The 57,671-nt window shown below is 62.8% G+C and carries 46 protein-coding genes and 4 tRNA genes (1 of these 50 running past the window's edge); 22 read left to right on the top strand and 28 right to left on the bottom strand.

All coding sequences use genetic code 11. The annotated features are described in order from the left end of the window. The 3 genes from RBA40_RS13560 to RBA40_RS13550 form a co-directional block, all read right to left on the bottom strand. On the bottom strand, nt 1-248 hold the 5' end (the start) of the coding sequence (locus RBA40_RS13560) for a sensor histidine kinase (RefSeq protein ID WP_306625151.1). The gene continues 1,246 nt to the left of window position 1, outside the view; only the first 248 of its 1,494 coding nucleotides appear in the window; the start codon lies at nt 246-248; its stop codon lies beyond the left edge, outside the window. After that, a complete protein-coding gene (locus RBA40_RS13555; RefSeq protein ID WP_306648377.1) occupies nt 245-1,147 on the bottom strand; it encodes a hypothetical protein in 903 nt (300 codons plus the stop codon). Before RBA40_RS13555 ends, RBA40_RS13560 begins: the two co-directional genes overlap by 4 nt. A gap of 134 nt (nt 1,148-1,281) precedes the next feature. Next, complete coding sequence (locus RBA40_RS13550; RefSeq protein WP_099873777.1) at nt 1,282-1,938, bottom strand: response regulator; 657 nt, start codon at nt 1,936-1,938, stop codon at nt 1,282-1,284. A gap of 311 nt (nt 1,939-2,249) precedes the next feature. Between RBA40_RS13550 and RBA40_RS13545 the strand changes: the two genes are divergently transcribed. The 3 genes from RBA40_RS13545 (at nt 2,250) to RBA40_RS13535 (ending at nt 6,459) form a co-directional block, all read left to right on the top strand. Continuing rightward, entirely contained in the window at nt 2,250-2,918 is a 669-nt protein-coding gene (locus RBA40_RS13545; RefSeq protein WP_306648376.1) for an energy transducer TonB, read from the top strand. A 43-nt stretch (nt 2,919-2,961) separates the two neighbouring features. Next, complete coding sequence (locus RBA40_RS13540; RefSeq protein WP_306648375.1) at nt 2,962-4,722, top strand: M28 family peptidase; 1,761 nt, start codon at nt 2,962-2,964, stop codon at nt 4,720-4,722. A gap of 105 nt (nt 4,723-4,827) precedes the next feature. Next, nucleotides 4,828-6,459 (top strand): M28 family peptidase, encoded by a 1,632-nt coding sequence (locus RBA40_RS13535; protein WP_306648374.1) that lies wholly within the window; start codon nt 4,828-4,830, stop codon nt 6,457-6,459. A 37-nt stretch (nt 6,460-6,496) separates the two neighbouring features. On the opposite strand, the gene RBA40_RS13530 is transcribed toward RBA40_RS13535, so the two are convergent. Next, a complete protein-coding gene (locus RBA40_RS13530) occupies nt 6,497-6,952 on the bottom strand; it encodes a tellurite resistance TerB family protein (protein ID WP_099873773.1) in 456 nt (151 codons plus the stop codon). A 106-nt stretch (nt 6,953-7,058) separates the two neighbouring features. Next, nucleotides 7,059-9,251 carry a TonB-dependent receptor gene (locus RBA40_RS13525; protein ID WP_306648373.1) on the bottom strand — a complete coding sequence of 731 codons (2,193 nt, stop codon included), beginning with the start codon at nt 9,249-9,251 and terminating at the stop codon, nt 7,059-7,061. Between the two features lie 80 nt (nt 9,252-9,331). Between RBA40_RS13525 and RBA40_RS13520 the strand changes: the two genes are divergently transcribed. Genes RBA40_RS13520 through RBA40_RS13510 form a run of 3 tightly spaced genes read left to right on the top strand, consistent with a single transcriptional unit; the run spans nt 9,332 to nt 12,893 of the window. Then, complete coding sequence (locus RBA40_RS13520) at nt 9,332-10,051, top strand: ABC transporter ATP-binding protein (RefSeq protein WP_306648372.1); 720 nt, start codon at nt 9,332-9,334, stop codon at nt 10,049-10,051. Then, nucleotides 10,048-11,433, top strand: a complete 1,386-nt coding sequence (locus RBA40_RS13515) for an ABC transporter permease subunit (protein ID WP_306648371.1) — start codon at nt 10,048-10,050, stop codon at nt 11,431-11,433. Before RBA40_RS13520 ends, RBA40_RS13515 begins: the two co-directional genes overlap by 4 nt. Beyond that, nucleotides 11,430-12,893, top strand: coding sequence for a DUF3526 domain-containing protein (locus RBA40_RS13510; protein WP_306648370.1), 1,464 nt, complete (start codon nt 11,430-11,432; stop codon nt 12,891-12,893). Before RBA40_RS13515 ends, RBA40_RS13510 begins: the two co-directional genes overlap by 4 nt. Nucleotides 12,894-12,952: 59 nt before the next feature. Here the strand turns inward: RBA40_RS13510 and RBA40_RS13505 are convergent, their stop codons facing one another. Beyond that, nucleotides 12,953-13,387, bottom strand: a complete 435-nt coding sequence (locus RBA40_RS13505) for a Fur family transcriptional regulator (protein ID WP_306648369.1) — start codon at nt 13,385-13,387, stop codon at nt 12,953-12,955. A gap of 137 nt (nt 13,388-13,524) precedes the next feature. Here RBA40_RS13505 and RBA40_RS13500 point away from each other — a divergent pair, with 137 nt between their 5' ends. From RBA40_RS13500 to RBA40_RS13475, 6 genes are read left to right on the top strand one after another with little or no spacing between them, the layout of a single operon-like run. After that, nucleotides 13,525-14,472, top strand: a complete 948-nt coding sequence (locus tag RBA40_RS13500) for a GHMP family kinase ATP-binding protein (RefSeq protein ID WP_306648368.1) — start codon at nt 13,525-13,527, stop codon at nt 14,470-14,472. Nucleotides 14,473-14,474: 2 nt separating this feature from the next. Next, nucleotides 14,475-15,482, top strand: a complete 1,008-nt coding sequence (locus RBA40_RS13495; protein WP_306648367.1) for a pyridoxal-phosphate dependent enzyme — start codon at nt 14,475-14,477, stop codon at nt 15,480-15,482. Between the two features lie 18 nt (nt 15,483-15,500). Beyond that, nucleotides 15,501-17,576 carry an ATP-grasp domain-containing protein gene (locus tag RBA40_RS13490; protein ID WP_306648366.1) on the top strand — a complete coding sequence of 692 codons (2,076 nt, stop codon included), beginning with the start codon at nt 15,501-15,503 and terminating at the stop codon, nt 17,574-17,576. After that, the gene (locus RBA40_RS13485; protein ID WP_306648365.1) at nt 17,573-18,763 is read left to right on the top strand and encodes an MFS transporter; all 1,191 of its coding nucleotides are present in this window, start codon (nt 17,573-17,575) and stop codon (nt 18,761-18,763) included. The genes RBA40_RS13490 and RBA40_RS13485 overlap by 4 nt, the downstream gene beginning before the upstream one ends. Continuing rightward, entirely contained in the window at nt 18,760-19,845 is a 1,086-nt protein-coding gene (locus RBA40_RS13480) for an efflux RND transporter periplasmic adaptor subunit (RefSeq protein WP_306648364.1), read from the top strand. Before RBA40_RS13485 ends, RBA40_RS13480 begins: the two co-directional genes overlap by 4 nt. Then, the gene (locus tag RBA40_RS13475) at nt 19,842-22,934 is read left to right on the top strand and encodes an efflux RND transporter permease subunit (RefSeq protein ID WP_306648363.1); all 3,093 of its coding nucleotides are present in this window, start codon (nt 19,842-19,844) and stop codon (nt 22,932-22,934) included. The genes RBA40_RS13480 and RBA40_RS13475 overlap by 4 nt, the downstream gene beginning before the upstream one ends. On the opposite strand, the gene RBA40_RS13470 is transcribed toward RBA40_RS13475, so the two are convergent. From RBA40_RS13470 to RBA40_RS13460, 3 genes are all read right to left on the bottom strand, one after another. Further along, entirely contained in the window at nt 22,908-23,492 is a 585-nt protein-coding gene (locus tag RBA40_RS13470) for a hypothetical protein (protein WP_306648362.1), read from the bottom strand. The genes RBA40_RS13475 and RBA40_RS13470 overlap by 27 nt on opposite strands. A gap of 111 nt (nt 23,493-23,603) precedes the next feature. Beyond that, nucleotides 23,604-24,026 (bottom strand): DoxX family protein, encoded by a 423-nt coding sequence (locus RBA40_RS13465; protein ID WP_306648361.1) that lies wholly within the window; start codon nt 24,024-24,026, stop codon nt 23,604-23,606. Between the two features lie 49 nt (nt 24,027-24,075). Beyond that, nucleotides 24,076-24,924, bottom strand: coding sequence for a pirin family protein (locus RBA40_RS13460; protein ID WP_306648360.1), 849 nt, complete (start codon nt 24,922-24,924; stop codon nt 24,076-24,078). A gap of 108 nt (nt 24,925-25,032) precedes the next feature. Here RBA40_RS13460 and RBA40_RS13455 point away from each other — a divergent pair, with 108 nt between their 5' ends. Further along, the gene (locus RBA40_RS13455; RefSeq protein WP_306648359.1) at nt 25,033-25,923 is read left to right on the top strand and encodes a LysR family transcriptional regulator; all 891 of its coding nucleotides are present in this window, start codon (nt 25,033-25,035) and stop codon (nt 25,921-25,923) included. Here the strand turns inward: RBA40_RS13455 and RBA40_RS13450 are convergent. Further along, on the bottom strand, nt 25,920-26,513 hold the full coding sequence (locus tag RBA40_RS13450; RefSeq protein ID WP_306648358.1) for a L,D-transpeptidase family protein: 594 nt from the start codon (nt 26,511-26,513) through the stop codon (nt 25,920-25,922). The two genes, RBA40_RS13455 and RBA40_RS13450, sit on opposite strands and share 4 nt — an antisense overlap. Before the next feature lie 270 nt (nt 26,514-26,783). Here RBA40_RS13450 and RBA40_RS13445 point away from each other — a divergent pair, with 270 nt between their 5' ends. The 8 genes from RBA40_RS13445 (at nt 26,784) to RBA40_RS13410 (ending at nt 35,972) form a co-directional block, all read left to right on the top strand. Next, on the top strand, nt 26,784-27,746 hold the full coding sequence (locus tag RBA40_RS13445) for an HlyD family secretion protein (RefSeq protein WP_306648357.1): 963 nt from the start codon (nt 26,784-26,786) through the stop codon (nt 27,744-27,746). Beyond that, nucleotides 27,743-28,666 (top strand): ABC transporter ATP-binding protein, encoded by a 924-nt coding sequence (locus RBA40_RS13440; RefSeq protein ID WP_099873761.1) that lies wholly within the window; start codon nt 27,743-27,745, stop codon nt 28,664-28,666. The genes RBA40_RS13445 and RBA40_RS13440 overlap by 4 nt, the downstream gene beginning before the upstream one ends. Further along, nucleotides 28,666-29,829, top strand: a complete 1,164-nt coding sequence (locus RBA40_RS13435; protein WP_306648452.1) for an ABC transporter permease — start codon at nt 28,666-28,668, stop codon at nt 29,827-29,829. Before RBA40_RS13440 ends, RBA40_RS13435 begins: the two co-directional genes overlap by 1 nt. 143 nt (nt 29,830-29,972) lie before the next feature. After that, entirely contained in the window at nt 29,973-31,691 is a 1,719-nt protein-coding gene (locus RBA40_RS13430) for an alpha/beta fold hydrolase (RefSeq protein WP_306648356.1), read from the top strand. A gap of 61 nt (nt 31,692-31,752) precedes the next feature. Beyond that, nucleotides 31,753-32,967 (top strand): hypothetical protein, encoded by a 1,215-nt coding sequence (locus RBA40_RS13425; protein WP_306648355.1) that lies wholly within the window; start codon nt 31,753-31,755, stop codon nt 32,965-32,967. A gap of 41 nt (nt 32,968-33,008) precedes the next feature. Then, nucleotides 33,009-34,232, top strand: coding sequence for an adenine nucleotide alpha hydrolase family protein (locus tag RBA40_RS13420; RefSeq protein ID WP_306648353.1), 1,224 nt, complete (start codon nt 33,009-33,011; stop codon nt 34,230-34,232). After that, nucleotides 34,219-35,403 carry an alpha/beta hydrolase family protein gene (locus RBA40_RS13415; RefSeq protein ID WP_306648352.1) on the top strand — a complete coding sequence of 395 codons (1,185 nt, stop codon included), beginning with the start codon at nt 34,219-34,221 and terminating at the stop codon, nt 35,401-35,403. The genes RBA40_RS13420 and RBA40_RS13415 overlap by 14 nt, the downstream gene beginning before the upstream one ends. A 2-nt stretch (nt 35,404-35,405) precedes the next feature. Beyond that, nucleotides 35,406-35,972 carry a chalcone isomerase family protein gene (locus RBA40_RS13410; protein ID WP_306648351.1) on the top strand — a complete coding sequence of 189 codons (567 nt, stop codon included), beginning with the start codon at nt 35,406-35,408 and terminating at the stop codon, nt 35,970-35,972. On the opposite strand, the gene RBA40_RS13405 is transcribed toward RBA40_RS13410, so the two are convergent. The 4 genes from RBA40_RS13405 to RBA40_RS13390 all read right to left on the bottom strand — a co-directional run bounded on the left by RBA40_RS13405 (nt 35,929) and on the right by RBA40_RS13390 (nt 40,433). Then, nucleotides 35,929-36,603, bottom strand: a complete 675-nt coding sequence (locus RBA40_RS13405) for an alpha/beta fold hydrolase (protein ID WP_306648350.1) — start codon at nt 36,601-36,603, stop codon at nt 35,929-35,931. The genes RBA40_RS13410 and RBA40_RS13405 overlap by 44 nt on opposite strands. Nucleotides 36,604-36,640: 37 nt before the next feature. Then, nucleotides 36,641-37,063, bottom strand: coding sequence for a hypothetical protein (locus tag RBA40_RS13400; protein WP_306648349.1), 423 nt, complete (start codon nt 37,061-37,063; stop codon nt 36,641-36,643). Between the two features lie 97 nt (nt 37,064-37,160). Beyond that, entirely contained in the window at nt 37,161-37,547 is a 387-nt protein-coding gene (locus RBA40_RS13395) for a VOC family protein (protein WP_306648348.1), read from the bottom strand. 102 nt (nt 37,548-37,649) lie between these two features. Further along, nucleotides 37,650-40,433, bottom strand: coding sequence for an exo-rhamnogalacturonan lyase family protein (locus tag RBA40_RS13390; RefSeq protein ID WP_306648347.1), 2,784 nt, complete (start codon nt 40,431-40,433; stop codon nt 37,650-37,652). Nucleotides 40,434-40,852: 419 nt separating this feature from the next. Here RBA40_RS13390 and RBA40_RS13385 point away from each other — a divergent pair, with 419 nt between their 5' ends. Then, nucleotides 40,853-41,689: a hypothetical protein gene (locus tag RBA40_RS13385; protein ID WP_306648346.1), complete on the top strand. Its 837-nt coding sequence runs from the start codon at nt 40,853-40,855 to the stop codon at nt 41,687-41,689. A gap of 168 nt (nt 41,690-41,857) precedes the next feature. On the opposite strand, the gene RBA40_RS13380 is transcribed toward RBA40_RS13385, so the two are convergent. From RBA40_RS13380 to RBA40_RS13315, 14 genes are all read right to left on the bottom strand, one after another. Continuing rightward, a complete protein-coding gene (locus tag RBA40_RS13380) occupies nt 41,858-43,084 on the bottom strand; it encodes a hypothetical protein (protein ID WP_306648345.1) in 1,227 nt (408 codons plus the stop codon). 44 nt (nt 43,085-43,128) lie between these two features. Beyond that, nucleotides 43,129-47,364, bottom strand: a complete 4,236-nt coding sequence (rpoC, locus tag RBA40_RS13375; RefSeq protein WP_099873746.1) for a DNA-directed RNA polymerase subunit beta' — start codon at nt 47,362-47,364, stop codon at nt 43,129-43,131. Between the two features lie 141 nt (nt 47,365-47,505). Then, on the bottom strand, nt 47,506-51,612 hold the full coding sequence (gene rpoB, locus RBA40_RS13370; RefSeq protein WP_099873745.1) for a DNA-directed RNA polymerase subunit beta: 4,107 nt from the start codon (nt 51,610-51,612) through the stop codon (nt 47,506-47,508). A 254-nt stretch (nt 51,613-51,866) separates the two neighbouring features. Beyond that, nucleotides 51,867-52,241 carry a 50S ribosomal protein L7/L12 gene (gene rplL, locus RBA40_RS13365; protein WP_306648344.1) on the bottom strand — a complete coding sequence of 125 codons (375 nt, stop codon included), beginning with the start codon at nt 52,239-52,241 and terminating at the stop codon, nt 51,867-51,869. 109 nt (nt 52,242-52,350) lie between these two features. Then, a complete protein-coding gene (rplJ, locus tag RBA40_RS13360; protein WP_306648343.1) occupies nt 52,351-52,893 on the bottom strand; it encodes a 50S ribosomal protein L10 in 543 nt (180 codons plus the stop codon). A gap of 267 nt (nt 52,894-53,160) precedes the next feature. Further along, entirely contained in the window at nt 53,161-53,856 is a 696-nt protein-coding gene (gene rplA, locus RBA40_RS13355) for a 50S ribosomal protein L1 (RefSeq protein WP_054265746.1), read from the bottom strand. Continuing rightward, nucleotides 53,856-54,287, bottom strand: coding sequence for a 50S ribosomal protein L11 (gene rplK / locus RBA40_RS13350; RefSeq protein ID WP_054265745.1), 432 nt, complete (start codon nt 54,285-54,287; stop codon nt 53,856-53,858). The genes rplA and rplK overlap by 1 nt, the downstream gene beginning before the upstream one ends. 173 nt (nt 54,288-54,460) lie before the next feature. Further along, the gene (gene nusG, locus RBA40_RS13345; RefSeq protein ID WP_306648342.1) at nt 54,461-55,150 is read right to left on the bottom strand and encodes a transcription termination/antitermination protein NusG; all 690 of its coding nucleotides are present in this window, start codon (nt 55,148-55,150) and stop codon (nt 54,461-54,463) included. Nucleotide 55,151: 1 nt separating this feature from the next. Then, nucleotides 55,152-55,538, bottom strand: a complete 387-nt coding sequence (secE, locus tag RBA40_RS13340) for a preprotein translocase subunit SecE (RefSeq protein ID WP_099873742.1) — start codon at nt 55,536-55,538, stop codon at nt 55,152-55,154. A 34-nt stretch (nt 55,539-55,572) separates the two neighbouring features. Further along, nucleotides 55,573-55,648, bottom strand: a tRNA-Trp gene (locus RBA40_RS13335). A 108-nt stretch (nt 55,649-55,756) separates the two neighbouring features. Continuing rightward, nucleotides 55,757-56,962: an elongation factor Tu gene (tuf, locus tag RBA40_RS13330; protein ID WP_099873741.1), complete on the bottom strand. Its 1,206-nt coding sequence runs from the start codon at nt 56,960-56,962 to the stop codon at nt 55,757-55,759. Between the two features lie 93 nt (nt 56,963-57,055). After that, nucleotides 57,056-57,130, bottom strand: a tRNA-Thr gene (locus RBA40_RS13325). Between the two features lie 58 nt (nt 57,131-57,188). Further along, nucleotides 57,189-57,262: transfer RNA gene (locus tag RBA40_RS13320), tRNA-Gly, on the bottom strand. A 41-nt stretch (nt 57,263-57,303) separates the two neighbouring features. Then, nucleotides 57,304-57,388 (bottom strand) — tRNA-Tyr (locus RBA40_RS13315). Nucleotides 57,389-57,671 lie beyond the last annotated feature (283 nt).

The raw sequence follows: 57,671 nt of genomic DNA, 5'->3' as shown, positions 1-57,671 counted from the left end.
GACTGGACCAGGCCATTGATGGTCAGGCGCAGGTCGGACAGGTTGCCCGAGATGACGTTGTATTCGCTGGTTTCAGCCAGCGCCTTGGCCAGGATGCGGCCGCGCTCTTCGAGTTCGAGCGCCACCTGGGCGCGGTGCGAGTACCAGGAGTAGCCCACAAACGACGAGAACAGGAACACCACCGGCAGCATGGTGATGAAGGCCATGCGCGTGCCGATGCTCCAGCTTTGCCAGAATCGCAGATTCATTGGCGCCTCACCGGTGGACGGCGTGTGAAATTGCGGGCGGTGTCGTCGACCGCCACGTCGAGCGAGCGCGCCACGCCTTCGTTGATGACGGTGCTGAAGTAGCGCGGGAACTGGGGCGGCGCCAGTTCGCCCGTGACCACGAATTCGTTTGCCACGTCGGCCACCTGGGCGTTGATCTGCTCGATGGTGGAATAGGTGGTGGCCAGCGCGCCGGCCATCACCATGTCGGCCGAAAAGCCGATCACCGCCTGGTTGTGGCGGTAGGTCGAGAGCAGGATGTTGCGCACGTTCTCGGTGTTGTAGACGCTGCGGTCGGGCATGGCCAGCAGGACCTCGGTTTTGCCGATGCGGTTCAGGACCACGTTGATATCCTCACTGGGGTCGTAATGTTCGATTTCGGCGATGCCTTGCAGCGTCGGTTTGAGAAAGCCGGTGTTACTGCTGACGATGGCGGCCACGCGCACGGGGCGCTTGTAGAGCAGTTCGATCAGGCGCAGCTGGTCGACCGGCGCCGGCTCGGCGTAGATGGCCGTCATGGAGAGCGCGCGCGCGGGCTGCAGCTCTTCGGTGACGGAGCGCCAGACCTGGCTGGAGGTGAAGGCGGCGATGACGACGCAGTCGCACTTGCGCGCGGCCACGTTGCGCAGCGCGACCGGGCCGATGGCCACATACACCATGCGCCGATGCTGGGCCAGTTCGGTGCGAAAGCCGCCGAAGATGGGGACCAGCTGCTTGTACAAATCGTCGGCGATGCGGCGGGTGACGCCGGAATCGTCGGCGGTGACGATCTCGAAGCGAAAGCCGGTGGGGTTGCTGGAGCTGGTCGGGCTGACGACGCCGGCAGCGCCGGCGGTGCCGGACAGGGTGAAGCCGATGGCAAGGGCGATGGCCGAAAGCACACCCCTGCCACCATCATCCCCGCGACGGCGGCGACCCACGTCCGCTTCGGATGCTGCCGTCACACGGACGACGCTTGGGCAACACCGCGCATTCGCGACCCATCTCCTCAAGCCTGCGAACACGCGACCTCCCACTACGGCTCGATCAAGCCGTACTTGACGGCCAGCTTGGTGATATATGCCTGCCGGTGCACGCCCAGCTTTTCCTTGACCGACTGGCTGATATTGCTGATCGTCTTGGTCGACAGATTGAGCTTCTCGGCGATTTCGGCATTGGTCAGCCCTTCGGCCATCAGCTTGAAGATCTCCAGCCCGCGCTGGTCGAGCTGCGACTGCGGCGACGCATCGCCGCGCACCGACAGATTGGCCAGGCGCTCGGCGATCTGCGGCAGGAAATACAGCTTGCCCTCATGCGCATGGCGCACCGCGGTGGCCAGGTCGGCCGGGTCGCAATCCTTGGTGACGAAGGCGCGCGCCCCAAGGCGGTAGGTTTCCTTGATCAGGCTATCCTGGTCGAACTGGCTCAGAAACACGATGCGCGCAGCCGGAAACTTCTCCAGGATGCTCTTGGCCGCATCGAGCCCCGTCAGCTCGGTGCCGAAGCGGATATCGAGCACCAGCACGTCCGGATCGAGGGCAGCGTACATCTCTTCGGCTTCATCGGGCGTCTTGGCCTGTCCCACCACATCCATGCCGACACCGGCCAGCGACATGGCGAAACCGGTCATCACAATGGGATGGTCGTCCGCCAGCAAGACCCGAATCGATTTTTGCTCAGTCTGCACTTTCATTCTCCACGGGTAAAGGCTGCGTTGGCTTACCCCGCCTTGCCATTGAATCGCATCAATATGTGCGACCAGACGGCAGGAACGCCGCGCCTACCAGATTATTTCACACATCCGCGCCTGACGCGAGCCACGCCCCTCCGGGCAAGATTTGCCAGCCGGCTCACCCGGATGGAAGCAGCCACGGCAATAAAATTACTACGAAAACCCTTTTCAATTGCTATGACATAGCATATATTTGATCCATGGACTGGAAATAGCGGTGCGGACTTCCACCATGCGAGCCATTTCGTGAACACAACAATACGGAGCACACCATGCATTTCTCTCAAGAGCACATTGGCAGCGGCAACAAATTCACCAAAATGGCCATCGTCACCGCGCTGCACGTCCTCGTTGGCGTGGCGCTCATTCACAATATGAACCGGGTTCCGGCGCTCAGCGTCACCGAAGCGGGGCCGATCGAGGTAACGCCGGTGATCGAAAAACCGCTTGATCCGCCGCCGGAACCGGAGCCGTTCAAGACGGAACAGGTCGTGCCGCCGATGCTGATTCCCAAGCCATTTGTCGATATCCCGCCTCCGCCGCCGGAGGTGGCCATCACCGGCACCGTCATCGACAAGGTGGCGCCGCCGCCGGCGCCGGTCGAAACGGGAGCCAAGGTCGAACAGGTCATTCCGCCAGCCGTGGTGCAGCCGGCCAAACAGACCCGGACCGCCGTACTGGCCGACGCTTCCGCTTGCGTCAAGCCGGATTACCCGGCGCGCGCCGCCCGCAATGGCGACACCGGCATCGTCAGTCTCGCGCTGCTGGTCGGCGTGGACGGCAAGGTGACCGATGCCCGCATCGATAAATCGAGCGGCTCGCGTGAACTCGACAAGGCAGCCGTCGCGGCCCTGAGCATGTGCAAGTTCAAGCCGGCCACGACGAATGGCGTCGCCGAACCGGCATGGGCGCAGATCGCCTACGTCTGGACCCTCGACTGAGCGAAGCGGCATGGTGTTTGAACGGCCCCTGCTCGCAATGCACATGAACAGATTCGCCGCCATTCCAGCCGGCGCCGCAGGACTGGCCGCCGCGCTGCTGATGGCGGCGGCGCTGGCCTGGCTCGCGTTGCGCCCTGCCCCGCTGCCGGCGGCACCGTCCGATGCCGGTCCGGCGGCGTTTTCGGCCACCCGCGCGCTGGCGCATGCCAGTTTTTTGGCACAGACGCCGCGCCCCATCGCCAGCGACGCCAATGTGCGCGCACGCGACTATCTGCTGGAAAAGCTGCGCGCGCTCGGCCTCGACCCGCAGGTACAGACGGCGGCCGTCAGCAGCAGCGCGCGCGATCGCGCCGGCAATGCCCGTCTCACGGTCGCGGTGGTGCACAACATCGTGCTGCGCATCCGTGGCAGCGCGCCGGTGCGCGGGCATCCGCTGATGCTGGCCTCGCACTACGACAGCGTGCCCGATGCGCCCGACGCGGCCGGCGCGCTGGCCGCCCTGCTCGAATCGCTGCGCGCCCTGCGCCAGGGTGCGCCCCTGGTCAATGACCTGATCGTGCTCATTGCCGATGGCGAGCACGCCGGCTCGCTGGGCACGCGCGCCTTTGTCGAGCAGCATCCGTGGGCCCGCAAAATCGGGCTGGTACTGCGTTTCGAGGGAGCGCCAGGACACGCTCCGTTAACGCTGCTCGATACCCACGGCGGCAATGGCCAAACCGTGGCGGCATGGGCGCGCCTGGACGCGGCGCCGGCCGGCTCCTCGCACGCCTCGGCCGGGGTGGCCGACCAGTCACCACTGCGCACGCTCGGCCTGGCCGGCATGCGCTTCGCCGGTGCGGCGGACAGCGCCGCCATGCAGCACAGCGGCGACTCGATCGTGTCGCTGGCGCGCACATTCGGCGCACATCGTCTCGAAACAATCGCCGCGCCGGACCGCGTGTACTTCACCGTGCCGCTGGCCGGCGCGTTGCACTACCCGGAACGCATCGTCTGGCACATCACGCGCTTCGCCTGCGCGCTATGCCTGCTGGTGTGCTGGGCCACGCTGCGGCACGGCGCGAAAGGCACCGGTCCACTGGCGCTGAGCGCCGCCATGGCGGGCCTTCTGGTAGCGCTGACCGTCCTGAGCGCGGCAAAGCCCGGCGCCGCCTACCTGCTGGCGTGGCCGCTGATCGGCGTGCTGCTGGCCACCGGTGCGCTGCATCTGCCGCTTGCTGCCGCCCTGTCGCGCCATGCGCGCGCCGCCATCCTGGCCACCGGCATGCTGCCGGCAATTGCGATTCTGGTCCCGCTGGCGGCAGCCGTATGCGCCCGCCCACTTCCAACGGCGGCGCCACCCGACAGCATCACCTACCTGGCCGACGCCACCACCTGGAAATCGTACTGGCTCGATGGCACCGGCGCGCGCGCAACCACGGCGGCACCGCGCACCGGCATCGCCTTTCCGCAAATCGAAATGCTTAAAAACGAGGACACGCCGGCCAGGCGCCGGGTGGCGTTTGCGCTGACCTCGAAAAACGCGGCGCCGACCATCGAACTACGGGTAAAAGGCGCGCGCGTGCTGGCGGCGCGCCTCGGCGGGCGCGCGCTGGCGACGCAACGCGGCGGCGACTGGACGCTGACCTTGCACGGCATGGGCCAGCGGCGCCTGCCGATCAAGCTGGAACTGGAAGGCGGCACCACCGCGCGCATCCATATCCAGGAATCGATCCCCGGCCTGCCCGCCGATGCGATTGCCCACGAGCGCACCCACGCGCCGCGCCGCGGCCGCACCCTTTCCACCGACATGCTGGTATTGCGCTAGCGCTGCGCGATTTCCCTTGCAAACGGGGTGGCGGAATGGCATACAATGTTTCGCTCCGCCCGCCGTGGGCGCCGTATTTACCACCCTCTACCGCACTAGGAACCCATGCAAAAGATGCTTTCCTCCCTCGTGAGCACGGCCCTGGCTACCAGCCTGGCCGCAGCTTTCCCCGCGTACGCCGCCGGCGCCGCCTCCGTCCCCACCGTCAAGGAAGCGCCGCTGCGCGCCCACCTGTCGTTCCTGTCGAGCGATGTACTCGAAGGACGCGGTACCGGCCAGCGCGGCGGCGACCTGACCGTGGCCTACCTTGAAGCGCAGGCACTGGCCGTCGGACTCAAGCCGGGCAACGGCGACAGCTTCCGCCAGTCGGTCAAGATCGCGGGCGTGAAGGCCACGCCGGACAGCAGCAGCGTGGCGCTGGAAGCGGGCGGCAAGGCGCAATCGCTCGCCTTCGGCAAGGACTGGGTCTGGGCGCCGGGCGATGCCAAGGCCGCGCACGCGATGAATGCCGACCTGGTGTTCGTCGGCTACGGCATCACCGCGCCGGAAGAAGGCTGGGACGACTACAAGGGCATGGACGTCAAGGGCAAGGTCGTCGTCATGATGGTCAACGACCCGGCGCCGACGGCAGCCGAGCCGAATCGCTTCAACGGCAAGGGCCTGACCTACTACGGCCGCTGGACCTACAAATTTGAAGAAGCCGCGCGCCAGGGCGCCGCCGGCGTGCTGCTGATTCACACCGACGCCTCGGCTTCATATGGCTGGAGCGTGGTGCAAAACAGCTGGCTGAGCGAACGCTTCCAGCTGGCGCAGGGCAAACTGGGCGCCAACATGGAAGGCTGGATGACCGAAGCCTCCGCGCGCACCCTGTTCGCCGCCGCAGGCGAAGATCTGGACGCGCTGCGCACTGCTGCCGAGAACAAGAACTTCAAGCCGGTGGCCCTGAAAGCCAAAGTCAAAGGCGAGATGAAGGCGGCCGTGCGCATGGTCGAACAGTTCAACGTGGCCGGCGTCGTTCCGGGCACCGATCCGAAACTCAAGGACGAAGTGGTGATCTACAGCGCCCACTGGGATCACCTGGGCAAGCAAGGCGAAGGCGCGGACACCATCTACAACGGCGCGGTCGACAATGCATCCGGCACCGCCGGCTTGCTGGCCATGGCGCAGGAAGCGGTGCGCTCGCCAGCGAAGCGCAGCCAGATGTTCCTGTGGGTGGCGGCCGAAGAGCAGGGCCTGCTGGGCAGCGCGGCCTACGCCAGCAGCCCGCTGTGGCCAGCCAATAAAACCGCGGCCAACCTGAACCTGGACAGCCTCAATTTCGTCGGCGCGGCCAAGGATATCGGCACCAAGGGCAGCGAACGCACGGAACTGGGCGCGATGGCCGAAGCGACTGCCAAGGCCATGGGCCTGGTGGTGCGTACGCCCGAGCCGGACCTGGCGGGCGGCTACTTCCGCAGCGACCATTTCAGCTTCGCAAAAGCAGGCATTCCAGCCTTCTCGATCGAAGGCGGCAAGGACTATGTGAAGGATATCGAAGGCGCCAAGGCCAAGCAGGCCTCGTACCGCGCGCGCTACCACCAGGTAGGGGACGAATATGATCCGACCTGGGATCTGTCGGGCATGGTGCAGCAGGCTCAATTCACCCTGAACCTGGGTCGCCGCGTGGCGGACGCACCGAAGATGCCGGTCTGGAAAGCCGGCGACGCCTTCGGCAAGGTACGCGCCTCAGCCAAGTAATGCAGTAAGGGGTGGGCTTGCGGCCCACCCCATCTTCTTATGCCAGTTCGAACTCGGACGGGTTGATGCCCAGTTCCTTGCAGATCTTGACCGCCACCGCTTTTTCGCCGTCGTCGAATTTGCCGTCCGCCGATGCGATGGCGATCACCATGCGCACCAGCAGGCGCGCCGCTTCGCCGTTCGATTTCATCTTGCCCAGTGCCTGGTAGGCTTTCGATTCGCCGATGTCCTTGTCGAATTCGAGTTGGCTCACATGGTCCTGGAACGCCTTGATCACGTCGCTGGTCGTGAAGACCGACAGCGCGTCGTGGGTCTCGATGAACTTGACCATTTTTTGCTTCTCGTCCGACGTGATGTTACCGTCCGCCATGGCGATCAGCGCCGAACCGGCCATCGCCGCATCCATGAAATTCTTGTTCTTGAATTTCAGGGCTTCCGTTTTCATTTCACCGGCTTTGGTTTTCAGGCGAGTCAGAAAATTGTCGAAACTCATGGTGTACTCCGGTTTGCAAGTTGATAAGAACGGCAATCTTACTCTGATTTTCGGCTTCGCTACAGCAAACGGACGTTCCTTTAAGCCGGCAGTGACAATGCGCCCCTCAAAACCGCGCGTGCCAGGTCAGATCGGCGCTGCGCGGCGCACCCAGAATCACCTGGCTGTTCACGTTCGCCCCGCTCCAGCCGGCATACAGCTTGTCGCCCAGATTTCGCACACGTAGCGTCAGGTCGCCCGCGCCCAGACGCCAGCTCGCATACACGTCGGCCGTGGTGAAGGCGTTCATGCGGACCGTGTTGGCGTTGTTGGTGTAGCGCTCGCCCGTGTAATTGAGCGCGGCGCCCAGCTTGAGCGGCATCTGGTCCACCTTGTAGTCGACCCACAGGTTGCCTGTCTTTTTGGCCACGTTGGGCGGCAGGTTCCCCGCGCGCGACACCTTGCCCGCTTCGAGCAGCTGGTCGAACTGGGCGTCGAGCACGGCCAGGTTGCCGTTGATGCTCACCTGGCGCGTCGGCCGCCACGCCGCCGCCAGCTCCACCCCGCGCGAGGATTGCTTGCCGCTGTTGACGGTCAGGGTCGGCACGGCGGCATCGCGCGAGAGGATGTTATCGAGCTCGATCCGGTACAGCGCCAGCGTGGTGTCGAGCGTGCCGCCGAAGAGCGACTGCTTGATGCCAATTTCGCTCTGCGTGCCTTTCGACAGTTCAAAGGCGGCATTCGCGGCGCTGAGCAGCAGCAGGTTGCCCGAGCCGACCGGCGCCGAGGCGCTGGTGTGCTGCGCGTACACCGAGACGTCCTTGTCGAACGCATACACGGTGCCGATGCGCAGCGAGCGCGGGTCGTACGTCTGCGAGTACGCGCTTGCCACGCCCGTGTTCAGGTCCGCGGTGCGCCGAGCGAGCTTGACCCGGTCCTGGCGCAGGCCCGCCACGACGGTCCACTTGTCGGTCACCCACAGCGCATCCTCAAGGTACAGCGACACGGTTGGAATACTGGTCGAAAAACTGGTGCGGTTGCCGGCGCCGGTGTACAGCGCGGCGTTGGCGCTCAGCGATTCGTAGGTGCCATAGGCTGGATCGAACAGGTCGACCGTCAACGCGGCATTGGCGGCGCCGGCGCCGTTGGAAAAACTGCGGCCGGTGGCAAAGCGCGTCTTGCTGTATTCCGCGCCGGCGGCGAAGCGGTGCTTCATGCCCGCCAGATTGCCGGTGTACGACAGGTCGAGCCGGTTGCCGAACACCTGGTGGTCGTGCGTCACGCCCACCAGGTCGCGCACGATCTGGCGCGGCGCGCTGAAGGTGTAGCTCTCGGCGTTGCGCCAACTGCGGTCGGCCGTGTAGTACGACAGTTCATTGCGCAAGGTCCAGTCGGGAGCGAGCTTCCAGGTCAGCTTGGCGCGTGCCCAGGCGCTGTCGGACTTCATTACCGCGTCGTCGACGTTGTAGTTCTTGAAGGCGAGGCGCCGGTCGATCACGCGCGCGCCAGCGTCGTTGACCGCGCCCACCGGATCGGCCGCAAGAGCACGCGGCACCAGCGGCGAGCCCTGATACGACTTCACGTTATCGGACAGCAGGTCCAGGCTCAGATCGAGCGTGATGTCGCGCGTCAGCGCGCCGGTGGTGGCCAAGGTCAGGCTGTCGTAGCGCTGCTTGTTGCGGTCGATGTAGCCATCGGACTGCTGGTGGCTGTAATCGATGCGCACGGCGCTGGTCTCGCCGAACGGCCGGTTGATGCCCGCGCCGAGGCGCCAGGTATTGAAGCTCCCGTACGACAGCATCGCTTCGCTGGCGGGCAGCGTGCGGTCCGGCCGCTTGGTGACGAAATTGATCGCGCCGCCAATCGCGCCGTCGCCCGACATCAGCGAGGCCGGTCCCTTGAGCACTTCAATGCGCTCGAAATTCCATGTGTCCTGGGTACGCGCACTCATGGTCGGCACGGCGATGCGGCTACCGTCGTACAGATAGCTGACAAAACCCGCGCTGAACCCGCGCGACGACGTTTGCGACGGCGAGGTGGCATTGCCGCCCTGGGTGATGCCGACCGCGCCGCGCAACGCTTCATCCAGGCTGCGCGCGCCGCGCACCTCGATCAGGTCGCGGTTGATCACTTCGACCGAGGCGGGCGTCTCGCGCAGGGTCAGGTCGAGGCGGCTGCCGATATCCGTGCTGTCGCTGCCGGCCGGCGCGCGGGCGCTGTCGATGACGACCACCTGCATTGGCGGCGGCGCGTCATCGGCAAGCGCGACCAAGGGGCTATACAGGCAAAGCAATGCGCAGGGCAGCTTTCTCAATTTCACGGCAAGACTCCTATTGATAATAAGCTCTCATTATCGTATAGTCCTCGACACTTCCGCAATCTTTTAGTTAAGTCAACCCCATGGACATGATGAAACCTGCCCTCCAGATGGACAACGTCACGCGCCGTTTCGGCGAGCGCGTGGCCCTGAACGGCCTCTCGCTCACCTTGCAGGCGGGCGAGGTATACGCGCTGCTCGCCCCCAACGGTGCCGGCAAAACCACGACGCTCAATCTGATCCTCGGCTTCCTGCAGCCGGACGGCGGCAGCATCCATGTGTGCGGCGAACCGGTGGCGGGCGACGCGGCCCGCACGCGCCGCTCGATTGCCTATCTGCCGGAACAGGTGGCGATTTATCCGGAACTGAGCGGGCTGGAAAACCTGCGCTACTTCTCGCTGCTGGCGTCAAAGGAGCTGGACGACGCCACCTTGCGCCAGCTCTTGAGCGAGTCCGGCCTGCGCGCCGACGCGCACGACCGCCACGCGCGCAACTACTCGAAAGGCATGCGCCAGAAGGTCGGCATTGCAATTGCGATGGCGCGCGAAGCGAAGCTGCTGCTGCTCGACGAGCCCACCTCGGGCCTGGACCCGCTGGCTGCATCGGAGCTGTCGGGCCTTCTGCGCGCGGCGGCGCAACGTGGCGTCGCCATTCTGATGGCCACCCATGACCTGTACCGCATCAAGGAAGTGGCTACCCGCGTCGGCGTGCTGCACGCGGGCCGCATCGAGCGCGAAATCGATCCGCAAACGACCGGGCATGCGGCGCTGGAGCAGGTCTACATCACCGAGCTGGCGCGATGAGCGGGCCGCTGCATCCGGCGCTGCTGCGCGCCGAAGCCCAGCGCCTGTGGCGCGAACCACGCCTGCGCTGGGTCGCCATCCTGGCGCCGCTGCTGCTGCTGATCGTGTTTTTTTCGTCCATGAACAGTGCCGCGCGCATGGCCGACGAACGCACGCGCTTCGCCGCATCCGAGCGCGCGCGCTGGGTCGCCCAGGGCCAGAAAGACCCGCACAGCGCCGCGCACTTCGGCGTGTGGGCGGTCAAGCCGTCCTCGCCGCTGCTGGTGCTCGCGCCAGGCATCGAACCCTTCGTCGGCCTGTCGGTCTGGCTGGAGGCGCACAAGCGCAACGAAATGATTTTCCGCCCCAACCAGGATGCCGATCCGATCATGCGCAGCGCCGCCTCGGTGGCGCAGGTGCTCGAAGTGCTCGGGCCGATGTTCGCGATCCTGCTCGGTTTTGCCGGCTTCGCCCAGGACCGCCAGCGCGGCACCCTGCGCATGGCCTTCGGTAACGGCGCCACGCCCGGGCGCCTTTTGCTCTCGCGTTTCGCGGTGATGGTAGGCGCGCTGGTATGCATGGCGCTCGCTCCCGTGGTGGCGATGGGGACCTTCGCGCTGCAGGCGTTGCCCGACGCAGGCTGGAACGGCGCGGGCCGGCTGGCCATCTGGAGCCTGCTGAACTTCATGTACCTGCTGGTGTTTTTGCTGATCGCACTGGCGGTATCGCTCAAGGCGCCCAGTGCGCGCGCGGCGCTGACCATCATGCTGGTGCTCTGGCTGGTGCTGTGCGTGGTGCTGCCGCGCGCCGCCGGCAATGCCGCACAGGTGCTCGCGCCAGTGCCGTCATACCAGGAGGTGCGCAGCCGCGTTGAGAACGAGTCGCCAGCATACGAAGGCGCCGAGAAATGGGAAGCGCGGCGCCAAGCGCTGGTCAAGGCCAAAGTGACCAATGTGCGCGCCGCGCAGCTCGACCAGTCCGAGCGCGAATCGCATGATGTGTTCGACCGCGTGCTCGGGCGCTTTTACGATTCGGTGGAGCAGCAGGACCGCACCTTCGGCTGGCTGGGAGCGATCACGCCGACCGTTGCGCTGCAAGCGTCCGGCGCGGCCGTCGCCGGCACCGACTTTTACCAGCACCGGCATTTCATCGAAGCCGCCGAAACCTACCGGCGCGCGATGGTCAACCGCCTCAATGGAGATTTGATGCGTCATGCGGAACACGAGGACGCAAGCGCCTCGACCGGCAAGCAGTTCTGGGAATCGGTGCCGGCCTTTGCCTACAGCGCGCCGCCTTTGCGCGGCGTGCTCGCCAACGCGGCGGCGCCCTTGCTGCTGCTGGCGGGATGGTGCGTCCTTGCCGGCCTTGCCGCCTGGCGCGCGGTGAAAGGAGTGCAGCCATGACGCGCGCACTGTTTTTGATCGAACTGGCGATGCTGCTCAGGGCGCGCTTCACATGGATCATCGGCGCACTGCTGTGTGCGGCGCTGGCGTGGGGGGCGGTCAACGGCCAGGCCAACGCCGACGGGCAGCAAGCCACGGTCGAGCGGGTGAAGATGCACGCGGCAGCCAAGGTGCTGAAGCAGCAGGCCGCCGTGGCGCGCTACAGCCGCCCCGCCGACACGGTGCTGCCGTACTGGCAGGACCCGTCCGACGCCGCCGGCTACATGCGTTACGGCCTGTCGGCGTATGCGCTCAAGCCGCCGTCGCCACTGGCGGGGATTGCCATCGGCCAGTCACGCCTGCTGCCGTTCTATATCAAGACCGATCTCGATTATGTGGCGCCGCCGGCTGCCGCCTTCGACTTCATCAACCCGCGCATCCTGAGCCTGGGCGACTTCGACCTGTCGTTCGTGCTGGTGTATGTGCTGCCGCTGGCCTTGATCGCCATCGGCGCCTCGCGCCTGGCGGCCGAACGCGATTCCGGCGCGCTGCGGCTGATGGCGGCGCAACTGCCGTCGTTCCGCCAACTGGTGATGCTCAAGTTTGGCGTTGCCGCCATCGTGTGCGTGCCGTTCACGCTCGTGGCGACGGTGCTGGCCCTGCTGGTGGCGGGCACGCCATGCTGGAGCATGCAGGCGGCGGGCACCATGCTGCTGCTGGGCGCCGCGCTGGCTGGATTCACCTTGTTCTGGGTGGCGCTGACGGCACTGGTGGCAAGCCGCATCGGGGTGGTGGGGAGCTATCTGCGGCTGGTGTCGGTATGGATCGGATTCACGTTCTTTGTACCGGCGGCCGGCGCGCTGATCATCGACATGGCGTATCCGGCGCCGTCACCGCTGCTTATTCTGGACGACCTGCGGCGCGCGAACGACTTCACGCCGGCCAGTCGCGATACGCTGTTTGTCGCGTTTGCGCGCGCCGAACCGGCGTATGCGGCGGCGGCGGACAGGGTTGGCAAGGTGTCGTATGCGACCAAGCAGATTGCGGTGCAGCAGGCGGTGGAACGACAAATCGAGGAGCGCGCTGCGGCTGCGGCGCGCCAGAACGAGGCCGCGGCGGGACGGGCGGCAGCGCTGCGCTGGCTGTCGCCGGCGATGGTGTTCGATACCTTGCTGCAGCAGGCTGCGGGCAGCGGAGTGGAACGTCACAAGCGCTTCCTGAAGCGGACCGGCGAATATACGGACGAACTGCGGGCGTTTTTCTGGCCGCGCGCGCTGGCGGAAGCGGCCAATCCGGCCAATGCATGCCAGGGCTGCGCGGCGCGCCTGAACTTCACGGATCACGACAAGATACCGCGCTTTCAGGCGGACCGGCCGCTCGATGGCGTGGCCGGGAGTATTGGCGGGGCAGTGGGGTATTTGTGGGTGCTGGCGTGTGCGGTGGTGCTGATGCTGTGGAGCGGGCGGCGGTTCAGGGTGTAAGCGCTATTCCCCCGTTGTTTCTCTCCCTCCGTCGTTCCCGCGCAGGCGGGAACGACGGGTTAGTGCGTCTTCGGCGCGCGCGTCCGGCGTTTTGGCACCGGCGCCGCCTTCGCGCGCTCCGCCGAGCAGTCGGCGCACACGCCGTACAAGGTCAGTTCGTGGCGGTCGATCACAAAACCGGCCGGCGCGAGATTTTCCATCGTGCCCGGGCAGCCTTCGACATCGAACACGCGGTCGCACGGCACGCAATGAAAGTGGTGATGGTGATGATGCGCGGCGTGGCTCATTTCGTAGCGCGCATTCTCGCCCGGCAGGCTCACGGTCTGGATCGTGCCCTCGTCGAGCAGCAGCTTGAGGTTGCGGTAAATGGTCGCGATGCCGATTTCGGACACGGTCTCCCGTACCCCGGCGAGAATTTCCTGGGGTGTGAGCGGGCGGGCCGCCGCATCGATGACAGTACGAATCGCTGTCCGCTGGCGTGTAGAACGTTCCATGGCAAGGCTGTTGAAGCAAAAACCCATTATCCCATAAAGCTGAACAAACACTTGCCCCGCTAATGATAATACATTATCGTTAACGCCAAGCAGTCAGGTAATGCTCTCCCGACCTCCACCACGAAAGCCATCATCCCGTGCCTTCCATCGACTTCGCAGACAGCAGATCCACACCAGCGGCGCGGCGCGACTTCGCCTGGCCTACCGACCCGGCCAGCGCGCCGGGAACGATCAGCAGCGGGATCTGCCACGGCACCCTGGGCGAGCTGATTCAAGGCCCGTACATTTCCGATGGGGCGGCGCATATCAGCCTGATCTCGCTGCCGGTCAAAAAATACAGCTGCATGCACTTCACCCATGGCGAGCGCGCCGGCGCGGATAACGCACTGGCCACCAAGACCAAATGCCAGCAGGCGATCGGCCACTACCTGGCGCTGCACCGCAAGCACCTCCCTCCGGGGACCTGGAACCACGACTCCGAACTGCTGGAAGGGAAAGGCATGGCCAGTTCGACGGCCGACATCGTGGCAACCATCCGCTGCCTCGATGCGATCTTCGGCATCGAGTCGCCCGGCGAATCGATATCGGCTACCCTGCGCGCCATCGAGCGCTCCGACAGCGTGTTTTTGGATACCTACGCGCTGTACCTGAGCGGACGCCAGCAGGTGGTGCAGTGCTTCGGCAGCGCACCGACCTTCCATGCCTGCTATATCGACGAGGGTAACCGCATCGACACCGAAAAAACCGGCGCGCGGCTGCTCGCGCTGTACCAGGAGCGGCTCACGCCATACACGGCCAATCTCGATAACGCTGTCGACGCCTTTTTGCGCGGCGACCTGGCCGCCATCGCCGCCTGCGCCACGGTCAGCGCGGTGCTGGGGCAGGACGCCATCCCCAAGCGCAACCTGGGCGTGCTGCTCAAGAACCAGGCGCGCTACGGGGCCGACGGCATCTTCGTCGCACATACGGGCAGCCTGGCGGGCTACCTGTACATCCACAAACCGGGCCCCACGCAAATGGGGGCGCTCTCATCATTCTTTCGCGGCCTTGGCTATCAAAGCCGCTTCGTCCAGACAGGATTCTGACCATGTTCGATCACATTGCAGACGCCATCAAGGCGCCGGACTTCGTACGCCTCGGCCCCAACCTGTACGTCGCCCGTTTCGAGACGATGAAGGTGTATTCGACGCTGGTGGCGGTCGAGCGCTTGCTGGCCGCCGGCGTGGTCAGGCGCGGCGACACGCTGCTCGACAGCTCCAGCGGCATTTACGCCTACGCGCTCGCGCTGGCGTGCCACAAGTTCGACATGCAGTGCCACATCATCGCCTCGAAAACGGTGGACAAGACGCTGATGGTGCAGTTGCAGCTGCTCGGGGCGAACGTGGAACAGGTGCCCCCGTCGGCCACCCTCAAGATGGACCAGAGCCTGCGCGTGGCGCGCATCCAGCAGATCCGCGCCGCCAATCCGCATGTGCACTGGATGCAGCAATACCACGACGATATTCACTACGCCGGCTACGAGCCGATCGCCAGCGAAATCGAACGCCTGCTCGGCACCGATGGCCTGACCATTGTCGGCGGCGTGGGCTCGGGCTGTTCCACCGGCGGTCTGGCGCGCGCGCTGCGCTGCACCGACGATGCGGTGGAACTGGTCGGCGTGCAGCCGTTCGGCAGCGTCACCTTCGGCTGCGCCCACATCGAAGACCCGGGCATCATCATTGCCGGCATCGGCACCGGCATCCCCTTTCGCAATGTGCAGCACGCGCTGTACGACCAGATTCACTGGGTCGGATTCGATTACGGCCTGGCGGGCGCGGTGGCCCTGCTGCGCCGGCACGCGATCTTCGCCGGCCTGTCGAGCGGCTGCTGCTACCTTGCCGCCGCGCGCGAAGCGCAGCTGCGGCCTGAGCGCAACGTGCTGTTCATCGCGCCCGATACCGGCCACCGCTACGTCGACGCGGTCTTCGCGCAGCACGCCGACGCGCTGGAACTGCATACGCTGGCGCCCGTCCACGTCGACTCGCACGAGCAGCTTGTGCTGCCCTGGTCCGTCATGGCCTGGAACCGCCGCACCGCCACCGAAACATTCAACTGAAAAAGGAGTAATCACACCATGGCACACCTGTTAATGATCGAAAGCTGGGTCGGCGGCACCGGCCGCATCTTCCCCGCCACCATCACCGGCGCCGGTCACACCTACACCTTCGTGACACGCAGCCGCGGCCACTACCTGGACGGCCAGGACGCCCCGATCCACCCGGTGCTGGCGCACGCCGCCAATGTGCTCACGACCGAAACGAACGACGTGCCGGCGCTGATCGGCTTCCTGCGCGCACAGCACCGCGTACTCAAGTTCGACGGCGTGGTGACCATCTGCGACTACTACATCGACACCGTGGCCAAGGTGGCGCAGGCACTGGAACTTCCGCAAGCGTTCTGCAGCAACGTGGCCATGGTGCGCCGCAAGCACCTGGTGCGCGAAGCGCTGGAAAAGGCCGGGCTGCCCAATCCCGCTTTCAGTGCGGTGACGTCGTGGGACGCTGCGCGCGAGGCGGCCAGCGAGATCGGCTATCCGCTGATCCTCAAGCCGTCGGACCTGGCATCGAGCGCGTTCGTCAAGCTGGTCAAGGATGAAGCGGAGCTGCACGTCGCCTTTACGGCGCTGGAAGCATTCCCGACCAACTTCCGCGAGCAGGCGCGCGAGCCGCTCTGGCTGCTGGAAGAGTACATGAAGGGCGAGGAAGTGAGCGTGGAAGCGTGCACCTTCGGCGGCCAGACAACCATCATCGGCATTACCGACAAGAGCCTGACCGGCTTCCCTTACTTTATCGAAGACGGACACATGTTCCCGGCGAAGCTCGATGGCGACGTGAGCGAAGCGGTGTGCGAGCTGGTGACGGCGGCGCTGCAAGCGGTCGGATTCGACCACGGCATCAGCCACACCGAAGTGAAGATCACGCGCAAGGGACCACGCATCGTCGAAATCAATCCGCGCCCGGGCGGGAACTACATTGCGGAGCTGATCGAGCGGGTTACGGGCATTGAATTTTTGTCCGCCCAGATCGACCTGGCCCTCGGCCGGCAGCCGGACCTCACGCGCAAGGAGACCGGCGTGCAGAGCGCCGCCATCAAGTTCCTGGTCCCGGCAGGCGTGGGCCGGGTCAGCGCCATGACCGGCATCGACAGCGTGGCCAGCGCGCCACACGTTGCACGCGCACTGATCGCCAATGCGGCCGGCAAGGAACTGGCCGCGCCCATCGACAACGCCTGCTACCTCGGCCACGTTGTCGCCGTCGATCCGGACGGCCTGGATGCGCGCAAATATGCCGAGAAGGCACTCTCCCGGGTTGAGATGAGTTTTGCCGGCGATGTGAAGGAGCCAGCCGCGCCATGGAACGTGGCGGGCCTGATCGAAGACGTGCAGTGCGGCCTGTACGGACCGGCGCCGGCGACGATGCACGTGGTCGGCGCGTCGTGGATTTCGCAGAGCACGCGCTTTCCGGGCACCCAGCAGACCTATCGCAACTACTATCTGGTGCTGCGCGTGGGCGCGGCCTTTGGCGCCTGCTGCATCGAACGCGATGCGCTCGATCCGACGATTGCGCCGGCGCTGGCGGGCAGCAGCGTGGCCGACCTGCTGGTCGATCCGCGCCTGCCGGTGCGCATCGCCGCGCTCGACGCGTACCTGAATGCGGTGCGGCCGCCGCGCGATTCGGCGCTGGCGCAAGCGATGCTGCTGCCGGCCGGCGCACCGCCGGTGCGGGCCGTGGCGCGCGACAATGCGATTGCCGCGCTGGTGTCGATCAAGCCGGGCCAGCGCGTGGGCCTGATCGGCGTGGTCAATCCGCTGGTCGACGCCATCGTGCAGCATGGCGGCATTTGCCTGCCGTGCGACTTCAACATGGAGCGCACGCAGAACGGGCTGGAAGTGGCGCGCGACATGCTGCCGATCCTGGAGCAGGCCGACATGATCATCGCCACCGGCATGACCCTGTCGAACGGGTCGTTCGACGAGATCCTGATGGCGGCGCGGCGGCGCGGCATTCCGCTGATCGTGTACGCGCAGACCGGCAGCGGCATCATCCCGCGCTTCCTGGGCGACGGCGTGGCCGCGGTATGCGCCGAACCGTTCCCGTTCTCGCAGTTCAGCGCCGATCCGACATCCGTCTACCTGTACCGCGCGCCATGACCGTTCTGTCCGACCAGGTTCGCAAGCGCGGGCTCAATGCGCTGCTGGTGTACACCTTCCTGATGGTGGTCGGCTTTGCCATGCTGATGCCGCTGGTGAGCGTGCACTTTGTGAGCAATGCGGGCATGGCCGCGGCCGTGGTCGGAGGTGCGCTGGCGCTGCGCCAGATGACGCAGCAGGGCCTCGCGCTGGTGGGCGGCATGCTGGCCGATCGCTTCGGCGTGCGGCCGATGATCTGCCTCGGGGTGCTGCTCCGCGCCGCCGGTTTTGCCAGCCTGGCGTTCGCCGACAATGCCTTTTTACTGTGCGTGGCGATGGTGGTGTCTGCACTGGGCGGCGCGCTGTTCGAGGCGCCCTACCAGGCGGCGATTGCGGCACTGACCACGGAAGAGACGCGGCCGCGCTACTACGCGCTGAGTAACTGGGTCAGCGGCATTGCCAGCACCATCGGCCCGCTGGTCGGCGTGGCGCTGCTGCATGTGGACTTCCAGATGGTGTGCCTGGCGGCTGCGGCCTGCTTTGCGCTCAACTGCGGCATCGCCCTGCGGATGCTGCCGCCGCTGGAAATCCAGGAGGCGCCGCGGGCCATGACGCACCGTCTCGGCCTGGTCACGCGCGACCGGCCCTTCTTGCTGTTCACCGGCCTGATGATGGGGTACTGGTTCGTGGCGGTGCAGATCAATATCAGCTTCCCGCTGCTGGCCGAACGCCTGAGCGGCAACCAGGATAGCGTGGGCATCATGTTCGCGCTCAGCGCCGGCCTGACGGTGCTGCTGCAGTACCACCTGCTGCGGGTGGCGGAGCGCTGGCTGTCGACGCAGCAGATTCTCGTGCTCGGCGTGACGATCATCGCGCTCGGCGCCGGCGCCATCGCGCTGGCGCATACCTTTGCGGCCTTTCTGGTGTGCGTGGCGGCGTTTTCGGTCGGCGCCATCCTGGTGCGCCCGACGATGCAGAACCTGATCGCCAGCATGGCCAATCCGCAGGCGCTGGGGACCTTTCTCGGTTTCAGTTCGCTCAGCCTGGCACTCGGCGGTGCGATCGGGAATGTGGCCGGCGGCTGGCTGGTCGAATTTTCGGGCGCGCGGCAATGGCCGCAACTGCCATGGATGATATTTTGCGCGGTCGGGCTCCTGAGCGCGTTCGGCCTGTTTCGTTTGGCGCCACGCGCGCGGGAGGCCACATGAACAAGCAGCATGCGATTGCCATGCTATGCGGCGCAATCGTCGTGGCCAGTGCGGCGCGCTACTGGAGCACACCCGCGCGCGCGCAAGCGGCACCGCCCTCCCCGCCCTCCATTGTGGTCAACACTGTGGTGCCGGTGGTGCGCGACGTGCCAGTGGTACTCCGGGCGAACGGCACGGTGACCCCGACCAGCGTGGTGGACGTACACGCTCAAACCACCAGCACGGTGAGGCAAGTGCACATTCGCGAAGGCCAGTTCGTCAAGGAAGGCCAGCTGCTGTTTTCGCTGGATGGTCGCGCGGAGCGCGCCGGCGTGGAGCGCGCGCAGGCGCAAGTGATGCGCGACGAGGCGGCGCTGGCCGGCCTGGAGCGGCGCTACCGGCGCAGCGTGGAACTGCTGGACAAGCAGTTCATCGCCATCACCGCGGTCGATACGCTGCGCAGCGAGGTCGATGCGCAGCGTGCGCTGCTGCGGGCCGACCAGGCAGCGCTGCGTGCGGTGCAGGTGGGCGCCAGCTACAACACGATTCGCGCGCCGATGGCGGGCCGGGTCGGCGCGATCACGGTGTATCCGGGTAGCCTGGTGCAGGTCAGCACCCTGCTTGCCACCGTCACACGGCTCGATCCGATTGCGGTCGCGTTCACGCTGCCGGAATCGACTGTGGGCGAACTGCTGGCGGCGCAGCAGCGCGGCGCGGTGGCGGTGCAAGCCAACAAGCGCACAGGAAAGCTGAGCTTCATCGACAACAGCGTCGACCCGGCGGCAGGGACGATCCGGGTCAAGGCCGTTTTTGAGAATGGCGACGCGGGCATGTGGCCGGGGCAGTACGTGGACGCGCGCGTCGCCGTGCGCACCCTGCACGGCGCGGTCGTGATTCCGCAGGCGGCGATGATTACCAACCCCACCGGCAGTTTCGTGTACGTGGTGGGGCCGGACCAGACGGTAAAACAGGTGCCGGTGAAGCGCCTGCATGCCTTCGGGTCGAGTGCGGCCGTCACGGGCCTGGCGGGCGGCGAAACCATCGTTACCGAGGGCAAGCAGAATCTGAAGCCGGGTGCGCGCATCAAGGCGGGCCAGGGATGAACCTATCCGCATATTGCATCGAGCGCCCTGTGATGGTGGTGCTGCTGTCGGTCAGCCTGGTGATCGCCGGGCTGCTGGCATACCGCTTCATTCCCGTATCCGCGCTACCGAGCTACAACACGCCGGTCATCAACGTGCAGGCCAACCTGCCGGGCGCCAGCCCGGAGACGATGGCGTCTTCGGTGGCGCTGCCGCTGGAGAAGGAGTTTTCGGCGATTGCCGGCGTCACCTTGCTGACCTCCACCAGCACTCTGGGCGCGACGTCGCTGACGCTGGAGTTCGGGCCGGACATCGACATCAATGCCGCCGCGGTGGACGTGCAGGCGGCGCTGCTGCGGGCGCAACGCGCACTGCCGCGCGAGATGAGCGAACTGCCGTCGTACCGCAAGGTCAATCCGGCGGAAGCGGCTGTGCTGTCGATGGAGATGACGTCGCCGTCGATGGACTTGTCGGAGCTGAACGACTATGCGGAGAATTTGATCGCGCCCGCCCTGTCGGGTCTTCCAGGCGTGGCGCAGTTGGCGGTGCTGGGCCAGAAGCGCTTCGCCGTGCGGGTGCGCGCCCATCCGGGCCGCATGAAGGCGCGCGACCTGTCGATGGATGAACTATCGGCCGCGCTGCAAGCCGCCAACGCCAATTCGCCGCTCGGTGTGCTGGACGGGCCGGCGCAGACGATGGTCATCCAGGGCAACGCGCAACTGCTCAAGGCGGCCGACTACGCGGGGCTGATCGTGGCCATGCGCGCAGGCCAGCCGGTGCGGCTGGAAGACGTGGCCGATGTGGAAGACAGCTACCAGTCGGTGCGTTCGGCCAGCAGCTTTAACGGCGAGCGTTCGATCGTGCTGCTGCTGTACCGCCAGCCGGATGCGAATACGCTGGCCGTGGTCGACTCGGCCAAGCGGACGCTCGAACGCATGCGCGCGCAGCTGCCGCAGTCGGTGGCGATCAATATGGTCAACGACCGTTCGGTATCGGTGCGCGAGGCGATAACTGACGTGAACATCACGCTCGGGCTGACCGTCGTGCTGGTGATCCTGGTGATCTTCTTGTTCCTGCGCCGTGCCGCGGCCACGCTGATTCCGGCGCTGACAATTCCGATTTCGCTGCTTGGCGCGCTGCTGCTGATGCACTGGCTCGGCTACAGCCTGAATAATGTCTCTCTGCTGGGGATCACCCTGGCCGTGGGGCTGGTGGTGGACGATGCGATCGTCGTGCTGGAAAATATCGTGCGCCATATCGAGGCGGGCAAAACGCCGGTTGACGCGGCCATCGTCGGCGCGCGCGAAGTGAGCCTGACCATCGTGTCGATTTCGATCTCGCTGGCGGCGGTATTCATGCCGATCTTCTTCATGCCCGGCGTGATGGGATTGCTGTTCCACGAGTTTGCGGTGGTGGTGTCGCTGGCGGTGCTGGTGTCGGCGCTGGTGTCGCTGACGCTGGTGCCGATGCTGTCGAGCCGCCTGCTGCGCGAAAATGAACGTCATGTCGCAGCCACCGGCACCCCTTTCGGACGTCTTGAACGGGCGTATGCCAGGTCGCTGGACCGCGCGCTCGCGCACCGCTCCGTGGTGCTGCTGGCGGCGCTGGCCATCCTGATGCTGACGGTGGGGCTGTATGTGGCCATTCCAAAGGGACTTTTGCCGGAAGAGGACCTGGGCCAGATCCGCGTATCGACCGAAGCATCGGAAGATATTTCGTCCTCCGCCATGCTGGCACTGCAAGTGAAAGTGGCGGCGGCGATCAAGGCCGATCCGAATGTACGCGATGTGACCTCGTCGGTCAGCGGCGACAACAGCGGCAGCATGTTCCTGCTGCTCAAACCACGCGAACAGCGCGCGGGGATGGCCGATGTGATTAAAAGCCTGAAACGGGCCACCAGCGGCATTGCCGGCGTGGCTGTGTATCTGAAGCCGGTGCAGAATTTCCAGGTCGGCGGACGGCCAAGCAAGAGCCGCTACCAGTACACCTTGCAAAGCGTGGGCGCCGGCGGTCCCGATGAATGGGCAGCCCGGTTCCTGGAGCGGATGCGGGCCGACCCGCGCTTTAGCGACGTCACCAGCGATGCGCGCAACCGCGGCTTGCAGGCGACCTTGAAGATTGATCGCGACAAGGCGGCGGTGCTGGGCGTGCGGGTCGCCGATCTGCGCAGCGCGCTGTATTCGGCCTTCGGCGAGCGCCAGGTGGCGACCATTTACGGCATGGCCGCCACCTATTCGGTGATCCTGGAATCGGCGCAGGCCGAGCGCCAGTTCGAGGATGCGCTGGGCCATGTGTCCGTGCGCAGCATGGCAGGTGAACTGGTGAACGTATCAAGCTTTGCGACGGTGGAGCGCACGCTCGGACCGCTGTCGGTCAACCACCAGGGGCAGCTGCAGGCGATCACGCTGTCGTTCAACCTGGCGCCGGGCGTGCCGCTGGGCGCGGCGACAGGCGCCATCGATGCCATGGGGCGGGACATGTTGCTGCCGGCGTCGATCGTGGCGCGTTATGGCGGCGACGCGGCGGTGTTCCAGGAGGCGCAATCGAGCCAGGTGTGGCTGATCGTGGCCGCGCTCGGGGTGATCTACATGTTGCTCGGGGTGCTGTACGAAAGCTATATTCATCCGCTGACCATTCTGGCCGGGTTGCCATCGGCGGCGGTGGGCGCGCTGCTGACCTTATGGCTGTTCGGGATGGAGTTGACCATGATCGCGGTGGTCGGTATTTTGCTGCTGATCGGGATCGTGAAGAAGAACGCGATCATGATCATCGACTTTGCGCTTCACCTGCAGCGCGAGGAGGGCATGGCGCCGGAACTGGCGGTGCGGCAAGCCTGCCTGCTGCGCTTTCGGCCGATCATGATGACGACGATTGCGGCGCTGATGGGCGCCCTGCCGATTGCGCTGGGATGGGGTGCGGGAGCCGAGCTGCGCCAGCCGCTGGGACTTGCGGTGGTCGGGGGACTGGTGTTTTCGCAGCTCATGACGCTGTATGTGACACCGGTGATGTATCTGGCGCTGGGCCGGTTCGAGCGCAAGAAGAAGCATCTGCGGGATGAACCGATTCGCGCCGGACGCCATCGGTCAGTCGCCGACAAAGCGCTCTTGTAGCGCATCTTTGCCGTTGCGCACAGTCAGTTCCGCCAGTTGCTCATAAACCAATTGCGGGCCGCCCTTACGCATCGCCAGGATCGCCTGCTCAAGTTCCGCGCCGCGACTGAGGTAACGCATGTGTGCGCGTAACTCGGGGATCTCCACACCCGGATTGGCGCGCTGAAGGAGTTTTAGTGCGTCCACCAGTTTATGCGCGTGCATTAAGTCGTGCACAGCCGGCGGTACGTTGGTGACGGAGGTTTCCATGCCAAAGCGCAGACGAAGAACTCGCTCGAACTCGTCCGCCAAGTGCGGCAAGCCCGCATCTGATTTATTTTCCACCGCCCACAAGAGATGAGCTCTGCGGCATGCATTGCAGTAGTGCATGCGGTAAATGATTTCATCTTTTACCCCGCACCCACCCTGCACCATAAATTTTGATTTGGGAAACAGGTGCCGGTGAGCCTTGGTGAACGCCTCGCTATAGCGGAACAATCCATACGAAATCATGACAACCCCATCATTCAGCGGATCGCCGTGAACCGGGCAGTGCGTATCGGTGTCTTCCAGCAGCATGAGGTGCTCCGTTTCTGTAAGCTTGGATGGCCACTACAGCCCGGCTGAGCCTGGCCCTACAGGATTTTAACGGAGCGTCGGCCTCGACGCTCCTTTCGGCCAGAACAGCGATCAGGCAAGCTGGCGATCAGTCGTGCCAGCAGCTTTCGACTCCAGGCCATACGCACCGGCGCCAAAGGCCGCCACTTGCAACAGGCCACCAGCCATGGCCAGGTTTTTCAGCAGGTGAATCAGCTGGTTCTGGTCGCCGATCGCATGGTGGAACACCAGGCCGGTCACGATGGAGAACAGCGCCAGCCCGAATGCCGCCAGCCGTGTTTTGACTCCGAGGGCGAGCATCAGGCCGCCCACCAGTTCAACGGCGATGGCGACCACCAAACCGACCGAGGCCAGTGGCAGGCCCATGGCCTCGATGTAGCCGATGGTGGCTGCCGGCGCCAGGATTTTCCCGATCCCGCTGAAGATAAAGATCGCTGCCAGCAGCACGCGGCCGATGACGGGGATAACGGAAGTGTGTTGAGTCGTGGTGTTCATGGTATTCCCTTTCAATTCAGATGATGAATATGTTGGTCAGTTACAGTGCTTACATCAGCTTTGCCGCGCGCAGCTGGGCGCCGATGCGCTCGATTTCCTTTTCGCCCTTGGCCAGCGCCGCTGCGCTGGTGTGCACCGAGTAGTAACCCGTTACCAGATCGTGCGGATGCTTGGGGGCGGAGCCGAGTACGAATTCGGTTGCACCCTGGGCGACGACATCGATTGCGCCCTCGCCTTCTTCAAAGACCGCCACTTCGCGGCCAATGACGGTGTGCGCCGTCTGCAGCGCGCCGCTGGCCACGGACACCCAGGCAACGTCATGCCCGGCAGGTGGCGTGTACGTCCATTGTTCGCCGTCGGCCAGCGTCACGTGCAGATAGTTGATCGACGCGCGCGGACGAATCGCGCTGCTCGCGTTGCCATAATTGCCGATGATGACGCGGGCCGGGCCATGGCTCTGCACGTCGTCCGGCGCCAGGTACTGGCTTTGCGCCGGACCGTTTTCATCTTCTTCCGGCAAGGCCAGCCAGAGCTGGAAGCCTTCGACGCGCTGGCCGGGCAGCGCGCCGCCGTCGTGCCATACACCGCCGCCGGCGCTCATCCACTCCACGCCGCCGGCCGGCAAGGTGCCTTGATGGCCGGTCGTTTCCTTGTATTCGATGGCGCCTTCGAGCACCACGGTGACGGTGGCGATGCCCGAATGCGGGTGCATGCCCATGTTGCTGCCGTTGGCACCGAGCTGAAACAGGTCGAGGAAGACGAACGGTTTGATCAGTTGGCCGATGTCGCCGGGGCTGACCAGGCGGTTGATGCCGCCGCGGGTGTGGCCTGCGGATCGCACCGCCAGTTGACGCTGGGCTGCCGCGGTTTGCTTGAGTTGCGCTTGATTCATGTTCATGACGTACTCCCTTCTTGTCGGTTGTTAGTGCATGAGTGAATCTTAGGCTTGCTCAAAGCATCGGAGAAGCCTATATAATTAGATCGATAGTATCCAAGGAGTAGATACATGCTTGACGGGATGTCGATGGACCAGCTACGGACCTTTATCGCCGCCGCCGACGAAGGGAGTTTTTCGGCCGCCGGCCGCAAGCTGCGCCGTGCGCAGTCGGTGGTGAGCACGACTTTGGCCAATCTGGAGTTGCAGGTAGGGTTTGCGCTGTTCGAGCGCACCGGCCGCTATCCCCAGCTGACCGAGGCTGGCCGGGCGATGCTGGAGCTGGCGCGCACGGCCGCGCACAGCATGGATGAATTCAAGGCCAAGGCGCGCAGCCTGGCGGAGGGACTCGAACCCGAGCTGGCCGTCGCGGTGGATGTGATGTATCCGATTGCCAATCTGACTGCGGCGGTGCAAGCCTTTCACGAGGCGTTTCCCTCGACGCCCTTGCGCCTGTACGTGGAAGCGCTGGGCGCGGTGCTGCAGCCCTTGTTGGACGGCAATTGCAGAGTCGCGGTGATCGGCTCGCTGCCGGAGATTCCAGCCGGCTGCGCGTCCGAGTTTTTGTTGAGCGTGGCGGCGGTGACGGTCGTCGCGCCGACGCATCCGCTGGCGGCGCTGCAAGGCATGGTGCCGCGCGCCGCCGCGGCCGAGCATATCCAGCTGGTGCTGACGGACCGCTCATCGCTCACCGCGGGGCGTAATTTCGGAGTGGTGTCCACGCGTGTCTGGCGCCTGGCGGACTTGGGCGCGAAGCATGCGTTCCTGCGGGCCGGACTGGGATGGGGGCACATGCCGCTGCACATGGTGGAAGACGACATCCGCAGCGGCGCGCTGGTGCCGATTCAGCTGGAAATGTTCGCAACAGCCGGCGCGGGCTTTTCAATGCATGCGATCCACCTGGCGGATAATCCGCCGGGCCGCGCCGGCCGCTGGTTCATCGACAAGCTGAAACAGGGCTAAGGATGAATGCTGATCTTGTCGCCGGGGCGCACGAGGTCGTACAGCACGCGCATCTGCTTGTCGTCGAGGGCGATGCAGCCCCAGGTCCAGTCGCTGCCGGCGCCTTTGCCGTGGATGAAAACATCGCCCCCCATCGGGGTGTGCTGGGATGGCGTGCGGCCCTGCCGGATCGCCGCCGCGATCGCCGCGTACTGGGCGCTTGAAATCACGCCGGCTTTGCGGCCCAGTGCGGCGTCATCGAGATTGGGATAACTGATGCCGAGCGACAGGTAGAACTGGCTCTGCGGATTCTTATGCGTGATGACGTAACTTCCCTCGGGCGTCTTGCGGTCGCCCTGGCGCAGCTTGCGTCCGGTTGGGGAGGCGCCAAGCCCGATCTTGAAGGTGCGGGTCATACCGTCGGCCTTGTACTCCAGGATGCGTTTGGCTTTGAATACGGTGATCTGCGCGGCCCACACCGGCAGACTGCTGAGCAGAAGGAAAAAGAAACTGGCTAAAAAGAAGTAGTTGCGCATGAGGGTGAACCGGTCGCACTGCGACGCGTTCGAGAGGCCGTTGTCGAACTGGCTATTTTGCACTGGTTCAAGCATGGCGTGGCAAAAATACTACGTGGTAACCGGCGCGGGCCCTGCCACTTCGATGATGGCGATGACTTGCGGCGCGACGCAAGCTGCCTGCCGTCTGCCCACGCGGGGCGACATCCCATCGACCTGCTCATCAGTTGCTCACATTGCCCATAATCAATGTGGTGCCCACCTCCATTGCATAGACTCAATTTTATGCCTTGCAGGAAGTCAGTGATCCTGCCCCACCGGGAGCTGCACCGTGATCGACCTTACCCTACTATTTTTCCGCTTCCCATGATGAATCTTCGCCGCCTGTCGAGCGCGCTGCTGATGTGCATGGCGCTCAGTTCCTGTTCCGAGACCGCACCGGCGCAGCTCACCGGTTACGTGGAGGGTGAGTTCGTACGGGTGGTGGCCCCGTTCGCCGGTGCCCTGGTCAAGCTGCATGTGCGGCGCGGCCAGCACATCGAAGCAGGCACGCCCCTGTTTTCGCTCGAAGATGAAAACGAGGCGTCGGCCCGCAAGATGGCCGCGGAGCGTCTGCAATCGGCCCAGGCCCACCTGGACGACCTGATGAAGGGCAAGCGGTCGGAGGAACTCGACGTCACCCGTTCGCAGCTGGCCCAGTCGGTGGCGATGGAAAAGATCTCCGCCACCCAGCTCGATACCAGCCGCGAGCTGGTCGCCAAGGGCTTCGTCTCCAGGGTGCAGGAAGAAACGGCGCAGGCCAACAACCTGCGCGACCGTGCCCGCATCGCCGAGCTGGAACATCAGCTCACGGCCTCCCAGCTGGGCGGACGTGTCGACCAGCTGCGCATCCAGAAAGCTGAAATCGCCGTCGCCAAGGCGCAGCTGCGCCAGTCCGACTGGCAGCTGCGCCAGAAGAGCGGCGTGGCCACCCGCGCCGGACTGGTATTCGACACCCTGTATTCGGAAGGCGACTGGATCGCCAGCGGCAACCAGGTGATCACGATTCTGCCGCCCGGCGCCATCAAGGTGCGGTTCTTCGCCAGCGCCGCGGCACTGGCCTCGCTCAAGGTCGGGCAGACGGTCAAGGTGCAGTGCGATGGCTGCGCCCGGGAGGTCGACGCGCGCATCAACTATATCTCGCCGCAGGCCGAATACACGCCGCCCGTCATCTACAGCAAGGATTCCCAGGCCAAGCTGGTGTTTCTGGTCGAAGCGCTGCCCGTCAATGCGCGCGACGGCTTTGCCCTGCATCCGGGCCAACCCATTCGCATCGGAATGCCACGATGAACCGCTGCGTTATCGACGTGCGCCAGCTGAACAAGCACTTTGGCGACAAGCACGTGGTCAAGGACCTGAGCATGCAGGTGCATGCCGGCGAGATTTTTGGCTTCCTCGGTCCCAACGGCAGCGGCAAGACCACGTCGATCCGCATGATGTGCGGCCTGCTGACGCCCGATTCGGGCAGCGGGACCTGCCTGGGGTTCGATGTCATCCGCGACAGTGCGCAGGTCAAGCGCCGCATCGGCTACATGACCCAGCGCTTCTCGCTGTGGGAAGACCTGACCATCCGCGAAAACCTCGATTTCATTGCGCGCATCTACGGCATGCCCAAGCGCCGCGCCGTCGTCGAGCGCACCCTGGAGCAGCTCAACCTCGGTTCGCGCAGCCACCAGCTGGCCGGCGCCCTGTCGGGCGGCTGGAAGCAGCGCGTGGCGCTGGCCGCCTGCATGCTGCACCAGCCCGAACTGCTGCTGCTCGACGAGCCCACCGCGGGCGTCGATCCGCAGGCCCGGCGCGACTTCTGGGAAGAGATCCATCTGCTGGCCGCGCAGGGCGTGTCGGTGCTGGTCAGCACCCACTACATGGACGAGGCCGAGCGCTGCCACAAGCTGGCCTACCTCTCTTACGGAAAGCTGCTGGTGCAGGGCACCGTCGACGAAGTCATCGCCAGCCAGGACCTGAGCACCTGGGTGCTCCATGGCGGCGCGATGGCGGGCGTGGCCCAGGCGCTGCGGGGCAGCCCCGGCGTCCACCAGATCATCATTTTCGGCAACAGCCTGCACGTGATCGGCGAGCAGGGCGACACGCTCGCGCACACCCTGGCCGAGCTGCATGGCCGCATGGCGTTCCGCTACGAGCAGATCGCCACGGGGCTGGAAGATACCTTTATCTACCTGATGAAGCGGGCCGAGGACAATTTCGCATGATGGAGACCATGATCCCGCCGCCCGCCTTGCCGGTGCGCTTTTCCCTGCTGCGCTGGTACGGCATCGTGCTCAAGGAATTCATCCAGCTGCGGCGCGACCGCCTGACCTTCGGCATGATCATCGGCATCCCGATCGTGCAGCTGCTGCTGTTCGGCTTCGCCATCAATGTCGACCCCAGGAACCTGCCCACGGCCGTTGTCGACCTGAACCAGTCGGAATTTAGCCGCAGCTTCGTCGCCGGCATGGAAAAGACGCGCTACTTCAGCATCGACCGCAATATCGCCGGCGAGGCGCAGGCCGATGCCGCCCTGGCCGCCGGCAAGGTGCAGTTCGTGGTCAGCATTCCGCCCGATTTCAGCCGCAAGCTGATGCGCGGCGAGCGCCCGGCCCTGCTGATCCAGGCCGACGCCACCGATCCGGCGTCGACCAGCAATGCGCTGGCGGCCATCACCCAGCTGTCGCACAACGTGCTGCAGAAGGACCTGCGTGGTGCCCTGTCCAAACTGAACGGCGGCGCCGCGCCGTTCGAGGTGCGCGTGCACCGCCTCTACAACGAAGAGGGCATCACCCAGTACAACATCGTGCCCGGCCTGATGGGCGTGATCCTGACCATGACCATGGTGCTGATGACCAGCCTGGCCATGACGCGCGAACGCGAGCGCGGCACCATGGAAAACCTGCTGGCCACGCCCACGCTGCCGCTGGAAATCATGACGGGAAAAATCACGCCCTACATCATGATTGGCCTGATCCAGGCAACGCTGACGATCGCCGCCGCCCGCTTCGTGTTCCACGTGCCGTTCGTGGGCAGCGTGCTGCAGCTGTACGTGGTGATCATGATTTTCATCGGCGCCAATCTGACGCTGGGCATCACGTTTTCTTCGCTGGCCCGCAACCAGCTGCAGGCGATGCAGATGACGTTCTTCTTTTTCCTGCCCTCGATTCTGCTGTCGGGATTCGCCTTTCCGTTTCGCGGCATGCCGCGCTGGGCCCAGTCGCTGGGCGAAGCGCTGCCGCTGACCCATTTCGTGCGGCTCGCGCGCGGCATTCTTTTGAAGGGCAACGGCTGGATCGAGCTGTGGCCCAACATCTGGCCCCTGCTGGCGTTCATCGCCGTGGTCATGGCAGTGGGCCTGATGCTGTTTCATAAAACCCTGGACTGAATCGCTCGTGACCAGGTGCGGCGGGACAGGGTATTCCTGGCCGGTGTGGCAGCAAATCGACGTGCCGGTTGTGAGGGCACGCCGACATCAACGCCGGCGCCGGCGCCAGCGCCGGTATTTTTCGACCATGTCAGGAGTCCCGTATGTCGCGCTACATATCGCTGTCCCTGGTGGCCATGGCCATCTGTACCCCGGCCGCTCACGCGAGCCTGTGCCGCCCCGCGGCCGCTAGTGAAATCGCCGGGTATGTGTCCCCTTTCAGTTCGCCGTCGATCATTTCGCCAGTCGACGGCACCTGCTGGGTCCCGGAAATCGCCATCGCCAGCCATGATGGCACCAGGCTGATGGCCAGCCTGTTCCTGCCCAAGGGGGCGGAAGGCGGCGCCGCATCGCCCGGCATCGTCATGGTGGGCAGCTGGGCCACGCCCGGCCAGTACGAATACATGGGGCAGGCACAGCGCCTGGCCAAGGGCGGCTACATCGTGCTCAGCTACACCGCGCGCGGCTTCTACAACTCGGAAGGACTGGCTGGCGTGGCCGCGCCGGCCGACGTGCGCGACGTCTCCAGTGTGCTCGACTGGCTGCAGGCCAATACTCCCGTCGACATGCAGAACGTCGGCGTGAGCGGCATTTCATACGGCGCCGGGCTGTCGATGATGGCGCTGGCGCAGGATGCGCGCTTCAAGACGGCGGTCGCGTTTTCAGGCTGGGGCCAATTGATGGACCAGATGTACCTCGACGGCAGCGCCAACTACACCTGGTCGAACGTGCTCAATCTGCTGGGCGCGGCCACCGGCCGGCGCGATCCCCTGGTCGACCGGCAGGTGCGGATACTGAATGATCCGGACAGCACCAGCGCGCAGATCGCCGACGTAACCGCGTGGGCCGCACCGCGCTCGCCGTCGCAGTTCATCGCCCAGATCAACCAGCGCAATGCGCCGGTCTTCATCAGCAAGAACCTCCAGGACGATATGTTCACGGCCAATTCCAGCATGGCCATGTTCAGCGCCCTGACAGGACCGAAAAAGCTGCTGCTCAATAAGGGCATCCATGCCTTGACCGAATTTCCGGGCGCGCTGCTGGGTGAAGACAACTACCCGTACGACGAAGCGCGCCGCTGGTTCGACCGTTTTCTCAAGGGCGTGCGCAACGGTGTCGACACCGAGCCGCAAGTGTCGATGCAGGTGCGTCCGGCCAACGTGCGCGAGTCCTTCGGCACCTGGCCGGCGCCGGAAGTGGCGGAGCAGACGTGGCACCTGACGCCGCGCGGCGCGCTGCGCTTCGATTTTTCCTGCTTCTGCCGCAAGGGCGACAAGGGCACCCTATCGGCCGTGCGCAACAGCAGCAGTGCGACCGACACCATCCATAACTTTTCCGATACCACCGCCACCACGGGCCCGCTGCCGCTGTTGGCCAGCATCCGCGCCGCCAACGATATCGCCGTCGTCACGATGATGCAGAGCGTCGGCCTGAGCACCGGCGTGCGCTACGAAGGTGCCGCTTTGGCCACGCCGCTGAAGATTCGCGGCGTCCCGCGCCTGACGGTGCAGGTGGCGCCATCGCAGGCGCGCGCGCAGCTGGTGGCGTATCTGTACGACGTCGATGCGATCGGCATCGCCAGGCTGATTACCTACGGTTCGCGCAGCGTACATGCGGCCGTGCCGGGCCAGACCGTGCGCTATCCGATCGAGCTGTCGGCAGCCGCGTACGACATCCCGGCCGGACACCACCTGGGCATCGTGATCGATACGGCCGATCCCCTGTACGCGCCGGCCGTGCGCCCGGGCGAACGTTTCAGCATGAGGCTTGTATTTGACCGGGCCCTGGAATCGACGCTGGTACTGCCGGTGCGGCAGCAATAAAGCACGAAAACACGCTCGCCCGCCGCGGGAGCCCTGAAGTCAAGCCTGACCGGAGAATACTGTGGAACTGATGGAACTGGAACGCGAAAACATGTGCCTGATTGGCGCCTCGTCGATGGACGACTGGGTCAGCTATCAAAAAACCAGCAACAGCAAGGAGGAGCTTCAGGTGGTGCTGCTGACCCACCCGCGCGACGAAACCGATCTGCCGCGCCTGCTGCCGTGGAGCGAACACCTGACCACGCAGGACCGGCGCGCCCTCACGCGCCTGCTGATGCCGGTGTTCGGCGAAATCATCAAGACGCCGGCCCTGAACGCGGGCATCCTGTTCCTGCCCATGTATGCCGACGAAATGATCAATCCGCGCACCCGCGCGCACTGCCGCAAGGTGCTCGAAGAGACGGCGCTGGAGATCGCGGCAAGGGCGGGCGCCAAGATGATTTGCCTGGGCGGGCTGACCGGCGCGCTGTCGCTGTACGGGCGCCGGCTGCTGGGCAAGGCCAATGAACTGGGTCTGCAGATTACCACCGGCCATTCGATGACGGCCGTCTCCGTGCTGCGCACCTATCTGCGCGCGCTGGACGACCTGCGCATCGAGCACGCCAGCGCCACCATGGCCGTCATCGGGGTTGGCAGCATCGGCGGCTCGTTCACCCAACTGCTTGCGCGCCAGCGCCGGCGGCCCGGGCGCATCGTGCTGGTCGATACGCCGAGCCGCGCCGACCATGTCAGGCGTTATGCCGAACAGCTGCAGGCCGCCAGCGGCATTGGCGTCGAGGTGGAATTCACCTCGTCGGCGGGCGCGTTGTCGATCGATAGCGCGACCTACCGGTCGCGCTTCGTGATCAGCGCCGTCAGCACCGCCAACATCATCGACATCGACCGGGTGGCGCCGGGCACCGTGCTGATCGACGACAGCCAGCCGTACTGCTGGTCGCGCCAGTCGGCCTGGGAGCGCGTGCGTGCGCGCCAGGATATCGCGCCGTGCGAAGCGGGCCTGATCGATTGCAGCAGCATCGGCTACCGCTCCAGGTTCAGCTTCGACTTCGCCGACCAGGACGAGACAGGCGAATCGAGCACCTCATGGTCGTGCATGGCCGAAGGCCTGCTGCGCGTGGTGGCGCCGGACCTGCCGCCCACCATCGGCGAGCCCTGCATCGACAACCTGCTGGCCTACGACGAGGCGTTCGGCAAGTGCGGCCTGAAGGTGCCCGCTCTCCAGTGCGGCAACCACAAGCTGCCCATCGACGAAATCCGCAAGCACTTTTCCGCCTGAGATGACGGCCCGCCCCTTCACCCATTGATGCGGACACCCCCATGACGTCAATCCACCGTAGCGAGCAATTCTGCAGCCAGTGCGGCATGCCGCACGAATATGACCGTTTCACCGTCGGCGCGCCGCAAGCGCTGGCGCAGCATGCGCAGCTGTGTTCCTATTGCGCCGACCCGGCCACGGCCGCCACCGGCACCTACCGCGACAGCGCCGATAACACCTGGGTGCTCGACATGCTGCTCAACATCTATAAAACGGGCAGCGACGGCAAGCGCGCGCTGGCCCGCATGGTCAGCCTGGCCAAGGTGGCGATCCCGTCCAAGGTGCAGGTGCTGGCGGCCCTGGTCGAGAGCCTGCCGCACCGGCGCACCGGGTCGGACTACGACGCGCTGGTGCTCTATAGCGGCGGCAAGGATTCGTCGTACATGCTCATCAAGCTGGCCGAAAGGGGGCTGCGGGTGTGCGCGTGGATGCTGGACCAGGGCTACCAGTCGGCCACGGCGATCGCCAATGCCCAGCGTCTGTGCGACAAGCTGGGCGTCACCTTGGTAATCGAACGTCCGCAGCGCACATCGATGGACACCCTGTTCAGGACCGGCTTCGAGGTCGGAAAGTCGTCGGCGAACGTGGAGCTCACGCGCGCGGTGATGACCTATGGTTCGGCGTGCATGCCGTGTTTTGCCGCCATTGCCGCCGCCTCGACGCGCTTTTGCGAAACCCATCATATCCCGCTGTGCTTCATCGGCACCCAGGAAGGGCAGAACCGGCTTGACCTGAACGGCAAACCGGCGCTGGCCGGACAGGGCTTGCCGCGTCTGGACGCGCTGGTGCGCAAGTTCGTCACGCCGTTCAGGAACCATGCGCAGCAGACCCACCCCGAAGCGGCCGCAATCCTCGCCAACGGCGCCTGCGACACGGTGCTCATCCCTTTCTATGAATTCGTCAAGAAGCCGGAGTTCGACGACCAGATCCGGATGCTGGAGGAAGCGGGCTGGGAGATGCCGAAGAATACGGGCGCCTGCAGCACCAACTGCATGATGAATGAACTGGGCCGCAAGGTCATGCGCACCCGCTTCGGCTTCGACCTGTACCAGGTCATCGAGGCGCACGAACGGCGCATGGACAACGGCGCGCCGCCCGCGGTGGCGACACTGGAGCCGGCCCTCGATGACGACGCGGTCTACCTGGGCGCCACGCTGATCGGCCTGAGCGAATCGGAAATGAGCGAATTTAACATCAAGAAGGTGAAAAACCATGGCGAACATTGAGAACAGCGAATACTACTCGCTGATGGACAGGGTCGCGAGCAAGGCCGTGCGGGGCTTGTCGGCCATTGTCGGCGTCAAGAACATCATGCTGCCGTTCTGGAACCGCTGGCGCGCCTCGCTGATCGGCGAAGAGACCATCAACAAATTCCTGGGCAGTATCAACACCATCAACGACTGGCCTGACGCGGTCATCAAGATCATCGGCGAAGAGCAGGCCAAGCTGCAGGCCATCATGGCCAGCGGTACCCAGGGCGAGCAGATCACCGCCCTGCGGCGCCTGTCCTACCTGTGCCACATGGGCCAGTGGGGCTGCCTGGGGCTGACCGATCAGAAGCGCTATTGCTACCGCCTCTCGCGCGGTTATTACATCGCCGCCGAACAGCAGGCCCACGGCGCGTCCTACCGGCGCGTTGGCGTGCCGTGGAAGGGCGCGACCTGCTGGGGCAACCTGCATCTGCCCAAGACGGGCAGCGGACCGTTTCCGCTGGTGGTGATCATCCACGGCATGGACGACACCAAGGAAGAGCACCTGACGACCGAAAACGCGCTGCAGGAACGGGGCTACGCCGTGTTCTGCTTCGACGGTCCCGGCCAGGGCGAGGCCCTGTTCTGCGACGAGATCGTGTGGCCCGAAGACTTCAACGACTTCACCAGCGCAGCCATCGACGTGCTGTGCGCGCAGCATGACTGCGACAGCCAGCGGGTGGGCGTGATCGGCATCAGTTGGGGCGGCACCTGGGCAATCAAGCTGGCCGCCAGCGACAAGCGCATCAAGGGTGTGCTCGATCTGGGCGGGCCAATCAACGCGAGCACCTTCATGAAGATTCCCTTTTTCCTGAAGAGTAAATCGTTCCAGGTGCTGGGCCCCGTGGCCAGCCAGCACGTGGAGAACAATACGGCGTTCGCCATCGACAGCATCGACCTGCTCAGGGAAGTGGGCTGCCCGGTACGCATCGTCCATGGCGACAAGGACCCGCTGGTCAAGACGAGCGACAAACAGTGGCTGCTCGACCGGCTCGATGAACTGCATCCGGACGTGCGTCATTCCCTGCTGGTCCATCCCACGGGCGACCACTGCTGCACCGGCCAGGCGGCGCAAGTGCGCGCCGACACGGCGGCGTTCTTCGACGAAGCGCTGGCCGCACGCGAAGTCGAAGCGGCGGGTGCTTGAGCATGCGGATGCGTGTAGCGTTGGGATGCCTGGCCTGGACGCTGTGCGGCACGGTCCAGGCGCAAACGCAGGTGCCGGGATGCGCTGGCCTGGACGGGCCAGCGCCGCCGCTGGTGATCAATGGCGCGGGCGTGAGCAGCAAGGCGTTCGTCGACCTGTATGCGGCCGAACTGTATCTGCCTGCCAAGCAGACGGACGCCGCATCCATTCTGGCGTCCGCTGGCGACAAGTCGCTGGTCATGCGCATCCGGTTTTTTGGCCTGAGCGGCGCGCTGATTGCCGAGCGGCTGCGCGCAGGCCTGCGCGCCAACACCAGCGCCGACGAATTTCGCCAGGCGCAGCCGCATATTGCCGCCATCGATGCCATGCTGGGCAGCGGCACGCCGCTCGTCCGTGGCGACGTGCTGCGTTTTGACTGGCGTGCCGGCGGTGTGCGCTTCACCGTCAATGGCGTGGTGCGCGGCTGTATCGAGGATGCCGCGTTTCCCGCCCAGTTACTGCGGGTGTGGCTGGGATCGGAGCCTGTCAACCCCGCGTTGAAGCAGCGCTTGCTGGGCATTCCCGATTGACCACGCCAGGCGCACCGTTGTTGGCCGATACCAGATGCGCGTCGACCAGGGGCGCGATGGTGGCGGCAAGCCGATTGGCCAGATCGTGGCCGCCGCCGGCGACAACGTGCAGAGTGCTTTCAGCAAACATGCCGTGCAGGCGGGCGCCGACCGCCACCGGACTGATCGTATCGGCGTCGCCCCACACCAGCAAGGTGGGCACGCGCAGGGTTTTGATGGCGTCGCTGAGGTCGCTCCGATAATCAATCAGCCAGCGCGGCACAGTCGGGTTGGCCGCAAGGAAGGCGCCGCGCCAATCCTCGGCGCGCAGGTCGGCCATGTCGACACCGCCGGACGTGACGGCCAGCACCAGATGGGTAACCAGATCCGGCCGCTTCAGTGCCGCCAGGACCGCGACGACGCCGCCCATCGACTGGGCGATCAGGGCGCAGGGACGGTCGATCTGATCGAGCACCAGCGCGACCAGCCCATCCATTCCTTCGATCCCGGGATCGGCCGGCACCACGCCAAAGCCGGGCCAGCCCAGCAGGCAGCGCGCTGCCGGATGCGCCAGCAAATCCGACGCCGGCTGCCAGAAAGCCGGATTGCCGCCGGCGCCGGGAAGGAAAATCAGTTTTTCTGGTGTGGACATGCTGTGTGACACAAATAGATCAGGGTGGACCGACCGTCTATTGCCCAGGCTGTGGACGGGAAAACTGACTGCTCACGGGCGAGTAATACGCCAGCGCCATGACGGCGCCCCACACCATGGCAGTTATTTCCACCAGTATGTAATCGAGCCACGAGAAGAGCCACGGCCCCGAAAAAGGCAGGACGATGATGATAGCGACGGTGAAGTACAGCGAGAAGCTCCGGGCCCACGACTTGAACGTGAACATGCCGATCACGCCTGCAAACGAACCGATGGCAAGAGGAAGGAGTATCGAGAGGGAAAGCGGAAAATTGGCTACGTCCGAGCTATGCGGCTCCGCTTCCCACGCCGCCTGCATCGCAGGCGGGATGAGGTGAGAGAAATGCCAGCCGACAGCAGGTTGCGCAATACACAGGATGATGTACAGGGACAAAAGGAGGCGAAAGCGAAATACGGTCATGGGCGGGTCGCGGTGCGCTCGAAATTGCGTTGATGAAATTTGATGGATGTCGTGTCGACCTGACACGAGGTGATGTCGTCCCATCCCGGTATTGTACTCATCTGCCTTCCGGTGGCTGCCACAGCTCGAGTTTGTTGCCGTCCGGGTCCATAACCCATCCGAACTTGCCCAACTCCGATTCATCGACCTTGTCCTCTACCTGGCATCCTTCGGCGCGCAGCGCGGCCAACAGGGCATGCAGGTCGGCCACCCGATAGTTGATCATGAAGGCGGACGGACTCGGAGCGAAGTGATTCGTGTCTTCCTTGAAGGCACTCCACACCGTAGTGCCGATGCCTGCCGGATTATCCGGGCCGGACCATCGGAAAGCGACGCCGCCCCACTCCTCGAGCTCGAAGCCGAGATGAACCCGATACCACTCGGCCAGCCGCTTCGGGTCCGCAGATTTGAAGAACACACCACCAATACCGGTAACACGCTTCATGTCGGGCTCCTGACGTTTCCATGGTTCGCGTCGCCTCCGACGCCATACCTTCATCATACCGAAAATCCGCACGCCTTCCGCCGCAAGCGCTTGCAGACAAGCTTACTGCGTGGCGCTGCCTCCCATGATTTGAAAGAAGTCCACCGGATAAATCATCTCATAGCCGTAGAATCCCGAGGATTGGCTGCCCTTCCCGGCCGGCTTGTTCTTGAGCTGCTGGTAGGTACGCGTGGCCAGGGTGCCCCACTGCGGCTGGGTGTCGTACCATTGCGGATGGGCGATGCGCCCTGCGGCCAGCTCCTGCTTGTACAGCCTGTCCAGATACGCCAGCCCGTACACGATATGGTGGTCGTGGTCGGCGCCGCCGCTGCGTGGAACGCGCCGCATCTCGGAATAGTAGAAGGCTTGGTTCGTCTTGTCGTAGCCGTGCTTGACGACATAGTTCAACCCCTGGAACAGCATGTCCTTCAGCTGGTCGTGCCGCACGCCCGATGCTTTTCCCACCGCGGCGAACTGCTTGTCCTGTTCGTAGAACTGGATCACGCTGCTGATCAATGCGCCCGCCATCCACGGATTGGTGCCGGTGGCGATCGCGCCTTCGTGATTGTCCATCTTGCTCATCGTCCAGTAACCGGTGCCGTTGCGGGCATCGTTCAGGCCGATCACCGCGTTCGAGGCAACGCCGGTCGCGGGATTGAAGCCAATGTGCCACAAGGGTGTCTGCCACCGCTGGACCAGATAATTGGCAAGATGGGCCGAGACGCTGCGATGGTAGTCGCTGTTGCCGGTGACGCGCACATATTCGTTCATCACGTACAGCGGCCAGCCGAAATCGCGCTCCGCTTCGCGGTACAGCGCAGGCTTATAGTTGCCGGCCTTGCCGGGGAGGCTGTATTCGATGCCGGCGCTGAAGGGCAGCTTGAAGAAATGCGGCGTGACAACCTTCCACCACCCGGCGATTTCTTCCAGCACGTCGCGGGCACGCTTGTCGCCAGTGAGCAAGTACAGATCGCTCAGGCCGCTGACATGGGCATGCCCCCAATGGAGGCTGCGACCGTCCGTGTCCGCAGTATCGTGCATTTCGGAATTGAGCTCGCCGGCCGGTTGCTGCCTGCCGCCCATGTGGCCGTTCCAATACCCTGAACGCGGGCCGTGATGCACGCCGATGTCCATGAAATTGCGGGTTGCGATGTCGGCCAAGCCAAACCAGCGCTGGTCGCCCGTGCGCAGGAATTGCTTGAAGAAGTTGTTCGAGCCGACATGCGTATCGTTGTAAAAGCCGGGGATGCGCACGCCGTTTTCCACGCGGGTCCAGCCGGGACGCCGGCGGGCGCCGAAATCGTGCCAGCCGTAACTGTTGCCGACCTTGCCGGCCTCGGGCGGATGATTGAAACTCGGCAGGTAGATATCGCGCATCAGGCTGGCATCGTAGCCGGTCGTGGCGGTGGCTGGGGCGCCGACGTCGATCTCGCCGAAGACACGGGATTGCGCATACCACGCGCGCTCGGCCAGCAGGTCGAAGCTGTGGCGCTGGTAGCTGTCGTTCATGCTGGCCAGTGCCGGGCTGGCTGCGACGGCATTGCCGAACGCCAGGCGTAGCTGGTAAGTCTTGGCCCCGCCCTGGCGGTGGAAATACAGGGTGTTCGGCCGCTTGTAGACGCCGCCCGACTGGGCGGGCATGGCCAGATCGGCCGCTGCGCCGACCGAGCGTTCGGGGAACAGGGCGGCAGTGATCACGTTGCCGTTAATGTTAAGTTCATTGGGAAACTGCTGCCAGAAGTCCCTGACCATGAGCATCATGTGGCGCTTGCCGGTATCGACGGCAACCCAGCCGGGCGCCTTCGATCCGCTGCCGACGCCGCTGTAGCCGAATTCGTAGGAGTTTTTCAGTTCGCTTGTGGCATCGGTCCTTGCCGTGAACTTGCCGGTTTGCGAAAGATAGTGTTCGCCACGCACCGTGCCCGCATAGACGCTGCCATTGTCGCCGCCAAAACGGTAGCTGGCGGCGCTGTCCGAGCGGTAATTCCAGCGCATGCGCAGCGCTTTCGCCGCGATCGCCAGGGCCGGTGCGCGCAGCTCGACGTTCGGTTCGAGGCGGTCGTCGATGACCGTGGTTTCGATGTCGACCTTGTCGGAACCGCGGCTGGCGTAATAGCGCACCAGGTATTTCATCAGGACCGTGCCGCTGGCGTCCGTCAGCGATCCCTGGGCCTTCAGCACCACGCGCACAGGACCGATTTCCTCGACGCTGACGACGGCATCGCGCGCACCGGACGCCGTGTAGTCACGGTTGTCGAAGGCATTGAGCATGACGAGGTCGCCGCTATCGATGACTTGTTCATCGCTGTCGAAGCGGCCGTTGCCATCGGCGTCGCGCCACAGGGCGCCGATCATTCCCTGCCGGTTGAGCACGAATTTCAGCGGGCCGGTGTCCACCGTGAGGTCGGCGCCCGCGGCGCCGGTAACGGACAGCGGACGCACCAGCGGCTTGCGGCTCACGCCCGGACCGTAGGCGACGCGAAAGCTGGTGGCACTGCCGACATCGGCTACCACGTTCAACAAGGCGACCTTGACCGAGCCGTCCGGCCAGGTGGCGAGCGCGTCGAACTGGGCATCAATTTCCCTGCTGCCATCGCCAGTGTCTAAGCGTAGGTTGGCCACCGATTTCAAGGTGCCGATGGGAAAGGGAATGCCGGTATGCAGCGGTACCGACGATGCCGCCGGTCCTGCATTCAAGGTCAGCGGAAGATAGCGGTCGGCGGCGCCGGGAAAGGGCCCGGCAGCAACAGCGAAATGGGGGGCACAGGCCAGCATCAGCACAGCGGCAATGGCGGAGGGTTGGGCCGACAGCGCATGGACGCGTTGGCGAAGTGATCGGTATGGCATTCGGGACCTCCTGAAATACTGTTCCTTGAGGAACAAGCGGCGAGAATCGGGGGCCCGAGATGACATGGATCAGCATCGTTGTGGGCACATAGGCAGTGATCATTGTATTTACGAGTATACAAAATAGCAATTTTTTATTGGCAATGTGAGTCCCGGCATACTGCCTGACCTCGGGATCGCAAGTGCAGTGCCGTGTCGGCAAATCCATCCCTCGATTGGCGGGCATCGCGAGGTGAGATCCTCGGGTTGGTGTAAGCGTAGTTGATACCCGTCGGCTGTTTGCTGTACACGAAGTTGACAGACATGGCACGGCTACTGTCATGAATGTCTTAAAAATCAGGTACTTGAGATGGTCGCGCGAGTGGCATGGCGCTTGCATATAGATGAGTACGGCAAACTTATCAGCAGGCGAGGACACGATGACAGCAGCAGCGTACGAGAATTTCAGGACCGAAGGCTATGCGCTGGCGGGCCACGCGAACGATCTGCCGCGGCGCGTCAGGCTGTACCAGCGCGTTTATCAGGATTCCGGCAAGCGCCTGACATTCGCGTTGATCGCAGCGCACGGCACCTTGTGGGCGTCGGGCTATTTCAAGCTGGGAATGCTCGGCGCGCGCATCGCCTCGCTGCCGTGGCTGTGCATGCCCGACATGCGCGCTCGGAAGCTTGCGGCGGTTGCCGCGTTTGTGGACCGCTTTCGCAGCATCAACCGCCAAGTCTGCGCCGAATCGTACGCCATTTTCTACTACACCAGACAGCATGGCGGCAGCGCCTTCATCCGCTCGGTGATCGGTGACCGTTTCACCGATTTGCTGATCGACTGCCATGCGTCCTGCGAGGCCGGTACCGCGTATCCGCGCCACAAGCGCGAACAGTTATTTCACGCCCTGATCGCGTGGGAGCAGGACCAGATTGTCGTACCCGGCGTGGAGGAAGCCTTCGCCAGCTTCGACTGGCCTCTGATTGCCTGGCTGGCCAAGCGTCCGGTGATCCGGTTTGCCTATTTCGGCAAACACGACCGCCTGCGCTTCATCGATTTCGCCCGCAAGGAAGAACGCCTGGCCGCAGGTGTGCAAGCTTGCCGGCTCGCGGAAGAGTTGGGGTTGCAAGCGGTCGAAGACGCGCTGGGCAGGCCGGATTCAACGGCAACGCAGGCGTTGGGCAACTTGAGGAAATTGGGGGAGCTTGTGGGACGGACGGGCCAAGTCCGTGCTGTGAGGACGCAGCGCCAATGGTCGCGCGACTGGCTTGAGTAAGTGCGCAATCACCGTCGGCGCGCGGCCAACGCCCGCACCTTGGCCTCGCGCTGTGCAATGAGATCGTCAGTGACGGTTGCAATCCCCACTTGAAAAGGCCGTGGCGTCCTTGCCGGTTGTATCGATGCTGCCGCAATCGATCTTGCTCTCTCCGACCGGCGTGCTGCTTCAGCCGGATCCGCGCATCACAGCGCCGGTGCCGGCTCCCAATCCGCACAAGGTGCCCGGTCGAGCAGCGCACTGACCAGCGCACCCAACTCGACGCCAAGATGTTGACGTGCCGCTGCGCTTCCAGCATCGGCGCGGCGCGGCGCGGCGCGCATTGTTGACGAAGGCGCTGAAGGAAGTCCAGTCGCGCGCAAGATGCTCGACAATAATGCGCGCCAGCTCGTATGAAAGCAGGTTGCCCTCATCCGGACGAAGGAAGGACTGGCCCGACCAAAACTGTTGAATTTCCGCTGTCCCCCAGAACGCCAGCAGTCTCTCTTTCAATTCCCTGCCCTCGTCGGGCGCTGCCGGCAAGGGGCATAGGCGCCGCTCGGTATTGACCGCAAGCCCTTCGTCCAACCAGGTCGGAAGTGCCAGATGGGCCAGGGCGCTGTGCGTCAATTCATGGGCGATGATGGGTTCAATGGCCGCCAGGTCGCCGCTGGGGACGACGAAATGCGCGCAGCCGGCATTCACGAACACACCGCCACTGGCCGCGAAGTGCCCGCCGTCCGGGTAATAGCACAGGATATATTGATAATATGATTCCAGGCTATCCGTGACGAACAACACGCTTTTTTCGTCCTCGTCGAATCGGGCAATGCCGTCCAGCACGCTGCGGATGCGCGTGCGCGTGGTGCTGATATACCCGGCCGTGGCGCGAACGACCCGGTTTTCCATCGATGACAGCAGGTAGGCGTGTTCGAACTCGTGCAACTGGAAATGATCGCCACAGGCGTCGCGCAGGTGCAGCAGCCAGGCACGCTTTCCGGCGGCGTTGGCGCCGCGCACATCGGCCGGCTGCGGGGCTTGAGAAGCCCAGCGGACCAGCGCAGGCCAGTCGAGCAGGGGCACGCCGTCAACGGCGGCCAGATGCGCCCGCACATCAAATACCGGCAAGCCCGAACGCGCCAGCACCTCTGGCGCCGCGGCAGTGAGCAGATTCGGCAATGCTTCCTCGCTTGCCACTCCGCGCTCGCGGCGTACGCGCATTTCCAGCCAGGCCACGAACAAACCGATAAAGGGGGTAATCCAGATCACGGCGATGACCATGTTCTGCTGAAAGCGGGAAAGGTTGCTGCGCCGCACGCGCCAGATGGTGTACAGATTCAGGCTGACCAGCACGGCGAATATGAAATGAATGATCGTCACGTTAGCAGGAAGGAGGATGGATGTAAAAAACGGCACCGGGATTGCTCCTCGGTGCCGTTTTCGTGTGCGTCTAAGCTAGATTACGCTTCGTCGCTGTGCTGTGCCGCAGTGTTGTCTTCCATGGCTTGCAGTTCGGTGGCCATGTTGGCCTTCTCGGCATCGAGCAGCGCCTTGCGCTCTTCCACTTCCCACGCCTCTTTTTCCTTCTTGGCGCGGTGGAATGCCAGACCGGTACCGCCAGGAATCAGGCGGCCGACGATGACGTTCTCTTTCAGGCCGCGCAGCGAATCGCGCTTGCCCATGATCGCCGCTTCCGTCAGCACGCGGGTGGTTTCCTGGAACGATGCAGCCGAGATGAACGAATCGGTCGACAAGGATGCCTTGGTAATACCCAGCAGTACGTTTTCGTACGTTGCAGGGATCTTGCCGGCGGCGATCACGCGATCGTTTTCGTCCAGCAGCTCCGAACGCTCGACCTGTTCGCCGACGATGTAGTTCGCATCGCCCGCTTCCACGATCTGCACGCGGCGCAGCATCTGGCGCACGATCACTTCGATGTGCTTGTCGTTAATCTTCACGCCCTGCAGACGGTACACGTCCTGCACTTCGTCGACGATGTAACGCGCCAGCGCTTCGATACCCAGCAGACGCAGGATGTCTTGCGGATCGGCCGGGCCGTCCACGATCATCTCGCCCTTGTTCACTACCTGGCCGTCGTGTACCAGCACTTGCTTGTCCTTGGTGATCAGGAACTCGTGCTTGTTGCCGTCCATGTCCGTGATTTCCAGACGCTGCTTGCCCTTGGTTTCTTTACCAAACGCAACCGTACCCGTGACTTCCGCCAGCATGCCGGCGTCTTTCGGCGAACGCGCTTCGAACAGCTCGGCAACCCGTGGCAGACCACCGGTAATGTCGCGCGTTTTTTGCGATTCCGTCGGAATACGTGCCAGCACTTCGCCGACCGATACCGATTGACCGTCCTTGACCATGATCAGCGCGCCGACCTGGAAGCCGATCGCCACCGAGTGTTCGGTACCGGCAATCTTGACTTCTTCGTTGACGTCGTTGAGCAGCTTGACTTGCGGACGCAGCGTTTTGGTCAGGGAACCGCGACGCTTCGCATCGATCGCCACCAGGGTTGCCAGACCGGTCACATCATCGACCTGACGTGCAACGGTGACGCCTTCTTCGACGTTCTCGAAGCGAACGGTACCGGCGTACTCGGTAATGATCGGACGGGTCAGCGGATCCCAGGTCGCCAGGGCCGTACCGGCCTTGATGACCATGCCATCCTTGACAATCAGGGTCGCGCCGTACGGCACTTTATGACGCTCGCGCTCACGGCCGTGGTCGTCCGTGATCAGCACTTCGCCGGAACGGGAAATGACGATCTGGGCGCCCTTGCCATTGGTAACGTAACGCATGGTCGCGGTGAAACGGATGGTACCGTTCGACTTCGCTTCCACCGACGAGGCCACTGCCGCACGCGATGCCGCACCACCGATGTGGAAGGTACGCATGGTCAGCTGGGTACCCGGCTCACCAATCGACTGCGCAGCGACCACACCAACCGCTTCGCCGGCGTTGACCAGCATGCCGCGGCCCAGGTCGCGGCCATAGCACTTGGCGCACAGGCCGAAGCGCGTGTCGCAAGTGAGTGGCGTGCGAACCTTGACTTCGTCGATCGACAGGCGTTCGATTTCTTCGACCATGTCTTCGTCGAGCAGGGTGCCAGCTTCGTACAGCGTTTCCTGGGTTTCAGGATTGACGACGTCATGCACGTTGACACGGCCGAGGATACGGTCGCGCAGCGGCTCGATCACTTCACCGCCTTCGACCATCGCCTTCATCAGCGCGCCGTTGGTGGTGCCGCAATCGTCCTCGATCACAACCAGATCCTGGGTCACGTCGACCAGACGGCGGGTCAGGTAACCCGAGTTCGCCGTTTTCAGTGCCGTATCGGCCAGACCTTTACGAGCGCCGTGGGTCGAAATGAAGTACTGCAACACGTTCAGACCTTCGCGGAAGTTCGCGGTAATCGGCGTTTCGATAATCGAACCATCCGGCTTGGCCATCAGGCCTCGCATACCAGCCAACTGGCGAATCTGGGCTGCCGAACCGCGCGCGCCCGAGTCGGCCATCATGTAAATCGCGTTGAACGATTCCTGGGTTGATTTCGTTCCGTCGCGCTTGACGACATCTTCTACTTTCAACTGGTCCATCATCGCCTTGCCGACTTCGTCCGAGGTCTTGCCCCAGATGTCGACGACCTTGTTGTAACGCTCGCCCGCGGTGACCAGACCGGAAGCGTACTGCTGCTCGATCTGCTTGACTTCCTGCTCTGCAGCGGAAATCAGGGTCACTTTTTGTGGTGGTACCAGCATGTCGTCGACGCAGATCGAGATACCGGCGCGCGTCGCGAGACGGAAACCGGACTGCATCAGCTTGTCGGCGAACACGACGGTGGCACGCAGGCCGCACTTGCGGAACGACGTGTTGATCAGCTTCGAAATCTCTTTCTTCTTCAGGGCGCGGTTCAGTACGGAGAACGGCAAGCCCTTCGGCAGGATTTCGGACAGGATCGCACGGCCGACCGTGGTTTCGTAGCGCGTGACGGTGCGCACGAATTCGCCGGTCTCGGCATCCTTCGGGTTCTCGACGATACGCACGGTAATGCGGGTCGTCAGTTCGACTTCCTTGTTGTCGTAGGCGCGGATCACTTCCGAGACGTCGGTAAACAGCATACCTTCGTTCTTGGCGTTGATCGCTTCACGCGTCGCGTAGTACAGACCGAGCACGATATCCTGGGACGGCACGATCGACGGTTCGCCGTTCGACGGGAACAGGATGTTGTTCGACGCCAGCATCAAGGTACGCGCTTCCATCTGCGCTTCGATCGACAGTGGAACGTGGACCGCCATCTGGTCACCGTCGAAGTCGGCGTTGAACGCCGCGCAGACGAGTGGGTGCAGCTGGATGGCCTTGCCTTCAATCAGGACTGGCTCGAACGCCTGGATACCCAGACGGTGAAGCGTAGGCGCACGGTTGAGCATGACCGGGTGTTCGCGGATCACGTCTTCCAGGATGTCCCACACGACCGGTTCCTGGATCTCGACCAGCTTTTTGGCGGCCTTGATCGTCGTTGCCAGACCCATCAGTTCGAGCTTGTTGAAAATGAATGGCTTGAACAGTTCCAGGGCCATCAGTTTCGGCAAGCCGCACTGGTGCAGTTTGAGCTGAGGACCGACCACGATGACCGAACGGCCCGAATAGTCGACGCGCTTGCCCAGCAAGTTCTGACGGAAACGGCCGCCTTTACCCTTGATCATTTCAGCGAGCGACTTCAGCGGACGCTTGTTCGCGCCCGTCATCGCTTTACCGCGACGGCCGTTATCCAGCAGCGAATCGACCGCTTCTTGCAGCATGCGCTTTTCGTTACGCGTAATGATTTCCGGAGCGCGCAATTCCATCAGGCGCTTCAGGCGGTTATTACGGTTGATAACGCGGCGATACAGGTCGTTCAGGTCGGAGGTCGCAAAGCGGCCGCCGTCGAGCGGTACCAGCGGACGCAGTTCCGGCGGCAGCACTGGCAGCACTTCCATGATCATCCAGTCCGGCTTGATGCCCGAACGCTGGAATGCCTCGAGCACTTTGAGGCGCTTGGCGTATTTCTTGATCTTCGCTTCGGACTTCGATTCCTTCAGTTCCACGCGCAGGGCTTCGGCATCGCGATGGATGTCGATCGAACGCAGCAGTTCACGGATACCTTCGGCGCCCATGAAGGCGGTGAAGTCGTCGCCGTACTCTTCGTACTTGGCGGCGTAGTCGTCTTCCGACATGATCTGGCACTTCTTCAGCGGGGTCATGCCTGGATCGGTGACCACATATGCTTCGAAGTACAGCACGCGTTCGATATCGCGCAACGTCATGTCCAGGACCATGCCCAGACGCGACGGCAGCGACTTCAGGAACCAGATGTGCGCGGTTGGCGAAGCGAGCTCGATGTGGCCCATGCGCTCACGGCGCACCTTGGCCAAGGTGACTTCGACGCCGCACTTTTCGCAGATCACACCGCGGTGTTTCAAGCGCTTGTACTTGCCGCACAGGCACTCGTAATCCTTGATAGGACCAAAAATCTTGGCGCAGAACAGACCGTCGCGTTCTGGCTTGAAGGTACGGTAGTTGATGGTTTCCGGCTTTTTTACTTCGCCGTAGGACCACGAACGGATTTTTTCAGGCGACGCCAGACCAATCTTGATCGCGTCGAACGTTTCGTTTTGCTGAACTTGCTTGAATAGATCGAGCAGTGCTTTCATGTATCACTCCAGGTGATGGAACTTCTATATTACATCCACCAATGCGTTGCGCCGTCGCCCCCGCGAAGGCGGGGGTCCATAGCACGGCAGATCCGAGGTGCTATGGATCCCCGCCTGCGCGGGGACGACGAGGTGGCGCTATCAGTTACGCTCGAGGTCGATATCGATACCCAGCGAACGAATCTCTTTCACCAGCACGTTGAACGATTCCGGCATACCCGCGTCGATCACATGGTCGCCTTTGACCAGGTTTTCGTACACTTTGGTACGGCCGTTCACGTCATCCGACTTGACGGTCAGCATTTCTTGCAGCACATACGATGCGCCGTACGCTTCCAGTGCCCAGACTTCCATCTCACCGAAACGCTGGCCACCGAACTGGGCTTTACCGCCCAGTGGCTGCTGCGTAACGAGCGAGTAAGGACCGGTCGAACGCGCGTGCATCTTGTCGTCGACCAAGTGGTGCAGCTTCAGTACGTGCATGTAGCCAACAGTTACCTTGCGCTCGAACGATTCGCCGGTGCGGCCGTCGTACATCGTGACCTGGTTCTTCGACGGTGTCATGCCGAGTTTGGTCGCGATATGGTCAGGATACGCCAGGTCCAGCATGCGATGGATTTCCGACTCGTGCGCACCGTCGAACACTGGCGTCGCGAAAGGCACGCCGTTCTTCAGGTTTTGCGCCAGGGTCATGATCTCGTCGTCGCTGAAGTTGTCCAGGTCTTCCGTCTTGCCGGTTTCGTTGTAGATCAGGTTCAGGAACTTGCGCATTTCCTGGACCTTGGCTTGCGCTTTCAGCATTTCGCCGATGCGCAGGCCGAGGCCCTTGGCTGCCCAACCCAAGTGGGTCTCGAGAATCTGACCGACGTTCATCCGCGACGGAACGCCCAGCGGGTTCAGCACGATGTCGGCCGGGGTACCGTCCGCCATGTACGGCATGTCTTCGACTGGCACGATACGGGAAACCACACCCTTGTTACCGTGACGGCCGGCCATCTTGTCGCCCGACTGCAGGCGGCGCTTGACGGCCAGGTACACTTTGACCATCTTTTGCACGCCAGGTTGCAGCTCATCACCCTGGGTCAACTTCTTGCGCTTCTCTTCGAAGGCTAGGTCGAACTGGTGACGCTTCTCGGCGATCGATTCCTTGATCGCTTCGAGGGCAGTGGCGGCATCGTCGTCAGCTGGACGGATATCGAACCAGTGGTACTTGTCGAGGTCGTCGAGGTACTCTTTGGTGATCTTCGCGCCCTTGGCCAGCTTTTTAGGGCCGCCGTTGACAACTTTGTTGATCAGCATTTTTTCCAGACGCTGGAAGGCATCGCCTTCCACAATACGCATCTGGTCGTTCAGGTCGAGGCGGAAACGCTTGAGTTCATCATCGATGATCTGCTGGGCGCGCTTGTCGCGGACGATGCCTTCACGGGTAAACACTTGCACGTCGATCACGGTGCCGACCATGCCCGAAGGCACGCGCAGCGAGGTGTCTTTGACGTCAGATGCTTTCTCGCCGAAAATCGCGCGCAGCAGCTTTTCTTCCGGGGTCAGCTGGGTTTCGCCTTTTGGCGTCACTTTACCGACCAGGGTGTCGCCAGCCTGCACTTCCGCACCGATGTAGACGATGCCGGACTCATCCAGACGAGCCAGCTGGTTTTCCGCCAGGTTCGAGATGTCGCGCGTGATTTCTTCGGCGCCCAGCTTGGTATCGCGTGCCACAACCGACAACTCTTCGATGTGAATCGAGGTGTAGCGGTCGTCTTTCACGACGTTTTCCGAGATCAGGATCGAATCCTCGAAGTTCAGACCGTTCCATGGCATAAATGCCACGAGCATGTTCTGACCCAGAGCCAGTTCGCCCAGATCGGTCGAGGCGCCATCGGCGATCACGTCGCGCTTGGCGACACGGTCGCCCACTTGCACGATCGGACGCTGGTTGATGTTGGTGTTCTGGTTGGAACGGGTGTACTTGATCAGGTTGTAGATATCCACGCCGACTTCGCCCGCCAGTGCTTCGTCGTCGTTGACGCGAATCACGACACGGCCCGCATCGATGTAATCGACCACGCCGCCACGCAGCGCTTGCACGGTGGTGCCGGAGTCGACTGCCACGGTGCGTTCGATACCGGTACCGACGAAGGCTTTTTCAGGGCGCAGGCAAGGAACGGCCTGGCGCTGCATGTTGGCACCCATCAATGCGCGGTTCGCATCATCGTGTTCGAGGAACGGGATCAGGGACGCTGCGACCGAGACGATCTGGCCAGGGGCGACGTCCATGTACTGGATGCGCTCTGGCGAGACCAGGATCGTTTCGCCGGCTTCACGTGCGGAAACCAGTTCATCGGACAAGGTACCCTCTTTCGAGATGGTCGCATTCGCCTGGGCGATGATGTAGCGGCCTTCTTCGATCGCGGACAGATAGTCGATCTTGTCGGTGACCATGCTGTTTTCGACCTTGCGGTACGGCGTCTCGAGGAAGCCGTATTCGTTCAGGCGGGCAAACAGTGCCAGCGAGTTGATCAGACCAATGTTCGGGCCCTCTGGCGTTTCGATCGGGCACACGCGGCCGTAGTGGGTCGGGTGCACGTCGCGCACTTCGAAGCCGGCACGTTCGCGGGTCAGACCACCAGGTCCGAGCGCGGAAACGCGGCGCTTGTGGGTGATTTCCGACAGCGGGTTGGTCTGGTCCATAAACTGCGACAGCTGGGACGAACCGAAGAACTCGCGAATCGCGGCCGAAATCGGCTTCGAGTTGATCAGGTCGTGCGGCATCAGGTTGTCCGCTTCGGCCTGGCCGAGGCGTTCCTTGACGGCGCGCTCAACGCGTACCAGGCCGGCACGGAATTGATTCTCCGCCAGTTCGCCGACGCAACGTACGCGACGGTTACCCAGGTGATCGATATCGTCGACTTCACCGCGGCCATTGCGCAGTTCCACCAGGATCTTGATCACAGCCAGGACGTCGTCGTTCGACAGGGTCATCATGCCAGTCAGTTCATCGCGGCCGATGCGGCGGTTGAACTTCATGCGGCCGACGGCCGACAGGTCGTAGCGCTCAGGGCTGTAGAACAGGCCGTTGAACAGCGCTTCGACCGAGTCTTCGGTTGGCGGCTCGCCTGGGCGCATCATGCGGTAGATCGCCACTTTCGCGGCCATCTGGTCGGCGGTGTCGTCGATACGCAGGGTTTGCGAGATGTAGCCACCCTGGTCGAGGTCGTTCGTGTACAGGGTCTGGATTTCGCTCACGGAAGCGTCGCGCAGGCGGCCCAGGACGTCTTCGGTCAGCTCGTCGTTGGCCGACGCGATGACTTCGCCGGTGTCCGAATCGACGATGTTCTTGGCCAGCACACGGCCAAGCAGGTAGTCTTCAGGCACGGAAATGTGCTTGATGCCGGCCGCTTCGATATCGCGCACGTGCTTGGCGTTGATACGCTTGTCTTTCAGCACCAGGGTCTTGCCGGATTTGTCCACAATGTCGAAACGCGCGACTTCGCCACGCAGGCGTTCGGCGACGAATTCCATCTCGGCGCCTTCGGAGCGCAGGTTGAAATTGTCGAATACGAAGAAGTTCGCCAGGATCTGTTCGTGCGACATCCCGATAGCCTTCAGCAGGATCGTCACAGGCATCTTGCGGCGGCGGTCGACGCGGAAGAACAGGATGTCCTTCGGATCGAACTCGAAGTCCAGCCACGAGCCGCGGTAAGGAATGATCCGTGCCGAGAACAACAGCTTGCCCGACGAGTGGGTCTTGCCGCGGTCGTGTTCGAAGAACACGCCAGGCGAACGGTGCAGCTGCGAGACGATCACGCGCTCGGTACCGTTGATGACGAACGAGCCGGTGGTCGTCATGAGCGGCAATTCGCCCATGTAAACTTCTTGCTCTTTCATTTCCTTAACCACAGGCTTGGTCGGCGATTCCTTATCCAGAATCACCAGACGCACCTTGGCGCGCAGCGGCGACGCGAACGTCAGGCCACGCTGTTGGCATTCCTTGACGTCGAAGGCCGGGTCACCCAGGACATACGACAGGAATTCGAGACGCGCAAAACCATTGTGCGACACGATAGGGAAAATCGAGGTGAAAGCCGACTGCAGGCCATCGTTCTTGCGGGTCGACGGGATGGTATCCGCTTGCAAGAAATTCTCGTAGGATTCGAGCTGTGTAGCCAGAAGGAAGGGAACGTTGTGAACGTTGGCGCGCTTCGCGAATGACTTGCGAATGCGTTTCTTCTCAGTAAATGAGTAGTGCATGGACACTCCGTGAGTGACAGAAAGGATGAGAATTCAGGAATTTCCAGGGCCGGGCGCGCACTAGAAAGGCCTCAAGTCTCGAACTTTTTGCCAGGTGATAAGAAGATAATACGAATACTACAGGGTGCTGCTTAAGCGTTACTTATACGACAGGGACGACAAAAGAGCCAAAGCCGCATCCTCCCCCTTTCGGGGGAGGACCGCAAGCTTTGACTCCGGCGCAGAACTGAACGCCAAATAAGGCTTTGTTGCTATTACTTGATTTCGGCTTTCGCGCCAGCTTCTTCCAGCTTTTTCTTGCCGGCTTCAGCGTCAGCTTTCGAGATCGCTTCTTTAACCGTTTTTGGTGCGCCATCGACCAGGTCTTTAGCTTCTTTCAAGCCCAGGCCGGTGATTTCGCGAACAGCTTTAATGACGCCAACTTTGTTCGCGCCGAAATCAGCCAGAACCAGGTTGAATTCGGTCTGCTCTTCTTTTTCAACAGCTGCTGCACCGCCGCCGCCGCCAGCGACTGCAACTGCAGCTGCCGATACGCCGAATTTTTCTTCGAATGCCTTGACCAGGTCGTTCAGGTCCATTACGGACATTTCGCCAACTGCTGCCAGGATGTCGTCTTTGCTGATTGCCATTTGAAACTCCATTTATTTTGTCGAGGACAGGACCGCTGTGCGGCAATGTCCTCTAATACGTTGTATAGATTGGTATTGACTAAAAAAGTGCAAGGGTAATCGCGAACGATTACGCTGCTGCTGGGGCTTCTTCTGCTGCTGCAGTTTCTTCTGCAGGAGCGGCGCCTTCGCCTTTTTTCGCTGCCAGGGCAGCCAGACCACGTGCAAAGCTCGCAACCGGCGTCAGCATCAGACCCAGGATCTGGGAGATGAGGACTTCACGGCTAGGAATGCTTGCCAACGCGACAACAGCTGCTTTATCCAGCTGTTTGCCTGCGTAGTTACCTGCGGTAATAACCAGTTTGTCGTTGGTTTTAGCAAAGTCAGCGATGACTTTAGCTGCTGCAACGGCATCATCCGAGATCGAGTAGATCAGCGGACCGACCATCGAGTCGGCCAGGTTAGCAAACTGCGTACCTTCAACGGATTTGCGAGCCAGCGTGTTCTTCAGAACACGCAGGTACACACCCTGGGTACGCGCTTTGGCACGAAGTTGCGTCAAGTGACCAACCTGGATGCCACGATATTCGGCCACGACGATCGTTTGCGCAGTTGCTACTTTTGCGGAAACTTCGGCGACGACGGCCTTTTTGTCATTCAGATTGAGACCCACGGTCAACCTCCTAAAATGATGCGCGGCAAATGCCTTGCATCGGTTCGAACAACGGCGTCCGACGTTTAGAAGTACAACTGAGCGGATGAATTCACGCAGCGGGACTAACAAAACTTGCTCGGGTGCACCATCTGCGTTGGGTGATCTATTAACCTCCGGCCTGCCTGCTGCCTTCAGCCCAACGGTCTTTGATTGTCTGCCCTGACTTGCGCCCGGACATCCCAAAGAGTCGCCACGGTGTGCACCGTGGACTTAATTCTATAAAACTTAAGCTGCCAGGGAACCCTGGTCGACGCGAACGCCGGCGCCCATGGTCGACGACAGGGCTACCTTGCGCAGGTAAACACCTTTCGACGAGGCTGGCTTAGCCTTGTTCAGTGCATCGATCAGCGCAACCAGGTTGGCTTTCAGGTCAGCGTCAGCGAACGATTTACGGCCGATCGTTGCGTGGATGATACCTGCCTTGTCGGTACGATACTGAACCTGGCCGGCTTTCGCGTTTTTCACGGCGGTAGCGACGTCAGGAGTAACAGTGCCGACTTTCGGGTTAGGCATCAGGCCGCGTGGTCCCAGGATCTGGCCCAGGGTACCAACGATACGCATGGTATCTGGCGAAGCGATGACGATATCGAAAGGCATGTTGCCGGCTTTAACCATCTCAGCCAGGTCTTCCATACCAACGATGTCGGCGCCGGCAGCTTTTGCCTGCTCGGCTTTTTCGCCGGTTGCAAATACTGCAACGCGAACGGTCTTGCCGGTGCCTGCTGGCAGAACGACGGAGCCGCGCACGACTTGATCCGACTTCTTAGGATCCACGCCCAGCTGAACCGATACGTCGATCGATTCGTTGAACTTGGCGGTGGCGAATTCTTTCACCAGAGCGACTGCATTGTCGAAGCCGTAGGACTTGTTACGGTCGACCTTGGCTTTGATTGCTTTAACGCGTTTGGACAGCTTAGCCATTACAGACCCTCCACCGTGATGCCGATCGAACGAGCGGAACCGGCGATGATGCGCACTGCGGCATCCATGTCGGCAGCGGTCAGATCCGGCTGTTTGATTTTAGCGATTTCTTCAGCTTGAGCGCGGGTCAGCTTGCCTACCTTGGTGGTATGTGGCGTTGGCGAACCTTTAGTGATGCCGGCGAACTTCTTGATCAGGTAGGTTGCTGGAGGCGTCTTCATCACGAAAGTGAAGGACTTGTCCGCGAACGCCGTGATCACGACTGGGATTGGCATACCTGGCTCTTGACCCTGGGTCTGGGCGTTGAACGCCTTGCAGAATTCCATGATGTTCAGGCCGCGCTGACCCAGTGCTGGGCCAATCGGTGGGGATGGGTTTGCTTTACCAGCTGGCACTTGCAGCTTGATAAAACCAATGATTTTCTTTGCCATGATGGCTCCTATCTTGGATTGAGTAGTAGCGCCCCGCCGGTACAATCATGGCAGGGCTCCTCTTACCGGGTTCCGCTTAAACTACCGCGACGCCCCGATTAGGCGTTTCACAAAAAATTGGATTCCCGCCGAGTGCCGCCTTGGCGCGAGGATGTAATCGGCATTGATGCCGATTACACTTTCTCGACCTGGCCGAACTCGAGTTCGACAGGCGTTGCACGACCAAAAATGGTAACCGAGACGCGCACTTTGGATTTTTCGTAATTGACTTCTTCGACGTTGCCGTTGAAGTCGGTAAACGGACCATCCTTGATACGCACTTGCTCGCCCACTTCGTACAGCACTTTCGGGCGCGGCTTCTCGATGCCTTCTTGCATCTGCTGCATGATCTTGTCGATTTCGCGCGCGGGAATCGGCGTCGGCTTGTTCGACTTACCGCCAATAAAGCCGGTGACCTTGCTGGTGTTCTTGACCAGGTGCCAGGTCTCGTCCGTCATTTCCATTTCAACCAGCACATAGCCTGGGAAGAAACGACGTTCGGTGACCGACTTCTGGCCATTCTTGACTTCAACGACTTCTTCGACCGGCACCAGGATGCGGCCGAACTGATCTTGCATACCGGCGCGCTCGACGCGCTCGGTCAGTGCGCGCATGACACTTTTTTCCATGCCAGAATAAGCATGCACAACGTACCAGCGCTTGTTGCTAACTGGCACGCTCAGCGCTGCAGCAGCGTCTTGTGCCGGAGCTTCTACGCCCGGCTCCGAAGCGTCGGCCGCCGAAGCGTCGGCCGCCAATGCATCCGCCGCCGGAGCGTCGACCGCAGGTTCGCCGGCCGCATCATCTTGCACATTTTCGCTCATGTTATTTCCAACCCAGGATCACGTCGTACAACAAAAATTCAAGCATCTTGTCCGTGCCCCACAGGAACAGCGCCATGACGGTCACAAACGCAAACACGATACCCGTGATCTGCATAGCTTCTTTGGGAGCGGGCCAAACGACTTTCTTGGTCTCGCGCACCGACTCTTTGGCGAAATTCAAGAACTCACGGCCACTGGACGAGGTCCACAAAAGCAGGACGGCAAAAACTAAACCAGCCGCGAGTGCGGAACCGCACATCCAAGCTGGTTTACTTTGGCCCTTCAGGTAGAAGAACCCGACGACCCCTGCAATCGCGGCAACCACTGCCAGCGCGACTTTAAACTTGTCGTTCGACGTGCTGACGGTTTGCACGGATTGATTAGACATACGTTTTTACTTTCGGTGCCCTGCACCAGAACGGTGGCAGGGACGGAGGGCATCGAACCCCCAACCTTCGGTTTTGGAGACCGACGCTCTGCCAATTGAGCTACGTCCCTACGTAAAACTTCAGTGGAATCAGCAATTATACCATCGTCCGGCCGCTGATGGCAAATTGCTGATTGCGGCGGAGCGCCGGACGGAGAGTCCGGGCTCGCCCTAACTAATTACTTACCAGCTACTTCGCTGAGAATCTTTGCAACAACACCTGCACCAACGGTACGGCCACCTTCGCGGATTGCGAAACGCAGGCCTTCTTCCATCGCGATCGGGTTGATCAGCTTGACGGTGATCGACACGTTATCGCCTGGCATAACCATTTCTTTGTCCGCTGGCAACTCGATCGAACCAGTCACGTCCGTGGTACGGAAGTAGAACTGTGGACGATAGTTGTTGAAGAACGGGGTGTGACGGCCGCCTTCGTCTTTCGACAGGACGTAGATCTCACCGGTGAAGTGGTTGTGCGGCTTGATCGAGTTTGGCTTGGCCAGAACCTGACCACGCTGTACGTCTTCACGCTTGGTGCCGCGCAGCAGCAGACCGACGTTGTCGCCGGCTTGACCCTGGTCCAGCAGCTTGCGGAACATTTCCACGCCGGTGCAAGTGGTCTTGACGGTGTCGGAGATGCCGACGATTTCGATTTCTTCGCCGACTTTAACAACACCGCGCTCGATACGGCCGGTCACAACGGTGCCGCGACCCGAGATCGAGAACACGTCTTCCACAGGCATCAGAAAGGCGCCGTCGATAGCGCGCTCTGGCGTTGGGATGTAGCTGTCGAGTGCGTCGGCCAGAGCCATGATCGCCACTTCGCCCATTTCGCCGGTGTTGCCTTCGAGGGCCATACGTGCCGAACCCTTGATGATTGGCAGGTCGTCGCCTGGGAACTCGTATTTCGACAAGAGCTCGCGCACTTCCATTTCAACCAGTTCCAGCAGTTCTGCATCGTCGACCAGGTCGCACTTGTTCAGGAACACGATGATGTATGGAACGCCAACCTGGCGTGCCAGCAGGATGTGTTCGCGGGTCTGCGGCATTGGGCCGTCAGCTGCGGAGCAAACCAGGATCGCGCCGTCCATCTGTGCTGCGCCGGTGATCATGTTCTTGATGTAATCGGCGTGGCCTGGACAGTCAACGTGAGCGTAGTGGCGGTTAGCCGTTTCGTACTCGACGTGAGCGGTGTTGATGGTGATGCCGCGCGCTTTTTCTTCTGGTGCTGCATCGATCTGGTCGTATGCTTTTGCTTCGCCGCCGAATTTCTTCGACAGAACGGTTGCGATAGCTGCCGTCAGGGTGGTCTTGCCGTGATCAACGTGTCCGATGGTACCGACGTTGACGTGCGGCTTGGTCCGTTCGAATTTACCTTTTGCCATTTTAGACTCCTAACGATTTTGAGTGTGACCAGGCACGCGCCTGACTAACTATTGAATACTGCGAATGTTACGAATGCCTGAAGCACTGAATTCTGGTGCCCTTTACGTGGATTGAACACGTGGCCTCTCCCTTACCAAGGGAGTGCTCTACCACTGAGCTAAAAGGGCGATTATGTATTACGATTTTGCGATCTTGCTGCCACCGATCGCGCATTGCATGAAGCACTGGAGCGGGTGAAGGGAATCGAACCCTCGTCGTAAGCTTGGAAGGCTTCTGCTCTACCATTGAGCTACACCCGCGAGTTACTACTTCACCGACTACAACATCTTCTGCAACAACTTGGTGGAGGGGGCTGGATTCGAACCAGCGTACTCATAGAGAACAGATTTACAGTCTGTCGCCTTTAACCACTCGGCCACCCCTCCGCGAGGAACCGCAGAGTATGAAGCAAGATCAATCTACTGTCAATTATATTTGCAGGGTGCTTTCTGCTATCTCATTGACGTCTTGCTTCGGGGCGTGATTGTAACGGGAAGAAGTCGGGATGTGCAAGGGCTGGACGAAAAAATGTGAAATCTTTTTTTGGAGGGCTATGTGGCCCTCCCTCTCCCCACTCCTTCCCCTTCCCCGCCGCCGCCGCCGCCGTCATTCCCGCACAGGCGGGAATGACGGTTGGGGTGTAGGGATGACGTATGGGCGCGGGAATGA

This window comes from Massilia pseudoviolaceinigra (genome assembly GCF_030846505.1).
GTDB classification, from domain to species: Bacteria; Pseudomonadota; Gammaproteobacteria; order Burkholderiales; family Burkholderiaceae_D; genus Telluria_A; species Telluria_A violaceinigra.
This window is presented reverse-complemented; position numbering and strand designations above follow the sequence as displayed.

Excerpts from the sequence above, each read along its gene's own strand:
- RBA40_RS13550 (WP_099873777.1), bottom strand. The coding sequence starts at position 1,938 with ATGAAAGTGCAGACTGAGCAAAAATCGATTCGGGTCTTGCTGGCGGAC.
- RBA40_RS13545 (WP_306648376.1), top strand. The coding sequence starts at position 2,250 with ATGCATTTCTCTCAAGAGCACATTGGCAGCGGCAACAAATTCACCAAA.
- RBA40_RS13540 (WP_306648375.1), top strand. The coding sequence starts at position 2,962 with ATGAACAGATTCGCCGCCATTCCAGCCGGCGCCGCAGGACTGGCCGCC.
- RBA40_RS13535 (WP_306648374.1), top strand. The coding sequence starts at position 4,828 with ATGCAAAAGATGCTTTCCTCCCTCGTGAGCACGGCCCTGGCTACCAGC.
- RBA40_RS13530 (WP_099873773.1), bottom strand. The coding sequence starts at position 6,952 with ATGAGTTTCGACAATTTTCTGACTCGCCTGAAAACCAAAGCCGGTGAA.
- RBA40_RS13520 (WP_306648372.1), top strand. The coding sequence starts at position 9,332 with ATGGACATGATGAAACCTGCCCTCCAGATGGACAACGTCACGCGCCGT.
- RBA40_RS13515 (WP_306648371.1), top strand. The coding sequence starts at position 10,048 with ATGAGCGGGCCGCTGCATCCGGCGCTGCTGCGCGCCGAAGCCCAGCGC.
- RBA40_RS13510 (WP_306648370.1), top strand. The coding sequence starts at position 11,430 with ATGACGCGCGCACTGTTTTTGATCGAACTGGCGATGCTGCTCAGGGCG.
- RBA40_RS13505 (WP_306648369.1), bottom strand. The coding sequence starts at position 13,387 with ATGGAACGTTCTACACGCCAGCGGACAGCGATTCGTACTGTCATCGAT.
- RBA40_RS13495 (WP_306648367.1), top strand. The coding sequence starts at position 14,475 with ATGTTCGATCACATTGCAGACGCCATCAAGGCGCCGGACTTCGTACGC.
- RBA40_RS13490 (WP_306648366.1), top strand. The coding sequence starts at position 15,501 with ATGGCACACCTGTTAATGATCGAAAGCTGGGTCGGCGGCACCGGCCGC.
- RBA40_RS13485 (WP_306648365.1), top strand. The coding sequence starts at position 17,573 with ATGACCGTTCTGTCCGACCAGGTTCGCAAGCGCGGGCTCAATGCGCTG.
- RBA40_RS13480 (WP_306648364.1), top strand. The coding sequence starts at position 18,760 with ATGAACAAGCAGCATGCGATTGCCATGCTATGCGGCGCAATCGTCGTG.
- RBA40_RS13475 (WP_306648363.1), top strand. The coding sequence starts at position 19,842 with ATGAACCTATCCGCATATTGCATCGAGCGCCCTGTGATGGTGGTGCTG.
- RBA40_RS13470 (WP_306648362.1), bottom strand. The coding sequence starts at position 23,492 with ATGCTGCTGGAAGACACCGATACGCACTGCCCGGTTCACGGCGATCCG.
- RBA40_RS13465 (WP_306648361.1), bottom strand. The coding sequence starts at position 24,026 with ATGAACACCACGACTCAACACACTTCCGTTATCCCCGTCATCGGCCGC.
- RBA40_RS13460 (WP_306648360.1), bottom strand. The coding sequence starts at position 24,924 with ATGAACATGAATCAAGCGCAACTCAAGCAAACCGCGGCAGCCCAGCGT.
- RBA40_RS13455 (WP_306648359.1), top strand. The coding sequence starts at position 25,033 with ATGCTTGACGGGATGTCGATGGACCAGCTACGGACCTTTATCGCCGCC.
- RBA40_RS13450 (WP_306648358.1), bottom strand. The coding sequence starts at position 26,513 with ATGCTTGAACCAGTGCAAAATAGCCAGTTCGACAACGGCCTCTCGAAC.
- RBA40_RS13445 (WP_306648357.1), top strand. The coding sequence starts at position 26,784 with ATGATGAATCTTCGCCGCCTGTCGAGCGCGCTGCTGATGTGCATGGCG.
- RBA40_RS13440 (WP_099873761.1), top strand. The coding sequence starts at position 27,743 with ATGAACCGCTGCGTTATCGACGTGCGCCAGCTGAACAAGCACTTTGGC.
- RBA40_RS13435 (WP_306648452.1), top strand. The coding sequence starts at position 28,666 with ATGGAGACCATGATCCCGCCGCCCGCCTTGCCGGTGCGCTTTTCCCTG.
- RBA40_RS13430 (WP_306648356.1), top strand. The coding sequence starts at position 29,973 with ATGTCGCGCTACATATCGCTGTCCCTGGTGGCCATGGCCATCTGTACC.
- RBA40_RS13420 (WP_306648353.1), top strand. The coding sequence starts at position 33,009 with ATGACGTCAATCCACCGTAGCGAGCAATTCTGCAGCCAGTGCGGCATG.
- RBA40_RS13415 (WP_306648352.1), top strand. The coding sequence starts at position 34,219 with ATGGCGAACATTGAGAACAGCGAATACTACTCGCTGATGGACAGGGTC.
- RBA40_RS13410 (WP_306648351.1), top strand. The coding sequence starts at position 35,406 with ATGCGGATGCGTGTAGCGTTGGGATGCCTGGCCTGGACGCTGTGCGGC.
- RBA40_RS13405 (WP_306648350.1), bottom strand. The coding sequence starts at position 36,603 with ATGTCCACACCAGAAAAACTGATTTTCCTTCCCGGCGCCGGCGGCAAT.
- RBA40_RS13400 (WP_306648349.1), bottom strand. The coding sequence starts at position 37,063 with ATGACCGTATTTCGCTTTCGCCTCCTTTTGTCCCTGTACATCATCCTG.
- RBA40_RS13395 (WP_306648348.1), bottom strand. The coding sequence starts at position 37,547 with ATGAAGCGTGTTACCGGTATTGGTGGTGTGTTCTTCAAATCTGCGGAC.
- RBA40_RS13390 (WP_306648347.1), bottom strand. The coding sequence starts at position 40,433 with ATGCCATACCGATCACTTCGCCAACGCGTCCATGCGCTGTCGGCCCAA.
- RBA40_RS13385 (WP_306648346.1), top strand. The coding sequence starts at position 40,853 with ATGACAGCAGCAGCGTACGAGAATTTCAGGACCGAAGGCTATGCGCTG.
- rpoC (WP_099873746.1), bottom strand. The coding sequence starts at position 47,364 with ATGAAAGCACTGCTCGATCTATTCAAGCAAGTTCAGCAAAACGAAACG.
- rpoB (WP_099873745.1), bottom strand. The coding sequence starts at position 51,612 with ATGCACTACTCATTTACTGAGAAGAAACGCATTCGCAAGTCATTCGCG.
- rplL (WP_306648344.1), bottom strand. The coding sequence starts at position 52,241 with ATGGCAATCAGCAAAGACGACATCCTGGCAGCAGTTGGCGAAATGTCC.
- rplA (WP_054265746.1), bottom strand. The coding sequence starts at position 53,856 with ATGGCTAAGCTGTCCAAACGCGTTAAAGCAATCAAAGCCAAGGTCGAC.
- rplK (WP_054265745.1), bottom strand. The coding sequence starts at position 54,287 with ATGGCAAAGAAAATCATTGGTTTTATCAAGCTGCAAGTGCCAGCTGGT.
- nusG (WP_306648342.1), bottom strand. The coding sequence starts at position 55,150 with ATGAGCGAAAATGTGCAAGATGATGCGGCCGGCGAACCTGCGGTCGAC.
- secE (WP_099873742.1), bottom strand. The coding sequence starts at position 55,538 with ATGTCTAATCAATCCGTGCAAACCGTCAGCACGTCGAACGACAAGTTT.
- tuf (WP_099873741.1), bottom strand. The coding sequence starts at position 56,962 with ATGGCAAAAGGTAAATTCGAACGGACCAAGCCGCACGTCAACGTCGGT.